Origin of the sequence: Nonomuraea sp. B1E8, assembly GCF_039871515.1 — a bacterium.
In the GTDB taxonomy this organism is placed as follows: domain Bacteria; phylum Actinomycetota; class Actinomycetes; order Streptosporangiales; family Streptosporangiaceae; genus Nonomuraea.
In genome coordinates this window covers 1-55,803 of record NZ_JBDPLS010000011.1, presented here as the reverse complement: position 1 = coordinate 55,803, position 55,803 = coordinate 1, and the positions used below count along the sequence as shown (strand labels likewise).

The 55,803-nt window shown below is 73.3% G+C and carries 51 protein-coding genes and 2 pseudogenes (1 of these 53 only partly in view); 25 read left to right on the top strand and 28 right to left on the bottom strand.

The window, feature by feature from the left end:
* Positions 1-2,190, bottom strand: the 5' portion of a protein-coding gene (locus tag ABGA98_RS31510) for a glycoside hydrolase family 3 N-terminal domain-containing protein (RefSeq protein ID WP_347622040.1). It extends 120 nt beyond the left edge of the window; the window shows 2,190 of its 2,310 coding nt (coding positions 1-2,190); it begins with the start codon at positions 2,188-2,190; its stop codon lies beyond the left edge, outside the window.
* A 314-nt stretch (positions 2,191-2,504) separates the two neighbouring features.
* Here ABGA98_RS31510 and ABGA98_RS31505 point away from each other — a divergent pair, with 314 nt between their 5' ends.
* Positions 2,505-3,533, top strand: coding sequence for a substrate-binding domain-containing protein (locus ABGA98_RS31505; protein WP_347622039.1), 1,029 nt, complete (start codon positions 2,505-2,507; stop codon positions 3,531-3,533).
* Entirely contained in the window at positions 3,533-4,294 is a 762-nt protein-coding gene (locus ABGA98_RS31500; protein ID WP_347622038.1) for a cupin domain-containing protein, read from the top strand. The genes ABGA98_RS31505 and ABGA98_RS31500 overlap by 1 nt, the downstream gene beginning before the upstream one ends.
* Here ABGA98_RS31500 and ABGA98_RS31495 read toward each other — a convergent pair.
* The 3 genes from ABGA98_RS31495 to ABGA98_RS31485 form a co-directional block, all read right to left on the bottom strand.
* The gene (locus ABGA98_RS31495; RefSeq protein ID WP_347622037.1) at positions 4,288-5,037 is read right to left on the bottom strand and encodes a GntR family transcriptional regulator; all 750 of its coding nucleotides are present in this window, start codon (positions 5,035-5,037) and stop codon (positions 4,288-4,290) included. The two genes, ABGA98_RS31500 and ABGA98_RS31495, sit on opposite strands and share 7 nt — an antisense overlap.
* A gap of 372 nt (positions 5,038-5,409) precedes the next feature.
* Complete coding sequence (locus ABGA98_RS31490; RefSeq protein ID WP_347622036.1) at positions 5,410-6,942, bottom strand: sulfatase-like hydrolase/transferase; 1,533 nt, start codon at positions 6,940-6,942, stop codon at positions 5,410-5,412.
* Positions 6,939-8,276, bottom strand: coding sequence for an MFS transporter (locus tag ABGA98_RS31485; protein WP_347622035.1), 1,338 nt, complete (start codon positions 8,274-8,276; stop codon positions 6,939-6,941). The genes ABGA98_RS31490 and ABGA98_RS31485 overlap by 4 nt, the downstream gene beginning before the upstream one ends.
* A gap of 104 nt (positions 8,277-8,380) precedes the next feature.
* Between ABGA98_RS31485 and ABGA98_RS31480 the strand changes: the two genes are divergently transcribed.
* Positions 8,381-9,346 carry a nucleoside hydrolase gene (locus ABGA98_RS31480; protein WP_347622034.1) on the top strand — a complete coding sequence of 322 codons (966 nt, stop codon included), beginning with the start codon at positions 8,381-8,383 and terminating at the stop codon, positions 9,344-9,346.
* A gap of 10 nt (positions 9,347-9,356) precedes the next feature.
* On the opposite strand, the gene ABGA98_RS31475 is transcribed toward ABGA98_RS31480, so the two are convergent.
* Genes ABGA98_RS31475 through ABGA98_RS31465 form a run of 3 tightly spaced genes read right to left on the bottom strand, consistent with a single transcriptional unit; the run spans position 9,357 to position 12,105 of the window.
* A complete protein-coding gene (locus ABGA98_RS31475; protein ID WP_347622033.1) occupies positions 9,357-10,256 on the bottom strand; it encodes a phosphotransferase in 900 nt (299 codons plus the stop codon).
* Positions 10,257-10,910: a response regulator transcription factor gene (locus tag ABGA98_RS31470; RefSeq protein ID WP_347622032.1), complete on the bottom strand. Its 654-nt coding sequence runs from the start codon at positions 10,908-10,910 to the stop codon at positions 10,257-10,259. It lies immediately after the preceding gene.
* Positions 10,911-10,914: 4 nt separating this feature from the next.
* Complete coding sequence (locus ABGA98_RS31465) at positions 10,915-12,105, bottom strand: histidine kinase (protein ID WP_347622031.1); 1,191 nt, start codon at positions 12,103-12,105, stop codon at positions 10,915-10,917.
* Positions 12,106-12,266: 161 nt separating this feature from the next.
* Here ABGA98_RS31465 and ABGA98_RS31460 point away from each other — a divergent pair, with 161 nt between their 5' ends.
* The 3 genes from ABGA98_RS31460 (at position 12,267) to ABGA98_RS31450 (ending at position 14,519) form a co-directional block, all read left to right on the top strand.
* Positions 12,267-12,980, top strand: coding sequence for an ATP-binding cassette domain-containing protein (locus ABGA98_RS31460; protein WP_347622030.1), 714 nt, complete (start codon positions 12,267-12,269; stop codon positions 12,978-12,980).
* Complete coding sequence (locus ABGA98_RS31455) at positions 12,977-13,714, top strand: hypothetical protein (protein WP_347622029.1); 738 nt, start codon at positions 12,977-12,979, stop codon at positions 13,712-13,714. The genes ABGA98_RS31460 and ABGA98_RS31455 overlap by 4 nt, the downstream gene beginning before the upstream one ends.
* A gap of 241 nt (positions 13,715-13,955) precedes the next feature.
* Positions 13,956-14,519 carry a hypothetical protein gene (locus ABGA98_RS31450; RefSeq protein WP_347622028.1) on the top strand — a complete coding sequence of 188 codons (564 nt, stop codon included), beginning with the start codon at positions 13,956-13,958 and terminating at the stop codon, positions 14,517-14,519.
* 238 nt (positions 14,520-14,757) lie between these two features.
* On the opposite strand, the gene ABGA98_RS31445 is transcribed toward ABGA98_RS31450, so the two are convergent.
* A complete protein-coding gene (locus ABGA98_RS31445) occupies positions 14,758-15,315 on the bottom strand; it encodes a GntR family transcriptional regulator (protein WP_347622312.1) in 558 nt (185 codons plus the stop codon).
* A 176-nt stretch (positions 15,316-15,491) separates the two neighbouring features.
* Here ABGA98_RS31445 and ABGA98_RS31440 point away from each other — a divergent pair, with 176 nt between their 5' ends.
* Both ABGA98_RS31440 and ABGA98_RS31435 read left to right on the top strand, forming a co-directional pair.
* On the top strand, positions 15,492-16,817 hold the full coding sequence (locus ABGA98_RS31440; protein ID WP_347622027.1) for an SLC13 family permease: 1,326 nt from the start codon (positions 15,492-15,494) through the stop codon (positions 16,815-16,817).
* Complete coding sequence (locus ABGA98_RS31435; RefSeq protein ID WP_347622026.1) at positions 16,814-16,936, top strand: hypothetical protein; 123 nt, start codon at positions 16,814-16,816, stop codon at positions 16,934-16,936. Before ABGA98_RS31440 ends, ABGA98_RS31435 begins: the two co-directional genes overlap by 4 nt.
* Positions 16,937-16,955: 19 nt before the next feature.
* Here ABGA98_RS31435 and ABGA98_RS31430 read toward each other — a convergent pair whose 3' ends face one another.
* Complete coding sequence (locus tag ABGA98_RS31430; protein ID WP_347622025.1) at positions 16,956-17,732, bottom strand: DeoR/GlpR family DNA-binding transcription regulator; 777 nt, start codon at positions 17,730-17,732, stop codon at positions 16,956-16,958.
* Positions 17,733-17,793: 61 nt separating this feature from the next.
* Here ABGA98_RS31430 and ABGA98_RS31425 point away from each other — a divergent pair, with 61 nt between their 5' ends.
* The 3 genes from ABGA98_RS31425 to ABGA98_RS31415 are packed head-to-tail and all read left to right on the top strand — an operon-like array spanning position 17,794 to position 20,875.
* Positions 17,794-19,284 (top strand): FGGY family carbohydrate kinase, encoded by a 1,491-nt coding sequence (locus tag ABGA98_RS31425; RefSeq protein ID WP_347622024.1) that lies wholly within the window; start codon positions 17,794-17,796, stop codon positions 19,282-19,284.
* Positions 19,281-20,213 carry a hypothetical protein gene (locus tag ABGA98_RS31420; RefSeq protein ID WP_347622023.1) on the top strand — a complete coding sequence of 311 codons (933 nt, stop codon included), beginning with the start codon at positions 19,281-19,283 and terminating at the stop codon, positions 20,211-20,213. The genes ABGA98_RS31425 and ABGA98_RS31420 overlap by 4 nt, the downstream gene beginning before the upstream one ends.
* On the top strand, positions 20,210-20,875 hold the full coding sequence (locus ABGA98_RS31415; protein WP_347622022.1) for an aspartate/glutamate racemase family protein: 666 nt from the start codon (positions 20,210-20,212) through the stop codon (positions 20,873-20,875). The genes ABGA98_RS31420 and ABGA98_RS31415 overlap by 4 nt, the downstream gene beginning before the upstream one ends.
* Before the next feature lie 48 nt (positions 20,876-20,923).
* Here ABGA98_RS31415 and ABGA98_RS31410 read toward each other — a convergent pair whose 3' ends face one another.
* Genes ABGA98_RS31410 through ABGA98_RS31390 form a run of 5 tightly spaced genes read right to left on the bottom strand, consistent with a single transcriptional unit; the run spans position 20,924 to position 25,081 of the window.
* Positions 20,924-21,877 (bottom strand): zinc-binding dehydrogenase, encoded by a 954-nt coding sequence (locus ABGA98_RS31410; protein WP_347622021.1) that lies wholly within the window; start codon positions 21,875-21,877, stop codon positions 20,924-20,926.
* Positions 21,878-21,899: 22 nt separating this feature from the next.
* Positions 21,900-22,259 (bottom strand): hypothetical protein, encoded by a 360-nt coding sequence (locus ABGA98_RS31405; protein ID WP_132331584.1) that lies wholly within the window; start codon positions 22,257-22,259, stop codon positions 21,900-21,902.
* Positions 22,256-23,122, bottom strand: a complete 867-nt coding sequence (locus ABGA98_RS31400; RefSeq protein WP_347622020.1) for an extradiol ring-cleavage dioxygenase — start codon at positions 23,120-23,122, stop codon at positions 22,256-22,258. The genes ABGA98_RS31405 and ABGA98_RS31400 overlap by 4 nt, the downstream gene beginning before the upstream one ends.
* Entirely contained in the window at positions 23,115-23,945 is an 831-nt protein-coding gene (locus tag ABGA98_RS31395) for a citryl-CoA lyase (protein ID WP_347622019.1), read from the bottom strand. Before ABGA98_RS31395 ends, ABGA98_RS31400 begins: the two co-directional genes overlap by 8 nt.
* The gene (locus ABGA98_RS31390; RefSeq protein WP_347622018.1) at positions 23,918-25,081 is read right to left on the bottom strand and encodes a CoA transferase; all 1,164 of its coding nucleotides are present in this window, start codon (positions 25,079-25,081) and stop codon (positions 23,918-23,920) included. The genes ABGA98_RS31395 and ABGA98_RS31390 overlap by 28 nt, the downstream gene beginning before the upstream one ends.
* A gap of 158 nt (positions 25,082-25,239) precedes the next feature.
* Here ABGA98_RS31390 and ABGA98_RS31385 point away from each other — a divergent pair, with 158 nt between their 5' ends.
* Positions 25,240-26,673: an amidohydrolase family protein gene (locus ABGA98_RS31385; protein ID WP_347622017.1), complete on the top strand. Its 1,434-nt coding sequence runs from the start codon at positions 25,240-25,242 to the stop codon at positions 26,671-26,673.
* Between the two features lie 75 nt (positions 26,674-26,748).
* A complete protein-coding gene (locus ABGA98_RS31380) occupies positions 26,749-27,549 on the top strand; it encodes an IclR family transcriptional regulator C-terminal domain-containing protein (protein ID WP_347622016.1) in 801 nt (266 codons plus the stop codon).
* 244 nt (positions 27,550-27,793) lie between these two features.
* Here the strand turns inward: ABGA98_RS31380 and fusA are convergent, their stop codons facing one another.
* A complete protein-coding gene (fusA, locus tag ABGA98_RS31375; protein WP_347622015.1) occupies positions 27,794-29,809 on the bottom strand; it encodes an elongation factor G in 2,016 nt (671 codons plus the stop codon).
* 496 nt (positions 29,810-30,305) lie between these two features.
* Positions 30,306-31,400 carry a serine hydrolase domain-containing protein gene (locus tag ABGA98_RS31370; RefSeq protein WP_347622014.1) on the bottom strand — a complete coding sequence of 365 codons (1,095 nt, stop codon included), beginning with the start codon at positions 31,398-31,400 and terminating at the stop codon, positions 30,306-30,308.
* 247 nt (positions 31,401-31,647) lie between these two features.
* Between ABGA98_RS31370 and dacB the strand changes: the two genes are divergently transcribed.
* Both dacB and ABGA98_RS31360 read left to right on the top strand, forming a co-directional pair.
* Entirely contained in the window at positions 31,648-33,306 is a 1,659-nt protein-coding gene (dacB, locus tag ABGA98_RS31365) for a D-alanyl-D-alanine carboxypeptidase/D-alanyl-D-alanine-endopeptidase (RefSeq protein ID WP_347622013.1), read from the top strand.
* Positions 33,307-33,557: 251 nt separating this feature from the next.
* A complete protein-coding gene (locus ABGA98_RS31360; protein WP_132636554.1) occupies positions 33,558-33,818 on the top strand; it encodes a WGxxGxxG family protein in 261 nt (86 codons plus the stop codon).
* A 178-nt stretch (positions 33,819-33,996) separates the two neighbouring features.
* Here the strand turns inward: ABGA98_RS31360 and ABGA98_RS31355 are convergent, their stop codons facing one another.
* Both ABGA98_RS31355 and ABGA98_RS31350 read right to left on the bottom strand, forming a co-directional pair.
* Positions 33,997-35,193 carry a hypothetical protein gene (locus ABGA98_RS31355; RefSeq protein ID WP_347622012.1) on the bottom strand — a complete coding sequence of 399 codons (1,197 nt, stop codon included), beginning with the start codon at positions 35,191-35,193 and terminating at the stop codon, positions 33,997-33,999.
* Between the two features lie 140 nt (positions 35,194-35,333).
* Positions 35,334-36,431 carry a ThiF family adenylyltransferase gene (locus ABGA98_RS31350; protein WP_347622011.1) on the bottom strand — a complete coding sequence of 366 codons (1,098 nt, stop codon included), beginning with the start codon at positions 36,429-36,431 and terminating at the stop codon, positions 35,334-35,336.
* An 87-nt stretch (positions 36,432-36,518) separates the two neighbouring features.
* Here ABGA98_RS31350 and ABGA98_RS31345 point away from each other — a divergent pair, with 87 nt between their 5' ends.
* Positions 36,519-39,812: a tetratricopeptide repeat protein gene (locus ABGA98_RS31345; RefSeq protein ID WP_347622010.1), complete on the top strand. Its 3,294-nt coding sequence runs from the start codon at positions 36,519-36,521 to the stop codon at positions 39,810-39,812.
* A gap of 49 nt (positions 39,813-39,861) precedes the next feature.
* On the opposite strand, the pseudogene ABGA98_RS31340 reads toward ABGA98_RS31345, so the two are convergent.
* Positions 39,862-40,023, bottom strand: a pseudogene (locus tag ABGA98_RS31340) (FAD-binding oxidoreductase); the annotation flags it as partial.
* A gap of 72 nt (positions 40,024-40,095) precedes the next feature.
* On the opposite strand from ABGA98_RS31340, the gene ABGA98_RS31335 reads away from it, so the two are divergent.
* Positions 40,096-41,115 (top strand): ABC transporter substrate-binding protein, encoded by a 1,020-nt coding sequence (locus tag ABGA98_RS31335; protein ID WP_347622009.1) that lies wholly within the window; start codon positions 40,096-40,098, stop codon positions 41,113-41,115.
* On the opposite strand, the gene ABGA98_RS31330 is transcribed toward ABGA98_RS31335, so the two are convergent.
* Genes ABGA98_RS31330 through ABGA98_RS31320 form a run of 3 tightly spaced genes read right to left on the bottom strand, consistent with a single transcriptional unit; the run spans position 41,108 to position 42,930 of the window.
* Positions 41,108-41,590 carry a metallophosphoesterase family protein gene (locus ABGA98_RS31330; RefSeq protein ID WP_347622008.1) on the bottom strand — a complete coding sequence of 161 codons (483 nt, stop codon included), beginning with the start codon at positions 41,588-41,590 and terminating at the stop codon, positions 41,108-41,110. The genes ABGA98_RS31335 and ABGA98_RS31330 overlap by 8 nt on opposite strands.
* A 31-nt stretch (positions 41,591-41,621) precedes the next feature.
* Positions 41,622-42,344, bottom strand: coding sequence for an SRPBCC domain-containing protein (locus ABGA98_RS31325; RefSeq protein ID WP_347622007.1), 723 nt, complete (start codon positions 42,342-42,344; stop codon positions 41,622-41,624).
* Position 42,345: 1 nt separating this feature from the next.
* Positions 42,346-42,930: a helix-turn-helix domain-containing protein gene (locus ABGA98_RS31320; protein WP_347622006.1), complete on the bottom strand. Its 585-nt coding sequence runs from the start codon at positions 42,928-42,930 to the stop codon at positions 42,346-42,348.
* A 66-nt stretch (positions 42,931-42,996) separates the two neighbouring features.
* Between ABGA98_RS31320 and ABGA98_RS31315 the strand changes: the two genes are divergently transcribed.
* Both ABGA98_RS31315 and ABGA98_RS31310 read left to right on the top strand, forming a co-directional pair.
* Positions 42,997-43,818, top strand: a complete 822-nt coding sequence (locus tag ABGA98_RS31315; RefSeq protein ID WP_347622005.1) for a nucleotidyltransferase domain-containing protein — start codon at positions 42,997-42,999, stop codon at positions 43,816-43,818.
* 385 nt (positions 43,819-44,203) lie between these two features.
* Positions 44,204-47,491: a hypothetical protein gene (locus ABGA98_RS31310; protein WP_347622004.1), complete on the top strand. Its 3,288-nt coding sequence runs from the start codon at positions 44,204-44,206 to the stop codon at positions 47,489-47,491.
* 135 nt (positions 47,492-47,626) lie between these two features.
* Here the strand turns inward: ABGA98_RS31310 and ABGA98_RS31305 are convergent, their stop codons facing one another.
* The gene (locus ABGA98_RS31305; protein ID WP_347622003.1) at positions 47,627-47,848 is read right to left on the bottom strand and encodes a hypothetical protein; all 222 of its coding nucleotides are present in this window, start codon (positions 47,846-47,848) and stop codon (positions 47,627-47,629) included.
* Here ABGA98_RS31305 and ABGA98_RS31300 point away from each other — a divergent pair, their 5' ends adjacent.
* Complete coding sequence (locus ABGA98_RS31300) at positions 47,849-48,004, top strand: crosslink repair DNA glycosylase YcaQ family protein (RefSeq protein WP_347622002.1); 156 nt, start codon at positions 47,849-47,851, stop codon at positions 48,002-48,004.
* Positions 48,005-48,198: 194 nt separating this feature from the next.
* Positions 48,199-48,465: a hypothetical protein gene (locus ABGA98_RS31295; RefSeq protein ID WP_347622001.1), complete on the top strand. Its 267-nt coding sequence runs from the start codon at positions 48,199-48,201 to the stop codon at positions 48,463-48,465.
* On the opposite strand, the gene ABGA98_RS31290 is transcribed toward ABGA98_RS31295, so the two are convergent.
* The 3 genes from ABGA98_RS31290 to ABGA98_RS31280 all read right to left on the bottom strand — a co-directional run bounded on the left by ABGA98_RS31290 (position 48,419) and on the right by ABGA98_RS31280 (position 50,561).
* The gene (locus tag ABGA98_RS31290; protein ID WP_347622000.1) at positions 48,419-49,567 is read right to left on the bottom strand and encodes a serine hydrolase domain-containing protein; all 1,149 of its coding nucleotides are present in this window, start codon (positions 49,565-49,567) and stop codon (positions 48,419-48,421) included. The two genes, ABGA98_RS31295 and ABGA98_RS31290, sit on opposite strands and share 47 nt — an antisense overlap.
* 194 nt (positions 49,568-49,761) lie before the next feature.
* Positions 49,762-49,992: a hypothetical protein gene (locus ABGA98_RS31285; RefSeq protein ID WP_347621999.1), complete on the bottom strand. Its 231-nt coding sequence runs from the start codon at positions 49,990-49,992 to the stop codon at positions 49,762-49,764.
* Complete coding sequence (locus tag ABGA98_RS31280; RefSeq protein ID WP_347622311.1) at positions 49,989-50,561, bottom strand: serine/threonine-protein kinase; 573 nt, start codon at positions 50,559-50,561, stop codon at positions 49,989-49,991. The genes ABGA98_RS31285 and ABGA98_RS31280 overlap by 4 nt, the downstream gene beginning before the upstream one ends.
* A 189-nt stretch (positions 50,562-50,750) precedes the next feature.
* Here ABGA98_RS31280 and ABGA98_RS31275 point away from each other — a divergent pair, with 189 nt between their 5' ends.
* On the top strand, positions 50,751-52,319 hold the full coding sequence (locus tag ABGA98_RS31275) for an AMP-binding protein (protein WP_347621998.1): 1,569 nt from the start codon (positions 50,751-50,753) through the stop codon (positions 52,317-52,319).
* Here ABGA98_RS31275 and ABGA98_RS31270 read toward each other — a convergent pair.
* Complete coding sequence (locus ABGA98_RS31270) at positions 52,301-53,608, bottom strand: family 43 glycosylhydrolase (RefSeq protein ID WP_347621997.1); 1,308 nt, start codon at positions 53,606-53,608, stop codon at positions 52,301-52,303. The genes ABGA98_RS31275 and ABGA98_RS31270 overlap by 19 nt on opposite strands.
* A 136-nt stretch (positions 53,609-53,744) precedes the next feature.
* The gene (locus tag ABGA98_RS31265) at positions 53,745-54,641 is read right to left on the bottom strand and encodes a diacylglycerol kinase family protein (RefSeq protein ID WP_347621996.1); all 897 of its coding nucleotides are present in this window, start codon (positions 54,639-54,641) and stop codon (positions 53,745-53,747) included.
* Between the two features lie 121 nt (positions 54,642-54,762).
* Between ABGA98_RS31265 and ABGA98_RS31260 the strand changes: the two genes are divergently transcribed.
* The 3 genes and pseudogenes from ABGA98_RS31260 to ABGA98_RS31250 form a co-directional block, all read left to right on the top strand.
* The gene (locus tag ABGA98_RS31260) at positions 54,763-55,335 is read left to right on the top strand and encodes a TetR/AcrR family transcriptional regulator (protein WP_347621995.1); all 573 of its coding nucleotides are present in this window, start codon (positions 54,763-54,765) and stop codon (positions 55,333-55,335) included.
* Between the two features lie 75 nt (positions 55,336-55,410).
* A pseudogene (locus ABGA98_RS31255) lies at positions 55,411-55,506 on the top strand (IS5/IS1182 family transposase); the annotation flags it as partial.
* A 180-nt stretch (positions 55,507-55,686) separates the two neighbouring features.
* On the top strand, positions 55,687-55,803 hold a 117-nt coding region (locus ABGA98_RS31250), incomplete at its 3' end, for a helix-turn-helix domain-containing protein (protein ID WP_347622310.1).

The following is a 55,803-nucleotide window of genomic DNA, read 5'->3' as shown; positions in this document are numbered from 1 at the left end:
GCGCACCGACACGCCCACCTCGCCGGGCTCGACGACGCGCCGCCCGTCCCTGCCGGTGAACGCCAGCAGCCGGGCGGGCACATCGAAGCTCACCGTCGCGCACTGGCCGGGGTCCAGCTCGACCCTGGCGTAGCCGACGAGCTGGGCGAGCGGCCGGGTGACGGAGGCGATCCGGTCGGAGGCGTACAGCTGGACCACCTCGGCGCCCGCCCGCTCGCCCGCGTTGCGCACGACGACCGAGCACCGGATCGGCTCGCCGGCCCGGATCTGCCCGCCGGCCGTGAGGCCCTCGTAGGTGAAGCGGGTGTAGCTCAGCCCGTGGCCGAAGGCCAGTTCGGGGGCCGGGTCGATGTTGCTGACCGAGCCGGCCGCGCCCAGCTTGGGGTGCAGGTAGCTGTAGGGCTGGCCGGCGGCCGAGCGCGGCATGCTCATCGGCAGCCGGCCCGACGGGTTCACGGCGCCGCTGAGCACCCGGGCGATGGCGCCGGCCCCTTCCTCGCCGGGGAAGTACGCCTGCACGACGGCGGCGGCGTTCCTGAGGATTCCCGGCACCGCGTACGCGCGGCCGGTCATCAGCACCACCACGACCGGCGTTCCCGTGGCGATGACCGCGTCGGCGAGCTCCTGCTGCGCGCCGGGCAGGTCGAGCGTCTCCACGTCGCAGCCCTCGCCGGAGGTGCCCCTGCCGAACAGCCCCGACCGGTCCCCGAGCACGAGGATCGCGACGTCGGACTCGCCGGCCAGGCGGGCGGCGGCGGCGATCCCCGAGCGATCGCCGTCGTCCACCCCCGTGCCCCGCTCGGTCCTGATCACGGCCTCGGGCAGTTCCTCCCGCAGCGCGTCGAGCACCGTGGGCGCCGCGATGCCGGTCTCCACGCCGGGGGAGTGCGGCAGCACGTGGTTGACGAAGGAGTAGCAGCCGAACAGCGCCGCGACACTGCCGGCGTTCGGGCCGACGACCGCGACGCGCCTGCCCGCGGCCCGGCCGAGCGGCAGCACGCCGTCGTTGGCCAGCAGCACGATCGACTCCTCGGCCAGGCGCCGTGCCAGGGCCCGCGACTCGGGGTCGTCGAGGTCGATCGGGCCGGACCCGCGCGGCTCGTACCCGTCGTCGAGCAGGCCGAGCGCGGCCTTCTGCGCCAGCACCCTGCGCAGCGCCCGGTCGACGAGGGACTCCGGGATCCGCCCCGAGGTCACGGCCCGCTTCAGCGGCTCCAGGTAGGCCACCCCGGTGGGCAGCTCGACGTCGATGCCCGCGCTGAGCGCCTGCACGGCCGCGTCCTCGGCGTCGGAGGCCACGGCGTGCAGGGTGTGCAGGAAGGCCACCGCGAAGTAGTCGGCCACCACCGTGCCGTCGAAGCCCCACTCGTCGCGCAGGATCCGGGTGAGGTAGTGGGCGTCGGCGGCGATCGGGATGCCGTCGATCTCGGCGTAGGAGTTCATGACCGAGCCCGCCCGGGCGTCCCGCACGGCGACCTCGAAGGGGAACAGCAGCGTGTCGGCCACCTCGCGGGGGCCCGCGTGCACGGGGGCGAGGTTGCGGCCGGCGCGGGAGTTGGAGTAGCCGACGAAGTGCTTGAGCGTGGCGATCACGCCCGCGCACTGCAGGCCGCGCACGTACGCCGCGCCGACGGTCGCGACCTCGTACGGGTCTTCGGAGATGCACTCCTCGACCCGGCCCCACCGCTGGTCGCGGATCACGTCGAGCACGGGGGCCAGGCCCTGGTGCACGCCGAGCGCCCGCATGGAGGCCCCGATCCTGCGGCCCATCTCCTCCACGAGGGCGGGGTCGAACGTCGCGCCCCACGCGGGCGGCACGGGATAGGTCGTCGCCCGCCAGGCCGCCAGCCCGGTCAGGCACTCCTCGTGCGCGATGGCGGGGATGCCGAGCCGGGTGTGGTCGCGCAGCCAGCGCTGCCGGTCGGCCAGCTCGGCGCTCGCCTGCGCGGGGTCGACGGGCGTGGTGCCGAAATGGCGGGTGACGTGGCCGAGCCCGTGGCGGGCGAACGCCTCGAACTCCTCCTCGTCGCCCTGCATCGCGTCCTGCAGCGGCGCGACGACGCCTTCTTCCCGGTTGACGTTCAGCCACAGGCCGACGAGCTGGGCGAGTTTCTCGTCGAGCGACATCTCCGCGAGCAGGTCGTCGACCCGGAGCGCCGCGGTCTCCGGCTGCTCACCTTGTGCAGGCATACACCCTCGTTCGTGCCATGGAGGTCTCCATCGGTTGATAGCGCTAACAGGCGGCCTGCTCGATCACGTCGCGCTCCGCCGGACACGTCTGGTACGGATCAGAAAGTTTCCGGATGACTTTCCGAAAGATTACGGTGACATTGCCGATCCGTTACGGTAGGCTCCGAGCTGCATCCATGTCAACAACCTCATGAGGCAACCGCAGCTCCCTGATATCACCAGGTCAGCTGGCGGCACGCCGGGTGAGGGCATTTTCCGAAAACAACCTCGCAGGTGCCGGCGGGACGCCGGCGCCCACGGCAACGGGAGGTCCTGTGCCCCAAGCGCCGCGAGCCACGCTGGCCGACGTCGCGGCGGCCGCCGGAGTGTCGGTGCCGACGGTCTCCAAGGTCCTGAGCGGCAAGAAACACGTCTCCGCCGCCACCAGGGACAAGGTCCTCGAAGCGGTCAGGGTCTTCGGCTACGAAACCCCGCGCCCGCCGAGCTCGCCCAGGGTCGGCCTGGTCGACCTGCTCATCGACGGGCTCGGCTCGCCGTGGGCCGAGGTGCTCATCAGGGGCGCGGAGCGGGCGGCGGCGCGCTGGGGATTCTCGCTCGTCGTGACCTCCTCCGCGCGCCACGACTTCGACCTGCGGCGCTGGATCGGCACGGTCCGCAAGCGCGGCACCGACGGCATCGTGCTGGTGCTCACCCGGGCCGACCAGCGGGAGATCGAGGCGATCGAGGAGCTGCTGCACGTGCCTCTGGTGCTGCTCGACCCCGCGGGCCAGCGCGACCCGCGCATCTCCACCGTCGGCGCCACCAACTGGCTGGGCGGCGTCATGGCCACCACCCACCTCCTGGAGCTCGGGCACACCCGGATCGGCTTCATCGGCGGGCCGCTCGACGTGCAGTGCACCCTCGACCGCTACGAGGGCTACCTGGCCGCGCACCGCACGTTCGGCATCGACCCCGACCCCGGGCTCACCCACTACGGCGACTTCATGGTCGCCGGCGGCAAGGACTACGGGGCGCGGCTGCTCGGCCGCGACGACCCGCCCAGCGCCATCTTCGCGGCCAACGACCTGCAGGCCGCGGGCGTCTACCAGGCGGCCACCGAGCGCGGCGTCCGTGTGCCCGACGAGCTGTCCGTCGTCGGGTTCGACGACTCGATAGTGTGCGAGATGCTCTCGCCGCCGCTCACCACCGTCCGCCAGCCGCTCGACGACATGGCCAACGAGGCGGTGCGGCTCGTCTCCGAGGAGCTGACCCACCCCCGCGGCCCCGCCGGCACCCGCATCGAGCTCGCCACCACGCTCATCGTCCGGGGCAGCACCGCGTCGTTCGGCGAGCGGAGCGCATGATGCCCGCGGCGTTCCCCGGCGGCACGTCCGTCACCCGGCTGTCGGTCTACACCGGCGCGTGCGCCGACGGCCTGGAGGGCGGCACCCCGCACCTGCACACCGCCTCCACGGAGGGCTACGTCGTGATCGGCGGGCGCGGAGCGTTGCAGACCCTCGACACGCACGGCTTCAGGGAGACGGAGCTCGCGGCGGGATCGACCGTGTGGTTCACCCCCGGCACCGTCCACCGGGCGGTCAACCGCGGGGGCCTGCAGGTCGTGGTCGTGATGGCGAACGCGGGCCTGCCCGAGGCGGGCGACGCGGTCATGACCTTCCCACCCGAGATCATGGCCGACCCCGAGCGTTACCGCGCCGCGGCCACCCTGCCCGCCGGCGAGCAGGAGGAGACGATGGAGGCGGCCGCGATGCGCCGGCGCGAGCTGGCCGTGCGGGGCTTCCGCGCGCTGGCGCGCAGCGCCGCCGGCGGCGACCCCGGCCCGCTGGAGCGGTTCTACGACCACGCGGTGGCGCTGGTGCGGCCCAAGGTCGCGGCCTGGCGCGAGACCTGGGAGCGCACGGTCGCCGAGGAGACCCGCCACACCGCCGCCGTGCTCGACGCCCTGGCCCGCGGCGACGGCGCGCACCTGCGCGCGTCGGCGCTCCTGGAGTCGCCGCAGAGCCCGGAGACCAGGTGGGGCATGTGCGGCCGGCTGCGCACCCACGACGTGCTCCACCCCGTCGAGCCCCCGGCCGGCACGGGGCAGCAGAGCCAGGGTCAGTAGGGCACCGTGCGGACCAGCAGGATCGAGAAGACCTCCTGCCGGTAGAAGCAGCGGGTCGACAGCACCACCGTGCCGGTGTCGGCGTGGCTGGTCTGCCGCGTGGTGAGGATCGGCGACCCCGCGTCGACGCCGAGCAGCTTCGCCACGCCCTCGTCGGCCAGCGCCGCCTCCAGCCGGGCTTCGTCCCTGACGATGCGGGTGCCGGTGGCGTGCACGAGCGTGGGGAAGTCGCCTCCCATCCCCGTCACCGGCCCCGGGTCGAACGGGACGCCGTTGACCCGGAGCGGGACATGGTCGTAGAGCACGATCGCGGGCGTCCCGTCGATCGCCAGGCAGCGCTCCACCCGCCAGATCGGCTCGCCGGCCTCCAGGCCCAGCGCGGCGGCGGCCTCGGGCGGAGCGGGAACCTGCTCGACCCGGGCGTGCGGAAGCGACGGCGTGCGGCCCGTGGCGGCGATCCGGTGCGGCAGCGAGCCGATGTCGTGCAGGTCGACGAAGACGTTGGTGAACGGCCCCGCGGCCGGCCCAGGACGCTGCCGGACGAACGTGCCCACACCCCAGCGGCGGGAGATGAGACCTTCGAGCCAGAGCTGTCCGAGAGCCTCGCGGACGGTGACCCGGCTCACTGCCAGCCGCCGGGCCAGCTCGGCCTCGGAGGGCAGCTGGTCGCCCAGCTCGAACTCCGCCGCGATGAGCTCACGGATCGCCTGGGCGGCCATGGCGGCTCGCTTGGGCGGTTTCATCACATGCCTCCGAGGAGACCCCCGCCTTCAGGTGGGGGAGGAATCGGACCCCTGCGGAGCAGGATAGGGGTAGCCGGTTCGCCGCCAGGCGAACCGGCGTCAAAACGCCGCATGACACCGCACGGTTCGGTAGTGTGTTCGACGGTGGCGATAACCAAGTCACCGGACGAACGATCAGAAGCACCCTCGCCGCAGGGCTTGCGGAGAGGTGAAACGCCTGTGGAGCTGGTGTAAGACCTCAACGAGAGTTTCCTCTCGGGCGGGCGACCGGCGGTGAAGCAGGAAGGCCAGTCGGCGACGGCTGGAATCCCGGTCCTTCAGGGCCGGGAGGATGTCAACACGGCACTACTGTAGAGCCGCCGGGGAGCCGCGCTACCACGTCCCGATGCCGTAGAGCCCGCGCGGGCTGTTGGGATATCCGTCGAGCACGACGAGCTCCAGCAGCTCGTCGTGGAGCCGCCGGCGGATCGGCTCGGCGGCGGGGTCGGCGGCGAGGTCGTGCTGCTCGTCCGGGTCCGCCTCCAGGTCGAAGAGCTGCTCGCCGCCCCCGCCGAAATACCGGGTGTAGCGGTGGCGGGCGGTGCGGACCGTACGCGACCAGCTCCGGGGCGAGGCCTCCCAGTGGTTGTTGTTGCTCTGCACGTAGACGGCGGTGCGCCAGTCGAGGTCCAGGCCCTGGCACAGGGGCAGCAGCGAGCTGCCCGGCAGGGCGGGCAGCCGCCGGGGGACGTGCGGGTTGCCGAGCTGGGGGCGGGCCAGCGGGTCGGGCTGGAGGCCGGCCAGGTCGAGGATGGTGGGCGCGAGGTCGGTCAGCTCGGCGAGCTCGGGGCGCACGCCGGGGCTCAGGCCGGGTCCCGAGACGATGAGCGGCACGCGGATGCAGGGGTCGTAGTGGCGCTCCCACTTGCCGACCAGCCCGTGGTCGTGCAGCAGCTCGCCGTGGTCCGAGGTGAAGATCACGTAAGTGCCGGCCAGCCGTCCCGTCTCGCGCAGGCAGCCCACCAGCCGCCCGAGCTGCTCGTCCAGGTGCGCCAGGTCGGCGAAGTAGTGCAGCCGGTGGCTCTTCCAGTCGTCGACGTCGTAGGAGGCCTGCCGGTACTGCTCCCGGTCGAAGTAGGCGGGCCCGCCCGAGCGCCACTCCGCGGGCAGCGGGCCGGGGATGCGCCCGGCCCGCACGCGAGGCAGGTACTCGGCGGGCGGAGCGAAGGGGTTGTGCGGCTGCACGTAGCTGACGTGCGCGAACAGCGGCCGCCCGGCCTCGGTGCCGCGGATGAAGTCACACGCGCGCTCGGTGATCCAGTCGGTCTGGGAGATCTCGGCGGGGAACGGCAGCGTGTACGCCTCGCCGGTGGAGGCGGGGAACTCCCGCCGGGCGGCCTCGATCTCGGCCACCAGGTCGCGCTGCTCGGGCCCGTACGCGCGCAGCTCGGGGATCATCGTCATCCAGACGGTGGACAGCGCCGCCCGGTAGTGCTCGGGGTGGTGCTCGCGCACCCAGTCCAGCCACTCGCCCGCGCGGGAGTCCTCCGTGATGTGGGTGACGTCGAACCCGTAGGGGCGGTAGTCGGGGCGCACGCCGCCGATCTGCGTGCGCAGGTGCAGCTTGCCGAACGCGCCCGTACGCCACCCGCCCCGCTGGAGCGTGCGCATGAACGTGGGCAGGTCCGGGTCGAGGTCGTAGCCGCACTCGGTGACGCCGTGCCCCTGGCTGGTCAGCCCGGTGGCGACGGTGGCGCGGGCCGGGGCGCAGACGGGGTTGGGCGTGAACGCGTTGGGGAACCGCACGCCGCCCTCGGCCAGCGCCCGCAGGTTCGGCAGGTCGACCACGCCCTGCCAGGCCTGCTCCAGCCAGCGCGCGGCCAGCTGGTCGACCATGACCAGCACGATGTTCGGCCGGTTCGTCATCCGTTGATGCCTTTCGTCGTCTCCGGGTACGGTCGTACGGCCAGCGTGCAGAGGACCATGACCACGGCGAGGCCCGCGATGTAGGCCGAGATGGCCCAGCTGTGCTCCGCCGCCGCGAACAGCAGCGAGGCGACGGTCGGCGCGAGCGCCCCGCCCAGCACGGTCGCGACCTGGAAGCCGAGCGAGATCCCGCTGTAGCGGAGCCTGGCGGGGAACAGCGCGCAGAACAGCGAGGCCTGCACGCCGTACGGCAGGCCGCTGACCAGGCCAACGAACACGCTGCCCGCGAGGATCAGCGGGATCGACCGGGTGTCGAGCAGCGCGAAGTAGAGGAACGGGGCCGGGATCAGCAGCAGCCCGCACAGCAGGTACGTCCTGCGTTTGCCGATCCGGTCGGACAGCGCCCCCGCCGCCAGGATGCCGATCACGTAGAAGACCCCGTTGACCAGGTTGGCGGTGACCGCCAGCTCCCGCGACAGGCCCAGCTCCTGGACGGTGTACGAGATCACGAACACGCCGATGACGAAGCCGAAGGCGGCGATGGCGACGTACATGCCGATCGCCAGCGCGATCGTGCGCGGGTGCTCCCGCACGGTCTGCCACACCGGCGCCCGTTCGACCCGCTTCCCGGCCTTGACCTCGTGGAATTCGGGCGACTCCTGGATCTGCATGCGCACCACGACGCCCACGCCGACCAGGACCACGCTGACCAGGAACGGGATGCGCCAGCCCCAGGCCAGCAGCTCGCCGGTGCCGAGCGTGGCCAGCAGCGTGGTGAGGGTGAGGCTGGACAGGATGATGCCGAAGCCGCTGCCGGTCTGGACGAGGCTGCCGTACCATCCGCGCCTGGACGGGGGCGCGCTTTCGACCATGAGGCTGACCGCGCCACCCCATTCGCCGCCGATGCCCAGCCCTTGGCAGAATCGCAGGAAGGTGAGCATGATGGGCGCCCAGACGCCGATGTCCGCGTACGTCGGCAACAATCCCATGAGGAACGTGGCCGTGCCCATCACGGCGAGGCTCCACGTGAGGGTCGGTTTGCGGCCCAGCCGGTCGCCGAGGTGCCCGAAGAGCACGCCGCCGAGGGGGCGTGACACGAAGCCGACGGCGAAGGTGCCGAACGCGAGCAGCGTCCCCGCGAGGGGGTCGGACGTGGGGAAGAAGAGCCGGCCGAAGACCAGCGCGGTGAGGGTGCCGTAGATGGTGAAGTCGTAGAACTCGATGGTGTTGCCGACGATCGTGGCCGCGGTGAGCTTCCACGGCACGGCGCGGGCCCCACCGGTTGCGGGGGTGGTGGAGGCGGTTGGCGGGCTGGTGGACGGGACGTCTGTCACGGCGTGCTCCCGTTGGAGGGTAGACGTCTAGACCTCATGGGTCGGATAGGACATGGTGGGATGGTGTGCGCGCGCCTGTCAAGGTGCATCGAGGAAGGAATGGGATGAAGGACCTGATTCTCGACGTCGACACCGGCGTGGACGACGCACTGGCCCTCCTCTTCGCCGTGCGCCATCCAGAGCTGCGGCTGCGCGCGGTGACGTGCGTGGCCGGCAACGCGGGCCTCGGCCAGGTGGTCGCCAACACGCTCAAGGTCCTTGACGCGGCCGGCGCGCCGGACGTGCCGGTGAGCGCGGGCGCGGAACGGCCGCTCATCGGGCCGGCCCGCGACGCCGGCCACATCCACGGCGCCGACGGCCTCGCCGACCTCGGGCTGCCCGCCTCGGCCCGCGAAACGGCGGGAGTGCCCGCCGTCGACCTCCTGCGCGACACGATCCTCGGCGCCCCCGAGCCCGTCGTCGTGGTGGGCCTGGCCCCGCTCACCAACCTGGCGCTGCTGTTGCGGGCCTACCCGGAGGTCGCCGGCAACATCGAGCGGCTGGTCCTCATGGGAGGCAGCGCCTCGACCGGCAACGCCACCCCTGTCGCCGAGTTCAACGTGTGGCACGACCCGGAAGCGGCCGCGATCGTGGTGGACGCCGGGGTGCCGGTGACGATGTACGGGCTGGACGTCTTCTACCACGTCTCCGTGGACGCGCCCACGTGCGCGGAGCTGATCGGGCACGAGGAGCCGGGCAGCCGCCTGGCGGGCCTGCTGCTGCGGCACCAGATCGCCCTGTGCGGGGCCGACCCCCGCGTCAACGGGGACGGGCTGCTCGGCGACGCCGGAGCGGTGTGCGCGGTGGCCGACCCCGAGGGGCTGACCACCGAGCGGCTGCCGGTGAGCGTGGAGCTCGCCCCCGGATACAGCAGGGGCCAGACGCTGGTGGACCGGCGGGCGCTGCCGGGCGAGGACGCCGCCCACGGGCTGGCCGGGACGGCGCACGGCGTCGACGTGGCGCTCGGCGTCGACGCCCTCCGCTACCGCAAGCTCTTCCTCGACACGCTGCTGAGCGGCCCTCCGTCGTAGGGCCGGCGCGTCAGCGGCCGCGCATGCCGGCGTACGCCTCCTCGAGCCCCTCCTCGTTGCCCGCCGCGCTGGTGACGCCCCGGAGCAGGCCGCGCTCGATGCGGTCGGAGAAGTAGATCGCGTGGGCCATCCAGCGCAGCCGCACGAACGTGCCCAGATGAGGCAGCTCGTCGTCGATGGCCGGGTCGACGGCCCGGTAGCCGGCCACGATGTGCCGGATCGCGTGGGGCGTGTCGCGGGTCAGCACGGCGGCGGACGCGAGGTCGTACAGGATGGGGGCCTGCAGGACCGCGCCCCAGTCGACCAGGCCGTCCTCCTCGGGCGAGCGCGCGCTGAGGCGGAAGCCGTCGAGGCCGGGATCGCCGTTGACCACGCCGGCGCGCAGGTGCGGGGCGGCCTCGCGCGCCTCTTCCAGCACGCGCGCCGCCGCCGTGCGGACGTGCGGCGCCATCGGCAGCTCCCGCAGGCAGTCGCTCGCCCACGGCCACGGCCACCGGTGTTGCCTGCCGACGTCGGCGATGTCGTTGCCGAGCGCGTGGTGCGCGCGGGCCAGTACGGCCCCCATCCGGTGCAGGTCGTCCGCCGAGGAGGAGTCCGGCGGGCGGCCGGGGACGTAGCGCAGCAGGGCCAGCAGCCCCTCGTCCAGGTCCGCGGCCAGGCGGCCGCCGGGCAGGGGGACGGGGGCGCCGCTGGCCAGTCCGCCCCGCTCCGCGCGGGCCGCCACCCGCAGACCGCCGAGGAAGGCGGTGGCGGACCCCACGTCGGACAGTTTGGCGACGTAGCGCGTGCCGGGTGCGGTGCGGACCAGCCAGGTGACGGAGTTCCAGCCGCCGGGCAGCGGCTCGGCGGAGGCCACCGGCAGGTTCCACGCGGTCAGCGCGGCGAGCAGCCGGTCGGTGTCCAGCGGCATTCAGATCAGTCCCGCGTCGCGCACCTTCATGGCCACGTGAACCCGGTTGTCGGTGCCGAGCTTGGCGAAGATGCGGGTGATGTTGGCCTTGACCGTGGCGACGCTCACGCAGAGGCCGGCCGCGATCTCGGTGTTGGAGCCGCCCTTGGCGATCTCGACGGCGACCTCCCGCTCGCGTTCGGTCAGCCGGGACAGCTCCTCCAGCGCCTGCGGCCGCCGCGGGTCGTGCCTGCCGGTGGCGGCCGCGATGACCTGCTGGGCGACGCTCGGGGACAGCACCGGCTCGCCCCGCGCGCACGCGCGCACGGCCTCGATCATCTTGGGCGGCGGCGTGTCCTTCAGCAGGAAGCCGTGCGCCCCGAGCTGCAGGGCGCGCAGCACCATGTCGTCGGCGTCGAACGTGGTCAGCACCAGGATCCTGGGCGGGGAAGGGCTCTTGAGCAGCAGCTCGGTGGTGGTGAGGCCGTCCTGGTGCGGCATGCGGATGTCCATCAGCACGACGTCGGGGCGCAGGTCGCGGATCACGGCCATGGCCTGCCTGCCGTCGGCCGCCTCCCCGGCCAGCTCGAGGTCGGGCTCGCCGCCCAGGATCAGGCGCAGCCCCGTGCGCACCATCGGGTCGTCGTCCACGATCACTATGCGAAGGCGGGTCACGGGCTCAAGCCTCCCACGGCAGCCGGGCGTCGAGGATGAACCGTCCGTGGCGGACGGTGTGGCTGATGGTGCCGCCGGCCATCCGGGTGCGCTCGGCCAGGCCGACCAGGCCCAGCCGGCTGCCGGGCCCGGCCGACGGGCCGGGCGGCGCCGGGTTGCTCACCCTGATGCGCAGCCCCTCGCCCGGCCGGCCGCCCAGCTCGGCCGTCACCCGGCTGCCCGGAGCGTGCTTGCGCGCGTTGGTGAGCGCCTCCTGCACGATCCGGTACGCGTGCCGCCCCGTCTGCGTGGGCAACCGCTCGCGGCAGTCGATGGTGTCGTCCACCTCGACCCGCTGCCCGGCCGCCCGCACCTCCTCGAACAGGGTGTCCAGATGGTCGAGCGTCGGCTGCGGGCCCTCGGGACCGCCATGCGTGCCGCCGGCCCTGCCGCCGGTGGGGCCGCCGTCGCGCCTGAGCGTGCCGAGCACGGCACGCAGCTCGTTGAGCGACTGGTGGGCGTTCTCCTGGATGGCCAGCGCCGCCTCCCTGGTCTGCTCGGGCGTGAGGTCCTTCCGGTACGCCAGCCCGCCGGCCAGCATCGCCAGCAGCGAGATCCGGTGGGCCAGCACGTCGTGCATCTCCTGGGCGATCTGCAGCCGCTCCGCGAGCTGGGCCTGCTCGACCCGCTGCCGCTGGGCCGCCGCCTCCGCCGCCCGCTCGGAGGCCGCCAGGTCACGGCGGCCGCGCACGTACAGGCCGACGACGGTGGCGACGGCGATGACGACGACGCCCGTCGCCGCCGCGCCGATGGCGGACGTGGCGAACGAGGTGCCCACCAGCAGGCTCGACACGACCATGCTCAAGCAGGTCACCACGGCCACGGGCACGATCTGGCGCCAGCGCCGGTGCGTGACCAGCGAGATGTAGGTGACGCACCCGGGCCCGCCCGCCGTGGTGGAGACGGCGGTCATCAGGGCCAGGGCCAGGGCGATCTGCCACGGCCACCTGCGCCGCCAGCGCATGAGGACCAGTCCCGCCGCGCCCAGCCCCATGTCGGCCAGCACCCAGCCGAGCGAGCCGTACGGCATCGGCACGCGGTCCGACAGGAGCACCACCATGACGACGTAGAGCAGCAGGGGCAGCGCCGCGAACAGGTAGCGCAGCGTGGTGCCCAGCCGGTCGATGGGCGGCTGATGCTCGTCGGCGTCGTGCACGCCCACCAGCCTAGGGACCCGCCGCCGCGCCTGTTAGCGACCAGGGTCCATCGTGTCGCAGACCCTGGTCTACACCGAGGGCGACGGGTGGTGGCCGGGCCGCCACCCGTCGTGGACCCAGGTCCGATGCACGACGGGCGCGCCTTCGATGGACTGCGGGGGTGATCGAATTTCAACGCCTCAGCAAGAGGTACAGCGACGTGAAGGCGCTGGACGACGTGTCCTTCTCCGTGCCGGCCGGCTCCGTGACCGGGTTCCTCGGGCCCAACGGGGCGGGGAAGTCGACGGCCATGCGCATCCTGGCGGGGCTGTCCCGCCCCACCTCCGGCTCCGCCACCGTGCTCGGGCGGCCGTACGCCGAGCTGGAGCGCCCCGGCTACGAGGTGGGCACGCTGCTCGACGCCTCCGCCCAGCACCCCGGCCGCAGCGGCCGGGAGGTCCTGACGCTCGGCGCGATGATGCTGGGCCTGCCGCGTTCGCGCGTGGACGAGGTCCTGGAGCTGGTCGGCCTGACCGGCAAGGAGGGGCGGCGGGCCGTCGGCGGCTACTCGCTGGGCATGCGGCAGCGGCTCGGCATCGGGCACGCCCTGCTCGGCCGGCCCCGGGCGCTCATCCTGGACGAGCCCGCCAACGGCCTCGACCCCCAGGGCATCCACTGGATGCGCGGGCTGCTGCGCGACCTGGCCGACTCGGGATGCGCGGTGCTGCTCAGCTCGCACCTGCTGCACGAGGTGGAGCAGGTCGCCGATCGCATCGTGATGATCGGGCGCGGCCGCCTGCTCGCCCAGGGCACCCCGGCCGAGCTCGGCCAGGGCCGCGGCCTGGAGCAGACATTCCTCGAACTGACCGCCGCCGCCGACAGGAGCCTGGCATGAACACCCGACGCATCCCGTTCCCGACGTTGCTGCGCGTGGAGACGCGCAAGCTCGTCGACACCCGCGGCAGCAGGATCATCGCCGGGGTGCTGGTCGTCCTGGCGGTCGGCGCCGTCGCCGGCCGCGGCGTCGTCTCGGGGCCCGAGTTCCACACCGTCGCGGGGACGGCCGGCATCGTGTTCGGCATCCTGCTGCCCGTGCTCGCCATCCTCACCGTCACCGGCGAGTGGCGTCACCGCACCGCGCTGACCACGTTCACGCTCGAACCCCGCAGAGGGCGGGTGATGGCGGCCAAGTGCCTGCCGCCCCTGGTCGCCAGCGTGGCGGCCTGCGCGTTCGCGGTGCTCGTCGCGGTGCCGGTGACGGCGGCCGTCGCGGCGGCGCAGGGCGTGCCGGCCGACTGGCGGGTCGCGCCGCTGTCCCTGGCGGGATGGACGGCGACGACGGTCCTGCTCACGGCCCAGGGGCTGGCCCTGGGGACGGTGCTGATGAACGCGCCCGCGGCGATCGTGATCTGCCTGTCCAGCACGGTCATATGGAGTGTCGTGGGCCGGCTCGGCTCCGCGGGGGAGGCCGCGATGGAGTGGCTCGACCTCAACACCGCCACCGTCCCGCTGGTGAACGGCGACATGACCGGCGGCGACGCCGCCCGGCTGGCCGTGTCGGCGCTGGCGTGGATCGTGCTGCCGATGGCCGCGGGCATGGTGCGGACGATACGCAAAGAGATCGGTTGAGGTAGATCTATATCCGTTTCATGGTGATATGTTTGCTGTTGTCCGGTTTAGGGGCTAAATTGGTGTCCGTCCGGCGATGACCCGTGCCCGCGCAGTCGCGGCGAGGGGCGCCGGAACCCCGGATTCCTCCGCTGGATTCCCCCGTGCTCCGCGTAGCGTCCCGTATGGCGTGCCGCCCGGCTACGTCCGTCCAAGCGAGCGCGAACTGCCACCGTCCCCTGACAAAGGACCTGACACCATCATGACAGCTCGCCTGCGTACCTTTGCCCTGCTGGCCACGACCGCCGCGACCGCCCTGGCCATGGGCGCCGCTCCGGCGCACGCCGACAACGGCACCGTGCAGCAGGTCATGCTCAAGGGCTCGACGACCGCGTCCTACTTCTGGGACGACTCCTCCGGCCGGGCCGGCGACACCGGCCTGCCCGCCTCGGGCAAGCCCATGCAGAAGGGCATGGCCGCCAGTCCCAGCTGGCCCCTCATGACCGAGGGGTACGCCATCTACCAGGGCAAGAAGGTGCCGTTCTTCGTCGGTGACCGCGGCCCCGGCGACCCCTCCAGCCGCGGGGTCATGCTCGACCTGGACGCCAAGACCTTCGCCGAGCTGACCGGCGGCACCTTCAACTCCGAGACGCTCGGCGTCGAGGACAACGGGGGCAAGGGCCACATCAAGATCGACTACGTCGTGACCAAGTGGGGCGACGGGGTCGGCAGGAAGAACCACCCGGTCGCCTTCTCGACCGGCGCGTGGGCCGAGAAGGACACCCGGCCCGCGACCACGCCGGTTCTGGTGAAGCTTCCCGGCTGACCCGGCACGTACGCCGAGGGCGCTCCCGCTCCAGGGGCGCCCTCGGCGCGTCCTCTGCCGGACGGCGGCCACCGGCTCTCGTTCGGGCACGGTGACGCGCGACCAGTCGATGTCGGAGCCGAAGGAGAAGCCCGGGTACGCACAGGTAGATCCGCGCCGCCTCGCTGTCCGCCGTACGGTTCTTGGCCGGCGTTCGCTTCGGCCGGCCCCTACTCCGGCGCTCGTCCCGTCCGGGGCGTCAGATGTGGAACAAACCGGCGCAGGCGGAGGCGGCGGCCCGTTCGTCGCCTGCCACGACGGCCCGGGCCAGAGCCACCAGGCGGTCGGCCGCGACCTGGGACTCGTCCACCGGGGCCACCTCCGCGAGCAGGTCGTCGAGCTCGGCCAGCAGGCTCGGCCCCGCCAGCCGGCGTACGCAGGGCCAGGTGTCGCAGAAGCGGACCGGAGAGCCGTCCGCGTCGAGCAGGGCGAGCCGGAGGCTCCTGTCGGGGTGTGCCGCCGCGCCGCGCGCCAGGCCCGACATGACGGCCTCCCGCGCCCGGGCGAGGTCGGCGGGATCGCGCTCGGCCCACAGCGACGACAGGGCCGGCTGATCGTCCTGGAGAGTCGGCGCGAGCACCACGGCTCCGTTGCCGTGCTGCACCTCGACCTTGCCCTGGACCTCCAGCGCCACCAGGGCGCGGCTGAGCGACGCGCGGCTGACCCCCAGCTCCGCGGCCAGGAGCCGCTCGGGCGGCAGGCGGTCGCCGGGGGAGAGCCCCTGGGCCTCGATGAAGCGCGCGATGTGATCGGCCAGCTGCACATACAGGCGCGGCCGTTCCAGGCGTCCTGGAACGGCGGAGGTCTGCGGGCGCTTCTTGGTCACGGGGGACAGTCTATTGACAGCCGGCCACAGTGGAGCAGAGGCTAGGCCAATCCGGAAATGGCGCACGTAACCGGGTCAGGCGCCCGACCCCCCTTGAGGAGCTGCCGATGTCAGCGGAGATCATCGCGCTGGTCGTGCTCGTACTGGTGTTCTTGGTGGCCACCGTCCGATCCATCAACATGGGCGCGCTCGCACTCGTGGCCGCCTTCGTCGTGGGGACCTCCGTGTTCGGCGTGGAGGTGGACGACGTGCTCGGCGGCTTCCCGGCGAACCTGTTCGTCATCCTGGTGGGCGTCACGTACCTGTTCGCGCTGGCCAAGACGAACGGCACCGTGGACTGGATCGTGCACCGGGCGGTGGTCGCGGTGCGCGGCCGCGTCGCCCTGATGCCGTGGGTGATGTTCGCGGTCTGCGCCGCGATCACCGCGATCGGCGCCGCCAGCCCGGCCGCGGTGGCCATCGTGGCGCCGGTGGCGATGGGCTTCGCGGCCCGCTACCGGATCCACCCCGTGATGATGGGCCTGATGGTGGTGCAGGGCTCGACCGGTGGGAGCTTCTCGCCGATCGGCATCTTCGGGGCGATCACCAACGGCGTCGTCGACCAGAGCGGACTGCCGGGCAACGCGGCCGTCCTGTTCGGTGGCGCGCTGGGCGCGTGCGCTCTCATCAGCCTCGTCGGCTTCCTCACCTTTGGAGGCACCAAGCTGCTGCACCGCGACCGGCAGTCGTCCAGGACGGCGGTCATGAGCCGTGCCGGCGGCGGCACGGCCTCCGGTGACGGCCCCGGCAGCGCTGGTGACGGCGGCGACGGCCTCGTGGACGACGCCCTGCCCCGCCTCGACGCGCAGCGGTCGCTCACGTTGATCGGCCTGCTCGTGCTGGCGGTGGGCGCGCTCGTCTTCGACCTTGACATCGGCTTCCTCGCGCTCGCGGTGGCGGTCGTGCTGACCCTGATCTTCCCCTCCGCCGCCCGGGGAGCCGTCGACAAGATCAGCTGGGGTACGGTGCTCCTGGTCGGCGGCATCGTCACGTACGTCGCCCTCCTGCAGGACCAGGGCACCGTGAAGTGGCTCGGCGACGGAGTGGCCGAGGTCGGCGCTCCACTCCTGGCGGCCCTGCTGATCTGCCTGATCGGCGCCGTGGTGTCCGCCTTCGCCTCCACGACCGGCATCCTGGGCGCGCTGATCCCGCTCGCTGTACCCTTCCTGCAGACCGGGCAGGTCGGCGCCGTCGGCATGGTCACGGCGCTGGCGATCTCCTCCTCGGTGGTGGACTGCAGCCCCTTCTCCACCAACGGCGCGCTGATCGTCGCGAACGCCGACGTGGCGGTCCGGGACGACGTGTTCAAGCGCCTGATGACGTGGGGCATGACCATCGTGGTCGCCGCGCCGCTTCTGTGCTGGCTTGTCCTGATCGTGCCGGGACTGTCATGACCCGCTCCGCCGACCTGCTCGCAGAACGGCTCCGCCGGTCCCGGATCCTCGGCAGCGACACCGGCACGGGCCACTCCGCCACCGCACCCGGAACCGCCGTCGGCGACGCGGTCGCGTGACGCCGGTCAAGAGTGGCCCTCAGGCGGGGGCCTGTGACGCGAACTCGACGCCGACATCCTCGAACCAGGGCGGCACGCCGTCGGTCACCAGCAGTTCGGCCGCGTCCCAGCCGCACACCCGGATCGGGGCGCTCAGCGCGAACTTGCGCGCGTCGCCCACCACGATCGTCCTGCGTGCGATGGCGATGAGCCGGCGCTTGGTCTCGGCCTCGTACGGTGTGGCCCCGTAGACGCCGTTCCCGTCGAGGGCGGTGGCGGCCAGGAACAGGGTGCGCACGCTCATGTGCTCCAGCCACGCCAGGGTCTCCGGCCCGCCGAACGAGCGCGTGTCCCTGCCGTACTGGCCGCCGACCCCGATGAGCGTGATGTCGGGTCGCGGCGCGAGCACGGCGATGGCGGGCAGCGAGTGGGTGATCACGGTGAGGTTCGCCCCGGAAGGGAGCAGTTTGGCGATCTCCAGCGTGGTGGTGCCCGAGTCGAGGGCGATGGCCGTGCCCGGCTCCACGTGGCGTACGGCGGTGGCGGCGATCGCCCGCTTGGCGGCGGACGCCTGAACGGAGCGGTCGGTGAACGGCGTGGCACCCATGTCGGCCGCCGCGGCGCCTCCGCGTACCGCCCTGACCAGGCCGTCACCGGCCAGCCTGCGCAGGTCGCGCCTGACGGTGTTGGGGGAGACGCCCAGCTCGGTGACCAGGTCGGCGGCGGCGACGTACCCGTCGAGCTCGATCCTGCGGAGGATCGCCTCGCGCCGGTGCGGGGCCGACGAGTAGCGCAGGCTCGCCTCCATGTCGCTCATATGACCATGATGCACCATAAGTTGGCGTTTTTCGGCCAACTTATGGACCTATAGTGACAACATGGCGTTGTTGTGCGGGATCGACGTGGGAACCACCCACGTCAAGGCAGGCTTCTTCGACGACGGGGGTGGCTGCGTCACTTCCGTACGCCGCCCGACCCCGCACGACCTGCCCGCCCTCGTGGCAGCCGTCGTGGAGGCCCTGGCGGAGTGCGCCGCCCGCGCGGGGCGCGGCCCCGACGCGATCGGGATCGCGGGCATGGCCGAGACCGGCGTGCCCCTCGACGCCTCGGGACGCCCGCTCACGCCGCTGCTGTGGTGGAACGACCCCCGCGGCCACGAGGAAGCCGCCGCCCTGCGCGGCCCCGTCCCACCCATCGCGGGCGGGGACGCGGTGGCGGTCTACGCGCGGACCGGGCGGTGGGTGGACGGGAAGGCGCCGCTGGCGAAGTGGCTCTGGTTGCGGGCGCACGAGCCGGGCGTGCCGGCGGCGATGCGGTGGTGGGCGAGCGTGCCCGACGCGGTGGCGTACGCGCTCACCGGCGTGCTGCGCACCCATGAGACGCTGGCCGCGCGCACCCTCGCCTACGACGTCGTCCGCGGCCACTACGACGAGGACCTGCTCGCCCTGGCCGGCCTGAGTCCCGAGCAGCTGGCGCCCACGGCCGGGGCGGTGGAGCCCGTCGGCGGGCTGACGGTGAGGGTGAGCGGGGTGGCGGCCGGGACCCCCGTGGTGATCGCCGGTCACGACCACGCGGTGGGCGCGTGGGCGTCGGGCGTACGCCGTCCCGGGCACGTGGCCGACTCCATGGGCACGGCGGAGGCGGTCCTGGCGCCGGCGGCGCACCGGCCCGACCCGCGCACCGGCCTGGCCCTGGGAGTCACGGCCGACCCCTCGCTCGACGGCACCGGCACCGTCCTGGTCGGAGGACTGCCGACGAGCGGCGGCATGCTCGACTGGCTCCTCGGCCTGGTGCCTCCCCCTGACGGCCCCCAGGCACGGGCCACGGCGGACCACGCGGTTGAGCGGGGAGCGGGCCGGGACAGGTACGCCGCCCTCCCCGGACTGCTGGACGGGGTGCGGTTGCCGACGGGGATCATCGCCGAGCCGTACCTGCGCGGCAGGGTGGCGCCCGCGCCCGACCGCGAACGCCGGGTGACGATGTCCGGGATCGGGCCCGAGCACACGTTCGGCGACCTGCTGGCCGCCGCCATGGAGGGCACGTGCCTGCACACCCGCTGGACCGTGGCCGAGCTCGCCGCCGTGACCGGCGCCGCTCCCGAGCGGCTCGTGGTCTTCGGTGGGCAGGTGCGGATCCCGCTCTGGATGCGCGTGAAGGCGGCGGTCTCGCCCGTGCCGGTGGAGGTCGTACGGGCCGACGACGCGGTCTGCGCGGGCGCCGCTCTCATCGCCGGCCAGGCGGGAGGCTCGCTCGGTGACGTCCCCGTGCTGCCCCGCGAGCCGCAACCGTACGACCCCGGCCTCGCCACCGCCTACCACCCCCTGTACGAACGCTTCCTGACCTCCGCCCGCCGGCGGGAGCACGGATGACCAGGCAGAACCATCAGATCGGAGCACCTGTGACCAGCCAGGAGACCACCACGCCCGCCCTCACGCTCGACCGGCTGGCCCGCCCGTCCGGCGGGTTCGCCATGGTCGCGATGGACCAGCGGGAGAGCCTCAGGCAGATGTTCGCCGCCGCCACCGGGGAGCGGGTGGACGATGACACGCTGGCCGGGTTCAAGCTGGCGGTGGCGCGGGAGGTGGGGCCGCACGCATCCGGGTTCCTCATCGACCGGGACTACGGCTTCGACCGGGTGGCCGCCGAGGGCATGGTCCCCGGCGGGCTGATCATCGCCGTGGACAGCCTCCGGCAGGCGCCCGACGGCCCCGTCGAGGACACCTCGATCGACGAGACGATCGACCTGGCCGCCGCGCGGCGGGCCGGCGCGGTCGCGGCCAAGCTGCTGCTCATCTGGCGCGACGACGAGCACCGGCAGCGCCGCCTGGAGACCGCCGCCGCGTTCGTCCGTGTATGCGCCGAGGCGGGCCTGCTCTCCGTGCTCGAAGGGGTGGCCAAACCCGTCCAGGGCCAGGAGGCGGGCTTCGACGGGCCCGCCGCGATCCGGGAGGCCGCCAGGGAGCTGGCCGGGCTGCGGCCCAGCCTGTACAAGGCCCAGGTGCCGCTCGGCGGCGCCGCGCCCGAGGAACGGCTGGCCGAGGAGTGCGCCCGGCTCGACGAGGTGATCCCGGTCCCGTGGGTCGTGCTCTCCCAGGGCGTCGAACGGGACGACTTCCCCGCCGCCGTCCGGGCCGCCTGCCGGGCGGGCGCGTCCGGGATGCTGGCCGGCCGCGCCATCTGGAGCGACGTGGTGGGCTCCGCCGACCTGGCCGCGGAGCTGCGTACGCGCTCGGTGCCCCGGCTCGGGCGGCTGGCGTCCATCGTCGACTCCTTCGCCCGCCCGTGGAACGCCCGATGACGGCCCCGCAGACCGGGCCGCGGACCGGGCCGGCGATCGCGATGTTGCACACCGTGCCCGCGCTCGCCGCGCCGCTGGCCGAACTGGCCGCCGAGGTGCGGCCCGGCGCGCGGATCCTGCACTTCGCCGACGAGAGCCTGCTCCAGGACACCATCGCCGGCGACGGCCCGCCCCCGCACGTCCGGCGCAGGCTGGTCTCGTACGCGATGTACGCCAAGGAGTCGGGAGCCGGGACGCTGCTCGTCACCTGCTCCTCCATCGGTGAGGCCGCCGAGCAGGCGCGCCCGTTCGCCGAGCTGCCGATCCTGCGCATCGACGAGCCGATGGCCGAGGAGGCGGTGCGGGCCGGGCACCGGATCGGGGTGCTGGCGACGCTCGCCACCACGCTCGGCCCGACCACGCGGCTGGTCCGGCGGGCGGCGTCCCGTCAGGGGGTGGCGCGGGAGGTCGTCCCGCACCTGTGCGACGGCGCCTTCGACGCGCTGCGCGGCGGCGATCCGGCCCGCCACGACGCCCTGGTCCTGGACGGGTTCGGCCGGCTCGCGGGACAGGTGGACGTCGTGGTGCTCGCCCAGGCGTCGATGGCGAGGATCGTCACGGAAGCGGACGGGGGAGTGCCGGTGCTCTCCTCCCCGCGCTCCGGCGTCGCCCAGCTGGCCTGAGCCACCCCGGGCCGGGTCGGGACCCGAACCGGTCAGGGCACCGCGCGGTCAGGTGGTGCTCAGGACGATGCGGCCCGCGGCCTTGCCCGCCGCCTGGCGTTGCCAGGCTTCGGCGGCCCGCTCCAGCGGTACGACCTCGTGCGCCACCGACAGCCGCCCTTCGGTCACCCGCTCGGCGATCAGGGTGACGGCCGCGGCGCGCTGCTCCCTGGTCAGCTCGTTGTTGGTGTAGCCGAGAACCCGCAACGACCGGCTGCGCAGCGTGGCGGAGTCGAGCGGGGACGTCTCCGACGCCGAGCCGCCGAGGTTGACGAGCCGGCCCCCGGGACGCAGGGCGCGGGCCGCCGCGGCGGCCGGGACGCCGAAGAGCGGGTCGAGCACCAGGTCCAGCGGCCCCTCGCAGGCGGCGGTGAAGCGGGCGGCCAGCGCGGCCACGTCATCGGTGTCCAGGGTGACGACGGCGTCAGCGCCCGCCTGCCGGGCCCGTTCGCGGGCCTGCGGTGAGCGGGCCGCGGCGACGACCCGGCGGGCGCCCGCGAGACGGGCGAGCTGGACGGCCGCCTGCCCCACCACGCCGCCGCCGCCGAGCACCAGCACCTGCTCGCCGGCTGCCAGCTCGCCCCGCCAGGTCAGCGCCATGTGCGCGGCGACGGCCGACAATCCGAGCGCGGCCACGGCGAACGGGTCGGCGCCGCGGGGCAACTCGACGAGGTCCCCGGCGGGCACCGCCACCAGCTCCGCCATGCTGCCGTCGCCCGGCGCCATCCCCGCCGGGGTGGGGAACCACACGAGCCGCCCGCCGACGGCCCCGACCCCCTGCACGCCGGGCACGTAGGGGACGGCCGGCGTCCCGAAGTAGGAGGCGCCGCCCGCGCACAACAGGTCGAGCGGGGTGATCGGGGCGGCGATGACCCCGACCGTCTCCGCTCCGGACGCCACGGGCGCGGGCCGCTCGGTCACGACGGGCGGCAGGCCGCACGTCTCGATGGTGACGGCCCGCATCACGCGTTCACGTCCAGTTCGGTCATGTGGCGATGTCCGGGTACGGCAGGCTCATGTGGGACAGCCGCCGCGCGTACTCCTTCTGGAAGCCCAGCGGCGGATGGTCGCGCTCGAACATCGCGATGAACAACGTCAGCGTGAGGAACGGGTGCGCCCCCAGCTCGAACAACTTCGGGTAGTCGTGGGCGGCCAGGGCCTCGCGTTCGACGTCGTCGAAGCGCAGCCACGTCGACGACTCGCCGGTGTGGCAGCCGAGGATGCGGTTGGCGTACTCGGCCTCCCACATCTCGACCGTGGCCCGCGGCTCCTCGCGGTAGCGCTCGACCAGCTCGGGGTCGCGGTCGACGGTGAAGAGGAACTTGTTCAGCAGGTATTTGCTCATGACCCGTCACCTCCGTTCGGGTACCACGTGAAGTACGCCTCCATGGTGTGGAACAGGTCGTAGGTGTCGACATAGTCGGCTTTCTTCCCCTCGCCGGCGACTCCCATCATGAGCATGAAGTCCATGAAGCCGTGGGTGGCGTTGCCGGGCTCCCACAGGCTGTCCAGGGTGACCTCCGACAGGCAGCCCTCGAGGTCGCCGGTGGAGATCCACTCGACGGCCCTGCGGTCGAACTCCGGGTCGGGGCCGTGCGGCCCGAACTGGCGCGGACCGCCGAGCTCGAGCGACAGGTGCCCGGTGCCGATGACCGCGACCCGCTGGTCGGAGGGCCACGACTCGACGAGGTCCCTGATGGTCTGCCCGAGCTGCACGAACCGTTTCGGCCGCGGCAGGGGAGGGGCGAAGATGTTGGTGTAGACGGGCACGATCGGCAGGTCGTTCTGCGGGCGCAGGGTGACGATCGGGCACGTGATCGAGTGGTCGATCCGCAACTCGTTGGAGAAGGCCAGGTCGAAGCCCGCGTCCAGGCCCTCGCGCAGGATGTACGCCGACAGGTCCTCCTGCCCGGTGAACACCATCCTGGGCAGCCCGAACTCGCGTTCCTCGTTGTAGAAGTTCGCGTCGTAGAAGGGCGCCTTGCCGACGAGGAACTGCGGCATGTTGTCCAGCCACAGCTGGTGGAAGTGGTCGGAGCCGACCATGACCAGCACGTCGGGCGTGGCCCTGGTCAGGGTCTGCCGGAACGCCTCCACCTTGCGCACCCACTCGTCGGCGAACGGCGGGCGGTCCTCGCCCGTGGAGGTGCTGGCGCGGTAGTAGAAGGGGTGGTGGGTGGATGCGATGACCGCGACGAGTTCAGCCATGCGTCTCTCCGTAGGGGTCGGGGGGCACGGACCGGTTGTTCAGGTCCACGGACAGGAAGATCTCGTTGGCCACGGGGTGGCGCAGTTCTTCGGCGAGCTGGCCGATCAGCCCGGCGGTCCTGGCGAGGAGCGCGAACCCGCGCAGCAGCTCCAGCGGCAGCCCCAGGTCGGCCAGCGCCGCGCCGCACACGCCCGCGCCGTTGAGCGGCAGCGTCCTGCCGAGCACGCGGGGGTGCACCCGGCCGACCGCGGCGAACAGCGACAGGTGCGGCCCGGACAGCCCCTCCTCGGCCGCGATCTCGAACAGCCGCGGCGTGCGCGGGTCGCCGTCCTTGTGCACGTGGTGGCCGAGTCCGGGCACGCGCCGCCCGGACTCGCGCCACGCCGTCACGGTGTCCAGCGCGAGCGCGTCCCAGCCGGCGTCGTCGGAGGGGAGGGGGTCGTGCTCCTTCAGCACGCCGGAGAGGAAACGCCCGCAGTCCTCGGTGACGCCGAGGAACCGGGAGCCGCCGCCGAGCAGCCCGGCGGCCAGCGCGCCCTGCACGGAGTCGGGCGCCGACAGGTACGTCAGCCGCGTCACGATCGCCGTCGGCGTGAACCCGTGGTCGGCCAGTGCGGCCAGCACCGCCTCGAACACGCGTACCTCGCCCCGCGACGGGCGGCGCTGCGCGGCCAGCCAGAAGGCCAGCTCGCCGAAGCCCACCTCGCCCATCACGTCGGCGGCCAGGTCGTGGCCGAGCAGGGTGATCGACGTCGGCGACGACGCCCCGAGCGCGGTGGGGTAGTCCCTGGGCGTCACGACGGCCGCCCCTCGGACAGCCACGCGCGCAGCTCGGCGCCGTGCTCGTTCAGCTCGGGCGGCGGCAGCGCGTAGCCGGCGGGTGTCTCCGAGAACCGGATCGGATGCCGCGTCGTCGGCACCGCCCGCTCGCCCTCGCCCACCACCACGACCGGGTCGAGCCCGAACCGCTCCGCCGCGGCGAACCCGCCGTCGATCGTGTTGATGGGCCCGCTCGGCACCCCGGCCTCCACGAGCAGGTCGAACCACTCGCCGGCGGGGCGCAGGGCGAGCCGCTCGACCAGGATCGGCCGCAGCTCCTCGCGGTTGGCGGTACGGCTCGCGTTGCGGGCGAAGCGCGGGTCGCCGGCCACCTCGGGGATGCCGAGCACCTCGCACAGCTTGCGGAACTGGCCGTCGTTGGCGGCCGCGACGATGAGGTCCTGGTCGGCCGTGGGCAGCGGTTCGTACGGGAACACGCTCGGATGCGCGTTGCCCATCCGGTAGGGGACCACGCCCCCGGCGACGTACGCCGAGCTCTGGTTGACCAGCCCGGTCAGCGCCGACGACATCAGGTTGACCTCGACGTGCTGGCCCCGCCCCGTGGCCTCGCGGTGGCGCAGCGCGGCCAGGACGCCGATGACGGCGTGGTTGCCGGCCATCACGTCGAACACGCTGATCCCGGCCCGGTAGGGCGGCCCGCCGGGGTCGCCGGTGAGGCTCATCAGCCCCGACATGGCCTGCACCATCAGGTCGTAGCCGGGCACCCGCGCCCCGGCCCCCGAGCCGAAGCCGCTGATGGACGCGTACACGATGCCGGGGTTGGCGGCCAGCACGGCGTCGTAGCCGAGGCCGTACTTGTCCAGCCCGCCCGGCCGGAAGTTCTCCACCAGCACGTCGGCGCGCCGGGCCAGCTCCCTGGCCGCCTCGGCGTCGGCTTCGTCGCGCAGGTCGAGGGCGATCGAGCGTTTGCCGCGGTTGACCCCGAGATAGTAGGTGGACGCCTCGCCCCTGGCGGGCGGCGTCCAGGTCCGGGTGTCGTCGCCGCCCGGCCCTTCGACCTTGACGACGTCGGCTCCCATGTCCGCCAGCAACATCGTGGCGTAGGGCCCGGCCAGGACCCTGGAGAAGTCGGCGACCAGCACGCCGGACAGCGGCCCCCGCGGCTCGGTGTCAGTCATCGAGTTCCATCCTCGCGTCCGTTGGCCGGACATATGTCCGGCCAGTCGATCCCAGCATCTGCAGGCCAGTACGTCAAGCACCTTGACAGCCGGGCGAACGCTCATCACAGTGGCGGTGACCGTATAGCGGACAACTGTTCGCCAACGAGGAGCGTGCCATGAACGACTTCGACTCCGGGCGCCCCGTGGTGCTGCGCGGCGGCACGGTGCTGCCCATGGACGGGCGCCGGGTGCTGCCCCGCACGGACGTCCTCGTCACCGGGGACAGGATCGCCGCCGTCGGCCACGACCTGCGGGCCCCGCGGGACGCCATCGAGATCGACGCCTCCGGCGGCATCGTCATGCCCGGCATGATCGACACCCACCGCCACATGTGGCAGACCGCGATGCGCGGCTACGGCGCCGACTGGACGCTCACCCAGTACTTCGTCTGGTTCTACCTGGACCACGGCAGGCTCTTCAGGCCCGAGGACGTGCACGCGGGCAACACGCTGGCCGCGATCGAGGCCCTGGACGCCGGCGTCACCACCGTCGTCGACTGGTCGCACGGCCTGCAGACCGTCGACCACGCCGACGCCGCCGCCGACGCGCTGCAGTCCGTGCCGGGCCGGTACGTGCTCGCGTACGGCAACATCCAGGCGCCGCCCGCCGAATGGACGGCCACGCCCGAGTTCCGCGACTTCGTCGCCCGGCGCGTCACCGGCGACGACCTGCTCGGCTTCCAGCTCGCCTTCGACGTGCTCGGCGACCCGTCGTTCCCGGAGAGGCCCGCCTTCGAGGTCGCCCGCGAGCTCGGCGTGCCCGTCACCACGCACGCCGGCGTGTGGGGCGCCACCGGCGACGACGGCATCAAGCTCATGTACGAGCACGGCTTCATGACCCCCGAGACCGTGTACGTGCACGCCGCCTCGCTGTCGGCCGACTCCTACCACCGCATCGCGGCCACCGGCGGCTCCATCTCGGTCTCCACCGAGAGCGAGCAGAGCGCCGGGCAGGGCTACCCGCCCACGTGGGCCGTCCGCGCCCACGGCATCCCGGTGTCGCTGTCCATGGACACGAGCGTCTGGTGGAGCGGCGACCTGTTCTCCGCCATGCGCACCACCCTCGGCGCCGACCGTTCCCGCGAGCACCTGGAGGCCCACGCCAGGGGCGAGACCGTCACGCACTGCGGCCTGCGCGCCGACGAGGTCGTCACCTGGGCCACCCGGGGCGGCGCCCGCGCGCTCGGCCGCGACGACCTCGGCGCCGTCGAGCCCGGCAAGAAGGCCGACCTGGTGCTGATCAAGAACGACGCGTCGCCCGTGTCGTTCCCGCTGCTCAACCCGTTCGGCCACGTGGCGTTCCAGGCGCAGCGCGGCGACGTGCACACCGTCCTGGTCGACGGCCGCGTGGTCAAGCACGAGCACCGCCTCGTCGGTGTCGACCTGGCCGCGGCCCGCCGCCAGATCGAGCGGACGGTCGAGCACCTGCGCTCCGAGATGGGCGACGAGGCGTGGGAGAAGGGCATGAACCCGGACATCCCCGCGACAAAGATCCTCGACAACCCGTACACGTACACCGACTACCGCAGCGACTCCACGCACCGCCTGTGACCGGCCGCTGTGCGGACGGGCGACCGTGCCGACCGTCTAAAGTCGGAGCAGGCGGATCCGAACGAGAGGGCGTCGATGGCACGCGGTGACACAGGACCTGACTTCATCGAGGCGCTGGCCCGCGGCCTCGATGTCATCAGGGCCTTCCAGCCCGGCCGCCCTGTCATGTCCCTGACAGAGGTGGCGACCGCCGCCGGCCTGGCCAGGCCGACGGCCCGCCGCATCCTGCTCACCCTCCAGGAGCTCGGCTACGCCCGGCAGGAGGCGGGCGGATTCGCCCTCACGCCGCGCGTGCTGGAGCTGGGCGTCACCTACATCCGCTCCACGGGGCTCTGGGAGGTGGCCAGGCCCCATCTGGAGCGGCTGGTCAGGCAGACGCACGAGTCCTCCTCGATCGCCCAGCTCGACGGCTCCGACATCGTCTACGTCGCCAGGGTCGCCGTGCCGAAGATCGTCGCCCTGTCGGTGCAGATCGGCACGCGCTTCCCGGCGCTGCAGACGTCCCTGGGCAAGGTGCTGCTGGCCGCGCTCCCCCTCGCCGAGGTGGAGCGGGTCCTCGCCGAGCCCAGCCGCTCCGGCATCGAGCCGCGCTGGCGGCCGGACGCCCAGGAGCGCGACGCGGTGCTGCGCGAGGTGCGGGCCAAGGGCTGGGCGATGACGGACGAGCAGCTCGCCTTGGGCATCCGGTCGGTCGCCGCGCCGCTCAGAGACGGGCTCGGCAACGTCATCGCGGCCGTCAACGTCAACGCCCACGCCGCCGAGACCTCCATCGACCAGCTGACCGAGGAGCACCTGCCGCTGCTGCTGAAGACGGCCGGCGCGATCAGCGCCGACTGGGCCCTCTACCAGGAGGTGCCGCACGTCACGGCCTCCTGAGCCCCGGCCGGCCCCCCGGGTCCGCCACCGGGAATCGCGTACGGCCCCGCCCCCGCGACGGGGCCGTACGCGCGCCGGGATCCCCTCGCGCGCCTGAAGGCGAGGAGGCTCCACCGCGCAGGGGTGCGATCGGCGCCGGCCACTGCGGCGCCGGTTCGCCGTGTCGGTTCGCACGATGGAACCGGCACGGCGCCGACTTCTCCAGCGCCGACTTCTCCAGCGCCGGCATCTCCAGCGCCGGTCGCTACGGTGCCGGGGCGTAGCCGGCCGGGCGGGTGGTGAAGGTGCCGCGGCCCTGGGTACGGCTGCGCAGCCGGGTCGCGTAGCCGAACACCTCGGCCAGCGGCACGATCGCGGTGATCACGACCGTGCCCGACCGGGTCGCGGAGCCGGAGATGCGGCCGCGCCGGGCGGCGAGGTCGCCCAGCACCCCGCCCGCCGCGTCGTCCGGCACCGTGACCGTCACCTCGGCCACCGGCTCCAGCAGCGCCATCGTGCCCGCCCGCAACGCCTCGCGCAGCGCCAGCCGGCCGGCCGTGCGGAAGGCGAGCTCCGAGGAGTCCTTCGCGTGGGTGGCGCCGTCGGTCAGCGTCACCCGCACGCCCGTCACCGGGTGCCCGCCCAGCGGCCCGTCGGCCAGGGCGTCGCGGCAGCCGGCCTCGACCGCGCGCACGTACTCGCGCGGCACCCGCCCGCCGGTGACGGCCGAGGAGAAGGCAAAGTCGCCCTCTCCCAGCGGCTCCACGTCGATCACGACGTGGGCGTACTGGCCGGCGCCGCCGTCCTGCTTGACGTGCCGGTACAGCAGGCCCGACACGCCGCGGACGAGGGTCTCCCTGAACGCCACCTGAGGCCGGCCGACGCCGACGGCCAGCCCGTGGTCGCGGCGGACCTTCTCCACCGCCACCTCCAGGTGCAGCTCGCCCATCCCCGACAGCAGCGTCTGCCCGGTCTCGGCGTCGGTGCGGACCGTCAGCGACGGGTCCTCCTCGGCCAGCCGCGCCAGCGCCGAGGCCAGCCGGTCGGCGTCGGTGCTCCTTCGCGCCTCGACCGCCACCGACACCACGGGGTCGGCCGCCCCCGGAGGCTCCAGCACGAGGGGCGAGCCCGGCACGCACAGGGTCGTCCCGGGCCGGGCCGCCTTCGGCCCGACGACGGCGACGATGTCCCCGGCCACCGCCCGGTCCACCTCGGTGTGGCGGTCGGCCTGCACGCGCAGGATGCGGCTGATCCGCTCGGTACGGCCCGCGCCGGCGTCCAGCACCGTGTCCCCCTTCCGCATCGTGCCCGAGTACACCCGTACGTAGGTCAGCCGCCCGGTGGCGGTCGAGTTCACCTTGAAGGCCAGCGCGGCCAGCGGCGCGGCCGGGTCCGCCGGGCGTTCCGCGCCGTCCTCGCCGCGCACCGCCGGCACGTCCAGCGGCGAGGGCAGGTACGCCACCACCGCGTCGAGCAGCGGCTCGACCCCGCGGTCCCGGTACGCCGAACCGCACAGCACCACCACGCCCGCACCGGTGCGGGTCAGGTCGCGCAGCGCCGCGGCCAGCGTGCCCGCGGAGACCGACGGGCCGGCGCAGAACTCCTCCAGCGCCTCCGCGTGCAGCTCGGCCACCGCCTCCTCCAGCACGCGGCGCCGCCGCAGCGCCTCCTCGCGCAGTTCCTCCGGCACCTCGCCCTCCTCGTACGCGCCGCCGGTCCACACCAGGGACCGCATCCGCACCAGGTCGACCACGCCGGCGAAGCCGTCCTCGCGCCCGATCGGCAGCTGCGCGACCAGCGGCGCGGGATGCAGCCGGCGGCGGATCGACTCGACCGCGGCGTCCAGGTCGGCGCCGGCCCGGTCGAGCTTGTTGACGAACGCGATCCGCGGCACGCCGTACCGGTCGGCCAGCCGCCACACGGACTCGCTCTGCGGTTCGACGCCCGCGACGCCGTCGAACACCGCGATCGCGCCGTCGAGCACCCGCAGCGAGCGCTCGACCTCGTCGGAGAAGTCGACGTGGCCGGGGGTGTCGATGAGGTTGATCCGGTGCCCGTCCCAGTCGCAGCTCACCGCGGCGGCGAAGATCGTGATGCCGCGGTCGCGCTCCTGGGAGTCGAAGTCGGTGACGGTCGTGCCGTCGTGCACCTCACCACGCTTGTACGTCGCGCCGGCGAGGTAGAGCATCCGCTCGGTGACGGTGGTCTTGCCGGCGTCGACGTGGGCGAGGATGCCCAGGTTGCGGACGGTCGTCAGAGTGTTGGAGAGATGAGCGCGCACAGCCCATGACCCTTTCGGGATGTTACGAACAGGACAGCGCGATTCCCCGGACGAAGAGCGGCCGAACTCAGGCCGCAAGAGGACCCCAGCGCGGGGTCAGGGCCGCGGGATCAGGCCCGCGGGGTCAGGTCTTCGTCAGGGTGTCCGATGGCAGCCGCGCAGCCGGCACCGGAGCGACGAAGACACCAGGATCACCTCGTGCCGCGACGGAGGGACGACCGCAGCGGTTCTGTGTCGCACGGCCGGCTCCTCTCCCTCATCAATGCGGTGCGGTGTCCGGTGGCGAGTGTAGTGAAACAGGAGTGACGGGCGGAAGCGGTTTTCCGGAGCGCCTGCCAGTGAGCGTCACATGACCTGGACCGCTGCGGGGGTGAGCAGCGCGGCCGACCGGTCCCTGCTCGTCACATGCCTGGGGAGAAGTGCGCACCCCGTTCGCTGGATCTCCGGATCGCATCCCGCGCGGTCCATTTCACAGACTGCGGCCTGCCCTGGCAGATCAGCGGTCGGGGCACAGCACGGCCTCGGCGGTCTGGAAGAGGGCCGGGCGTAGCGTGGGCTGGTCGCGGGCGCTGGTCGTGGCGCCCACGGCGAACTGCAGGCGGCCGTCGGCGGAGGTGAAGGTCACCGTGTTCCCTCCTGGCCCGGAGCCTGTGAACAGTCCAACCGTGCCGCCGCACACCGATTGCTTCTTGTCCGGGTACTCGATCAGGTCGCGCAGGTTCGCGGGCAGCAGCTTGCCCTGGGCGAGGGCGCGGTAGAACGTGGTCAGGTCCCGTGCCGTGGAGATCACGCCGCCGGCTGCCCAGAGGCTGGTGGGGTTCATCCTGTCGGCGTCGCGCAGGGTGCCGTCGGGCTGGGGGTGGTAGCCGTGACCGTGCGGCCCCTTGATCCCTTGGTCTGGCCTGACCGGCAGGTAGGTGCGGCTCATCTTGAGCGGCTTGAACAGTCGCCACTCGAACTCCTGGGCAAGGGTGTTGCCGGTCAGCTTCTCGATGATCGCGCCGAGCAAGATGTAGTTGACGTTGGAGTAGGCGTACTTCTCGCCCGGCTCGGCCGTGCGTGCCCGGCTGCGGGAGATCTTCGCCAGTTCGTCCCAGGTGTGAACGGTGGTGAGGTCGTCGAACGGGCGCAGGTCCGTCGCGCCCGGCCCGGTGTAGTCGGGGATGCCGGAGGTGTGGTGGAGCATTTGCCGGACGGTAATCTCGTTGGCCCGCTCGACCAGGTCCTGCTCGACCGTGACGGGTAGCACGTCGCCGAGCTTGTCATCCACGCCGAGCTTGCCCTCCTTGACCAGTTGCAGGAGCACGGTGGCGGCCATCCGCTTGGTCTGCGACCAGATGCGGTAGCGGGCATCCGAGGGGATCTTGCCGCCCTCGCCGTCGATCAGGCGGGAGCCGGCCGATCCGCGCCCGACGCGCTTGCCGTCGTAGTACGCCTCGCCGATGACACCCACCACACCGGCGACCCTGGCTACCTGGTCCAGCGCCTGCTGTACGTCACCGATGTGAGGCCGGGTGGCGGCGGACGCGAGGCCCTGCGTCAACATCGCGCAGGCCAGGCTGGCCGCGACGGTCGCTGCGGCACGATCCATGACATCTGCCTTTCTTATGAGAGGAATGCGCACCAGGGTGGTCGGACGGAGCCGAGCCCGTACGGCGCGTCTGTTTCGACGTCCCTTTCTGCCGCGGCGGATGTTTCCTCGCCGTTTCCGCCCGTGCGCCACACACGACTGCCTCGCAGGTCAGAAGCGACGAAACATTGAGGAAACACGGCACCTCCTTGGATCGCCTCTACCGAAGCGGCCGTGCAGAAGGCCGGTCATATGATGAGGAGGCACTTTGTCGTATAGGACTTCCGGAGGCGTGCCCGACGACCCGTACTTCCCGCGGCTGTCGCGCCGATCCGTGCTCGGTCTGCTGGGCGCGGTCCCGCTCGCGACCGCAACGGTCTCGGCCGTCTCAGCGGTCACCCGCCCCGCTCACGCGACCGTGCGTTCAGCCGCGGGGTCGGCCCCCGACACGACGCTGAAGGCCAAGATCGAGCAGATCATGGCTCGGCCCGAGTTCCAGGGAGCCCAGTGGGGAGCGGAGTTCTTCGCCCTGGACAGTGGAGAGTCGATCTACGAGCTCAACGCGGGCGAGCTGTTCGTCGCCGGGTCGTCGTCCAAGGTCTTCGTGGGCGGGACGGCGATGCTGGCGTTCGGCGCCGACCGGCGCTTCGCCACCCGGGTGTACCGGACCGGGCCGGTGCGGGGCGGCGTGCTCAAGGGCGACCTGGTGCTGGTGGCCGGCGGCGACCTGCTGCTGTCAGGACGCCTGCGCCGCAGCGGGAGCATGCTGCTGCCCGATCCCGACCACACCTACAGCGCCACGCCGGGCGCCGGCCCCATCGGAGGCGACCCGCTGCAGGAGCTTCGCCGGCTCGCCGCCCAAATCGCGGGGGCCGGCGTCAAGCGCGTCGAGGGCCGCGTCCTGGTCGACACCTCGCTATTCCGCGAGGGTAGCGAGAAACTGGCCAACAACGTGACCGCCACCATCTCGCCCATCATGGTCAACGACAACGTGGTCGACGTCACGGTCAAACCGGGACCCCGCTCCGGCCGGCCCGCCGTCCTGCGCATCTCTCCGCGCACCGACTACGTTCGCATCGTCAACAAGGTCCAGACGATCGCCGCCGCCGACGCCGCCTCCGCCCGCCCGCTCACCTTCACCGGCGACGAGCGCCACTCCGACGGCTCCCGCACCGCCACCCTGACCGGTGATATCCCGGCCGACAGTGAGGGGCTGTTCCGGGCGTATTTCGTGCCCGAACCGGCCGTCTTCGCCGAATTCCTGTTCACCAAGGTGCTCGGCCAGGCCGGAGTGCGGGTCCAGTCGGAGAAGGCGGGCACGGACGGGCGCAAACTGATTGCGGAGTATGTGGGGCCGGCCCTGCCGCAGCAGCTCAAGCCCATGCTGAAGGTGAGCTCCAACCTGCACACCGAAACGTTCCCCTACCTGGTGGGGGCCGTCGCCGGAGGCGACGCCGACAACGCGAAGGCGGCGGGCCAGCGGATCCGGCGCGAGATCTTCACCAAGGCCGGCCTGGACCCTGCGCCGGCCGGCGCTGCCGACAACAACTACACTCCGCGCTACTTCACCCGGTTCCTGGCCTACATGGCACGCCAGCCGCACTTCCACGACTACCGCGACGCGCTGCCGATCATGGGCAAGGACGGCTCCCTGGCCGACGTGCAGCCTGACTCACCGGCGGCCGGGCACGTCTACGCCAAGACCGGCACCAGCATGGGCGGCCCCAGCGGCGCCGGGATGGTGCGCAAGGCCCTGGCCGGGTACGTCGAACTGCCGGGCGCCCGTCTGGTGGCCTTCGCAGGCTTTGTCGGCATGTCGGCCAACGGAGAGCAGGCGCAGCGGGAGATCTCCGCCCTCACCGGGCAGGCCCTCGGCGAGATGGCCGCCACCGCCTACACCACCCTGGGCGGCTCAGGAGCCCAGTAGCCCTTCGTCAGTTCGAGCCCACGCGGCGGCCGGAGGTCCGCGCGGCGCCGGCCGGGATCGCCGAATCACGCGTACGAGCGGGCGTGCCGGGGACCGTACCTGACAGGAGAAGGCGTTTGAGGCGGGCGTGACGATGGTAGAGGCCACCTAGCAGGGGAAATGGAGATCGCCCCGCTATCGGAAGCCTTCCGGGGGAAGGCGTGATAGGCGGTCTCCGCGGTTGTGAGACCGCCGGATCGGGGGAAAACCCAATGCGTAAGACGCTCACCGGGCTGGGCCTGGCGTTCTTCTTGACGCTAGTCCCGGCCGCCGCAGCGACGGCCGACACACCGGTCGAGCCCGTCGCGCAGAGCCAGGTCACACCCGCACCACAGCAACAGACGGACGGAGGCGGTAACGCCGGCCTGTGGGGCCTGCTCGGCCTGCTGGGCCTGCTGGGCCTGGCCGGCATGCGTAAGCAGCGCCACGTCGGCACCTCGGAACACGTCTCCGACCGCGGGATGCGCCCGTAGGCCGTCCCCGCCCGGCGACGCAGCCGGGATGAGATCGCAGCGGCACGGCCGCCGCACCGCGGCCGTGCCGACGCGGCACCTGAAAGCTCCGCACGGCACGGCACGAGAAAGCTCCGTGCCACCCGGCACGTAGAGCGTGCGACACGGCAGTTCAGAACTTCGTACCGGCGCGGCACGTTCAGAGCAGGGCGCCCGCACGGCGCAGGCGCCGCTCACGGAGGGCGAGCAGCGGCGGCAGGCCGAGCTGCGCGGCGATGTAGACGGCCACGGCCAGCGCCTCCCAGAAGCCCGCCGAGCCGATCGCGCCGCCGGCGAACTGGGCCACGCCCCAGCGGCCCAGCGAGATCATGAGCGGTAGCACCACCGTGACGAGCATCCAGGCCATGACGGCGATCCCGGCGACGTACGGCACCACGAACCAGCGGGCGATCTGCCGGTCCCGCTCCCCGGCCTCGGCCAGTTCCGCGCTCTCGGCCTCGGTGAGCCGGAACAGCCGGCTCTTCGCGGTGAGCCACGTCGTCCGGTAGAGGTTGTGGCAGCGCAACGCGTTCGCGAGCAGCGCGTACGAGTCGCTGCGCAGCGGCAGGGCGGCCCACTGCCAGACGATGCCGAAGATCAGGAAGAGCGCCACGGCGGCGAGGAAGCCGTCCACGCCGGCCGGCGGGCCGAGGAGCCGCAGCGCGAGCGTCACGGCCAGGACCACGGTGTCGACGGCCATCCCGGCCAGATAGACGCCGTAGCGGCGGTTGCGCGGCACCGTGACGATCTGGGTGAGGTCGGTCTCGAAGACGACGTACACGCCGCGGTAGCTGACGCGGAAGATCGCCGGCACGCCGACCGCGCGCCCCGCGAGCCAGTGCCAGGCCTCGTGCACGGCGCCGAACACCACGCCCAGCAGCAGCCACGTGAACGCCGACAGCCCCGGGCTGGGCAGGAACACGGCGTCCTCCCACGAGGGCCGAAGAGCGGGCTGGAACACCAGCACGCCGGCCGCGAACAGCGCCGCCGCCGCGTAGAACGACCAGGCGGCGCGGCCGAACAGCCGGGCCGCGGCCTGCGGGCTGACCCCCTCGATCCACCTGATGTGCCCGCGGACCGGCGCCGTCTCCGCGGGCGGGTCGAGCAGCCCGGCGTCGGTGAGCCCTTCGACGAAGTCCGCGCCGTCCACCGGCTCGCCCGCGACCTCGCCGGCCCGCGCGGTGGCCTCGGCCAGCGAGCCCGTCTCCTGCAGCGTGGTCACGAACACGGCGCCAGGCTCGGGCACCGCGACGAAGACGCCCAGCTCGGGGCGCCCGAGAATCCAGGCCTCTCCGTCGAAGGAGACCGTCAGCCGCGCGGCTCGCTCGCGCAGCCCCGCATCCACGGACGTGGTCATTCTCTCTCTCCTACGGCATGGGCAGGGCCGCACCCCGGTGTGGCCGGGATGCGGCCCTGCGCCCCGGTATCAGGAGTCCGGGTGGATGAGCTGCGTCAGACGGGTGTTCTCGACGCGCTTGATCTCGATCTTCACAAGGATCACCTCCCTCCGCATGCCTGGCAGGCTGGGTTGCGAGGCCACTCGTCCTGACTCGTCGCACACCCGTGCGCGAAGTCGATGCTGAGCGGCCGGCCGGCGTACGCCGGTGGCTCGAAACCGGTCAGGTACCGCAGCACCTCGAAGGCGCCGAACGCCCCCAGCAGGCCGGCGACCGGGCCGATCCCGCGGTTGGGCTGGGGTTTGCTGACGAAGAGGCGGGTGGCGGCGATGGCGCCCGCGATCGCCGGGTCCTCGGGGTCGTCGAAGTCGGCCGGGTTCGACGGGTCCGCGGGCACGCACGCCCGGCACGCGCTCACGCCGGGCTGGACCGACCAGACGGTCCCCGTGGTGACCGAGATGCCGCCGCGGACGAACGGCACGCCGTTGCGCACGCACGCCTCGTTCACCCAGAGGTCGATCCGGTTCGGCCGGTCGATGCCCGAGGCCACCACGTCGGGCCTGGTACGGGCGACGAGCTCGTGAAGCTGCTCGGGACCCTCGACATCGGCGTCGATCGCCTCGACCTCGACGCCCGGGTCGAAGGCCCTGACCCACTCCGCGGCCCGCTCCACCTTGCGGGCGCCGATGTCGTCCCATCGGTAGAGGTACTGGCGGGCGAAGTTGCGCGGATCCACCGTGTCACGGTCGAGCAGCGTCAGCCTGCCCACGCCGAGCCCGGCCAGGTGCGGGATCGTGTTGGAGTTGAGCCCGCCGGTGCCGAGCACCAGGACGTGCGACTCGCGCAGGCGCCGCTGCAGGTCCTCGCGGCTGCGGCCGAGCGTGCTGAACGACTCGAAGAAGGCCAGGTTGCTGAAATAGCGCTCCGCGGCCGCGGGTTCCAGGCGGCCGAGCCGGTCGCCGTCCTCCAGCAGGCTCACGTCGTCGAATGCCGCGACGGCCCCCTCCACGTCCGCCACGTCGAGGGACAGCTCGTCCGCGAGCTCGGCGACGGTCCTGCCGCCCTCGCCGAGCAGCCCGAGAAGCTTCTCCACCGTGCCGTCGGGATCGGACAGGACCAGCTGGTCGCGGGGGTCGTACACCAGCCGCAGCTCATCCCCGACCCGCTCCCACGCGATGTCCTTGAGTTGTGGCCTCATCGGTGCATCAGCCAATCTCTGAGATGATGTGGAAGGACTGTGGCATCCGGCCGCATGGATCCCGCATGGATCGTGCCTGGAGGGAAATTGATCTTCGGGAGAGCCACGGCCGGCGACCGCCGTGTGCCGGAGGTCCGCTTCCTCCTCCTTGGCCCGCTGGAGGCCGCCGTCGGCGGCCGGGCCGTCCATCTGACCGGCAGGCAGCGTGCGCTGCTCGCGGCGCTGCTGCTCGACGCGGGTCATGTGGTGTCCGTCGAACGGCTGGCCGACCGCCTCTGGGGCGAGGAGATCCCGCCCTCCGCCCCGGCCAGGGTGCGCGCCCTCATCGCCGAGCTGCGCAGGGCGCTCGGCGACCACGGCCAGGACGTGATCGTCACCAGAAGCCCCGGATACCTGGTCCGAGCCGCCGCGACGGACACCGCCGAGCTGGCCTCCCTGGTGGCGCTGGGGCAGCGGGCGGCAGAGGACGGCCGGCACCCGGAGGCGGCCGCCCGGCACGACGAGGCGCTGGCACTGTGGCGCGGCGACCCGTACCAAGATCTGGCCGGCCCTGTCGCCCACGCCGAGCGGCACCGGCTCGAGGAGCTCAAACACGAGGCGGCCGAGGGCCGCGCCGCCGCCCTCATGGAGATGGGCAGAGGACAGGCGGCCATCGCCGGCCTGACGCGGCTGCTGGCCGAGGTGCCGCTGCGGGAGCGGCCGCACGGCCTGCTGATGCGGGCGCTCGCCGGCGGCGGGCGCTTACCCGACGCGCTGGAGGTCTACCGCGACTTCCGCGCCCGGCTCGTCCGCGAGCTCGGCGTGGAGCCCAGCGGCGAGTTGCAGCGCCTCCACCAGCGCCTGCTGGCGGGCGAGCCCGCCACAGAGCCGCCCGCCGGACCACCTGTGGGGCCGCCCGTGGGGCCGCCGGGAAAGCCGCCGGTAAAGCCGCCCGTGGTGCCGGTGCCGCGCCAGCTGCCGCCCCTGCTCGGAGGTTTCGTCGGCCGCGCGGAGGAACTGCGGCGCATGGACGCCGGCCCGGTGACGCTGGTCGTGGGACCGGCCGGCGTCGGGAAGACCGCGCTCGCCGTCCACTGGGGGCACCGGGCGGCCGCCGCGTTTCCCGACGGGCAGCTGTTCGTCGACATGCGCGGCTTCGACCAGCGCGAGCCGATGACGCTCCCGGAGGCGCTGCGCCTGCTGCTGCAGGGGCTCGGCCAGGACGCCAAGGACATCCCCGTCGAGCTCGACGCCCAGATCGCCCTGTACCGCTCGCTGCTGGCGGGCCGGCGCGTCCTGGTGGTCCTGGACGACGTCGCCGCACCCGAGCACGTCCGTGCGCTGCTGCCCGGTGACCCCGGCTGCCGTGCCGTCATCACCAGCAGGAACCGCCTCGGCGGCCTCGTCGCGCTGGACGGGGTCGAGCGCCTCACACTCGACGTGCTGGACCAGCGGGAGGCCCTGCGACTGATCGCGCACGGCATCGGCGCGCACCGCCTGCGCCGCGAGCAGGAGGCCGCGGCCGAGCTCGTGGCGCTCTGCGGCCGGCTGCCGCTCGCGCTCTCCATCGCCATGTCCTGGATCGGCGACCAGGAGCACCGGATGATCGGCCACTACGTGCGCGAGCTGGCGGACCGGGGACGGCTGGTGCGCCTGCGCGTGGACGGCGACGAGAGCGTCGCCGTGCAGGCGGCCCTCGACCTGTCGCACCAGGCGCTGCCGGCTCCCGCGCGGCGGATGTTCCGCCTCCTCGGCGTGGCGCGGGGCGCCGCCATCTCCGCCGACGCGGCCGCCGCCCTGGCCGGCACGGGCCGGGAGCACGCCGAGGACCTCCTGGGCGCGGCCGTGCGCATCCACCTGCTCAAGGAGACAGGCCCGCGCCGCTTCGCCGCCCACGACCTGGTGGTCGAGTACGCGGTGCGGCTCAGCCTCGCGGAAGATCCGCCGCAGGAGCGGCACGCCGCGGCCCACCGGCTCCTCGACTACTACCTGCGCACCGTCGTTCGCGCCACCGCGGCGGCGGGTTTCGAGGCCCCCCGGCTGCCCGGCGCCCCGGCCGGGGCCGGTGTCACGCCGACCGGGTTCGCCGGCGCGGCGGAGGCCGTCGGCTGGTTCGACGCCGAATGGGACAACCTCGCCGCCGCCGTGTCGCACGCGGCCGAGCACGGTCCGCGCCCCTACGCCTGGTTCCTGGTCGAGGCCATGGCGGGCCTGCTGCAACACCGGCGCACGCACGCGGAGTGGCTGCGCCTGGCGGGCATCGCGCTGGACGCCGCCGAGCGGGAGGAGGACCTCGTCGGGCAGGCCGCGATGCGCAACTCCCTCGGGCTCGTCCGGTGGCTCATGGCCGACCTCGAAGGCGCGATGCGGGAGTACGAGCGCGCGCTGGCGCTGGCACGCAGGGCCGGCTGGGCGCACGGCGAGGCCACGGCGCTGCAGGGCGGCGGCGTGGCGAGCAAACAGCTGGGAAAGCCGCGGCGAGCCCTTCCGCGCTACCGGCGGGCCATGGCCATCCACCGTGCGGCCGGCAACGAACGCGGCGAACTACGCGCGCAGAACAACCTCGCCTCCGCCTACCTGATGCTCGCCCGGCTCGACCGCGCCGAGGAATGCCTGGTGGCCAACCTTCCCCTGGCCGAGGCGACGGGCGACCGGCTGCTCCAGGCGCTCACCCTCGTCAACCTCGCCCTCGTCCGCCAGAAGCAGGCCCGGTTCGGCGAGGCGCTCGCATGTCTGGACGAGGCCCTGTCCGTGGCCCGCTCCGCGGGACTGCGGTACGCCGTGGCGGTCACGTACGAGACGTACGGCTGGGTGCACCGCGACGCCGGCCGGCACGAGGAGGCCGTGGACGCGTTCGCTCAGGGCCTGGCCGTCGCCAGGGAGGTCGAGAACAGGCGCTGCCAGATCGCCTCGCTGAGCGGCATCGCCGAGGCCGAGCTGGAGCTCGGCAGGATGGACTCCGCGCTCGCCCGCCTCGAGGCCGCGCTGCGGCTGGCCGAGCGGACGGGCACGGACCTGGACCAGGTGCTGCTGGGCCTGGCGGAGGCCCACCACCGCGGCGGCCGGCACGCCGACGCGCGCGACGAGGCCGAACGCGCGCTGAAGCTGGCGCAGGACGCCAACCCGCTGAACCTGCCCCGGCTGTACGGGCTGCTCGCCGCCGTGCACCTGGCGGACGGCGACCCGGCACAGTCGGTACGCGCGTGCGAGCAGGCATTGAGGCTCGCCCACCGGTCGGGGCAGCGGCTGGAGCACGCCCGCGCCCTGCTCACGCTCGGCCACGCCCGGGAACCGGACGCCCCCGACCAGGCCCGCCGCCACTGGCGCCGTGCTCACGAGCTGTTCACGGCCATCGGAGCACCCGAGCGCATGAAGACCGCGGCGCTGCTCGACCGCCGGTGAACGTCCTGCCGTACGTGCCGACGTGGCGGGTCCAGGCCGCGGCTCACCCGGCCGCGAACCCGTGCCTGCGCGCCGGCCGGCCGAGCGTGCAGCCGGTGACGCCGACGGAGGGCGACGACCCGGACAGCGGCGCGAGCCCGAACGGCGCGGCGGCGGCGACCGCCTCGCCCCAGCGGGCGCCGGGACCGACCCGCGCGATCCGGCGGCCCGGGGTTTCCGGTTAGGTAAGGCTAATCTAATATGGCGTCCACCAGGGCGTAGATTGCCGCGAAGAGGAGCATCCATGGCCGCTGTCCCGCGACGCATCCTGGCCGTCATCGGCGCCGCCGCACTGCTCGGCGTCAGCGCCTGCGGCGGCACGGCCCCGCCGTCCGCCGCCGCGCCGCCGGCGTCCGGTCAGGGGGCATGGACCTGGACCGACGACCGCGGCGAGCGGGTCTCCCTCCCGGAGCGCCCCCGGCGCGTCGTCGCCCAGTCGGGCGCGGCGGCGGCGTTGTGGGACTTCGGCGTGCGGCCCGTCGCGGTGTTCGGCCCGCACCGGCTGAAGGACGGCGGCCGCGACCCCGAGGTGGGCGAGGTCGACATCTCCAAGGTCGAGTCGATCGGGAACGTGTGGGGCGAGTTCAACGTCGAGAAGTACGCCTCGCTCCAGCCCGACCTGCTGGTGGCCGGCATGTACCAGAAGAACACCCTCTGGTACGTCCCCGAGGAGTCGGTCAAGGTGGTCGACCAGATCGCCCCCACGGTCGGCGTGCAGCTCAGCGGCAAGCCCCTGGTGGAGATCATCGAGACGTACGGCCGGCTGGCCGCCGCGCTCGGCGCGGACCTCGACGCCGCGCCCGTGGCCGACGCCAAGAGACGTTTCGACGCGGCCGGTGACGCCCTCAGGACGCTCGCCGCCGCCAGGCCGGACCTGAAGGTGATGATCGTCACGGGCACCCCGGACAACCTGTACGTCGCCTACCTGCCGGACCACCCCGACATCACGTACTGGGGCGAGCTGGGCCTGAACATCGTCTCACCGGACCGGCCCACGGAGAGCGAGGGCGGCTTCTGGGAGGTGCTGAGCTGGGAGAACGCCGACAAGTACGACGCCGACGTGATCCTGGTGGACGCCCGTGCCCAGTCGATGAAGATCGAGGAGATGGCCGGAAAGCCCACCTGGGCCACGCTGCCCGCAGTCAGGGCCGGCCAGCTCTATCCGTGGCACGCGGCCGAACGTTACAGCTACCTCGGCTACGCCAAGGTCATGGAGGAGCTCAAGGCCGACCTCGACACGTCGCGCGACGACGTCGTCAGGTGACGGGCACGATCTCGGCCCGGGTGAGCGCCCCGCGCTCGATGGTGAGCAGGCCGAGCGTGCCGTGCGGCTGGCGGCGGCGGTCGGTGGGGGAGCCGGGGTTGAAGATCCGCAGGCCGCCGTCCGACTCGTCGAGCGGGATGTGCGAGTGGCCGAACACGACCAGGTCCGCCCGCGGGAAGCGGCGCCGCATGCGGGCCAGGCGGCCCTTGGCCGGGCCGCTGTCGTGGATCATGCCGATCCGCAGCCCGTCCAGGGTCAGCTCCAGCGTCTCCGGCGCGTCGAGGTCGGGGCCGTCGTTGTTGCCCTTGACCACGTGCACGGGGGCGTAGGCGACCAGTTCCTCGATCACCGAGGGGACGCAGACGTCGCCCGCGTGCAGGATCAGGTCCGCGCCGCGCACGTGCTCGGCGACGCGGGGCGGGCAGGAGCGCCAGCGCCTGGGGGCGTGCGTGTCGGACAGCGCGACGACTCTCATGCCCGCCTTCCTGCCCCGGTCGCGGTGGCCGTCACGTCCCGTTCGCGTACAGCTCGTCCAGCCACGCCCGCCAGCGCTCGCCCTCGCGCCCATCCTCGAAGAGCAGGTGTGCGGCGATCATGGGGCCGTGGAAGCCCTGGAGGAAGCGGTAGATCGCGTGATCGGCGCGGATGCCGAGGGTCTGGGAGTTGCGGAAGTACACCACTCCTTCGACCGGCCCGGGGCCGAACCGCACGCGGTCGCCAGGGGACGGAGGGCCGCCGAGCGCGGCGTACAGGAGCTCCCAGGCGCGCGGCCAGTCGCCGACGGGCGGCCCGAACTCCGTGACCGGCGTCGCCACCCGTCCCGCGAAGTGGCCGAGATATTCGACCAGCGTCGCGAAGTACATCTCCATGCCCCTGGACATGGCCTCGAACTCGTCCTCCCAGTCGTCGCCGGGCAGGAACCCGCTGGTCACCAGGCGGACGAGCGCGCTACCCCGGTCGCGCCCCTCGATGAGGAACTCGTAGGCGACGAAGCGCCCGTCCTCGCCCGTGGCGCTGCTGTGGGCGAAGCGCTTGCCGGGCTCGGCGGCCGTCACCGTGGACTCCGGCATCGCGAAGCCGCCGAAGACCGTGCGGACCACCCCGCCCGCGACCTCGTTGCGGCCCATGAACCACGAATCGATGCCCGGCCCCGTCGAGATGGCCTCCCAGACCTCCTCCGGGGCCGCCTCGACCAGGGCCTCCTGGGGGAGCTCGAACGCGTGCCCCACGTCACTGTTCCTTCACGGAAGGGTGCACCGCCACGATCAGCCGGTGATCACGCCCGCCTTCAGCAGACTCGTCATGATATTTGCTGACCAGCGAGGTCACGCACTGCGTCAACTCCTCCGCGAACGCCGCCCGGTCGGCCGCCGACGCGAAACGCACCTGGCCGTCGATGGCGAACGTCGCCACCCGCTTCCGCGCCCTGGCCGCCCCGTTGACCAGAGCGCCCACATCGCGTACGAGCCGCGCCGCCAGCGCCAGCAGCCACCGCGCCGAGAGCCGGTCCGGCGAGCGGCCGGGGTCGGGCTGCACGGAGGCCAGCGCGGTCGGCGAGATGACGAACGACGCGGCGGTGGCGCGCATCACGCGCTCGGTGACGTTGCCCTTCCTCCGCTCCTCGACGAGCTCCACCAGGCCGTGCTTCTCCAGCGTCCGCAGATGGTAGTTGACCTTCTGCCTGGCCAGGCCCACCCTGGCGGCCAGCGACGTGGCAGAGCCGGGCTCGACCAGCTCGGCCAGCAGTTTCGAGCGCATGGGGTCGAGGGACGCCTCGGCCGCCGCGGGGTCTTCGATCACCGCCACTTCGTCCATGCGTGAACGATGTCACCGACAAAAATATCTGTCAAACGGGCCGGGGCGGCCCGCTAGGATCGGCCCGTGCAACAACCGGATCTCCACCCGATCGCCGCCCGGCTGGCCGGGGTGCCCGGGGTCGTGGCCGTGGTCCTGGGCGGCAGCCGCGCACGCGGCACCCACCGTCCCGATTCCGACATCGACCTCGGCCTCTACTACCGCGGCCCGCTCGCCCTGGACGACCTGCGGGCGCTCGCCACGGAGCTGACGGGCGCGCCCGCCGAGATGACCGAGCCGGGCGGCTGGGGCCCGTGGGTGGACGGCGGCGGCTGGCTCACCATGGACGGGTGGCGGGTCGACTGGATCTACCGTGACCTTGACCGCGTGCACCGCGTCTGGCGAGACTGCCGCGCGGGCCGCTACGAGATCGGCTTCCAGGTCGGCCACCCCCTGGGCTTCTACTCCCACGCGTACGCGGGCGAGGTCGCCCTGTGCCGGGTCCTCGCCGACGTGGGCGGCGAGCTCACCGCGCTGCGCGAGGAGGTCGCCGCCGCCTACCCGCCGGCGCTGCGCGATGCCCTGGTCGGAGGGCTGTGGGAGTGCGACTTCGCCCTGGCGGCCGCCCGGTACGGCGCGGCGGGCCGCGACCCGGCGTACACCGCGGCGGCCCTGTTCCGCGCGCTCGGCGTCGCCTGCCACGCGCTGCACGCCCACGACGGCGCGTGGCTCGTCAACGAGAAGGCCATGATCGCCTCGGCCGACCGGCTGCCGTCCGCGCCCGGCGGCTTCGGGGAGCGGGCCCAGGCGTTGCTCGCGTCGGTGGGGCACACGCCGGAGGAGATCGAGAGCACCATCGACGCGGCGGCGCGGCTGGTCGCGGACGTACGGGCCGCCTGCGGCGCGTGACCCACGCGATGGCCCTCCGCCGATCGAGCCAGGTAACGTCACTGGCTCACGATCAAGGGAGAACACACGTGGTCCGCAAAGCTGTGATTCCGGTAGCCGGTCTGGGCAGCCGCCTGCTGCCGCATCGACGAGCTGGAAGCCCGGACGCGCGCGTGGCACCAGCACCCCGAGGGCGAGATCTACCTCACCGGCGCCCTGCACGATCACGCGCTGACGCACCCGGTGTACGGGCAGGTCATCGACGGCACCTGGTGGGACACGGGATCGCCGCTCAACTACCTCAGGGCGCAGTTCGCCGCGGCCCTCGCGCATCCGGTCCACGGTCCCGAACTCCGGAAGCTCGCGCAGGACGGCGGGCGCGCCGGAGCACCATAATGAGGCGGTCATGCGATCTCACGCCCTCACACCCAACGCCCTGATCGCCGAGGTGGAACCGCTGTCGCACGGGCAGCGGTGCCGCCGCCTGGCCGCGCACGCCCGGGACGGACGGCCCGAGCTGCGGGTCGTGCTGGACGAGCTGCGGGCCCGGCGCGACCCGTACGAACGGCTCGTCGGGGTGCGGCTGGCCGTGATGGCGCGCGAGGTCGCGGACGTCACGCGCGCGATGACCGACCCCGATCACGACATCAGCCGGTACGCGATCGGCGAGGCGGTCCGGCTCGGCGCTCCCGGCGACACGATCCTGGAGATCGTCCGCACCGCTCCCGCGGCCCATCGGGCGGCCGCCTACCGGGCCGTCAAGCGCCACCACCGGGGTGACCTGGCCGCGCGGCTGATCGGTGAGGTCCAGGAGCGGTGGGGCGACCGCGAGGCCGCGAGCCTGCTCGTGGCGTGCCCTCCGGAGGTGGTCGCCGCCCGGCTGCCCGGCCTCGCGCACGCGGTGCCGAACTGGTCCGCCCTGGCCAGGCGGCACCCGCTCACCGTGCTCGAACACGCCGAGTCGGCCCTGGCCGGGCTGCCGCGCCACCTGCGCGACGAGTGGTGGCTGATGACCGGGCCCGGCGTCGAGGTCGCCGCCCGGTACGCACCCGAGCGGGTGCTCGGGCTGCTGGAGCGCTACTGGACGGATCGGCACTGGCAGTGCGCGGGGCGGCTCCTGGACGCCGACCCCGGCCGTACGCTGGCCCTCTACCTGGTCCCGGGACGGCAGCGGCTGCTGGCCGCGCAGCTGCGGCGACGGTCCGTGCGGGAGCGGCTGGCCGCGCTCGGTGACGACCGGCTGGGCGAGATGGGCAGGGCCGTACGCGACGACGAACCCTCGTTGATCAACCTCCTGCGGTCGGTGGCCCCCAGCCGCAGGGAGGCGGTGTTCACCGCGGCGATGGAGGGCGTCGACCTCTCCCAGACGATCCACTCCGAATATCTGCTGAACGTCCTGCCCCTGGGCAGCCGGGTCGCGGAGGCCCGCCGCATGCTCGGCCTGCGGGCCGTCGCCGAGGCCCCCTACCGCACCCTGGAGCTCACGGCCTTCCTGCCGTACGACGAGGCCGAGCCGACGCTGCGGGCCGCCACCCGCCGGACCGACGGCATCGACCGCGCCAACGGCTACCTCCAGCTGATCACCTGCGCGGGGCGCAGCCGCGACCCCGAGGTCGTCACCCGGATGACGGACGCGCTGGGGCGGTTGCGCAACGAGCAGGACCCGGTGCGCCTGGTCGCCGTCGGAGCGCTGGCCGAGATCCCTGACCGGCTCTTCCGAGCCGCCCACGTGCCCGCCCTCGACCGGCTCGTCGCGGACGCGCTCGCCGCCCGCGACTGCTCCTACTCCACGCGGCTCGCCCTGGCTCGCCTGGCCACCCGGGTCTTCGCACAGGGGGCCACCCGGGACGACGTGGCGCTGCTGGAGTGCGGCCTGCGGGCTTTCGAGCGGCTGACCGGCCACGTGGGCACGCCCTCGCTGGGCGGACTGTCGCGCGTGCTCCGGCGCGGCCAGGAGACGGTGCTGGTGCGCCTGCTGGCTCCCTACCTGGAGGCGGAGGCCCGCCACGACCGGCACGACCTGGCGTTCCTGCTCGCCTCGGCCCTCGGCCGGCGCGGCCACGACGTGCCCGAGCTCCAGCGGGCGCTGGAACGCGCGATCACCGCCACCGACGATCGGGAGGCGATCCGGGCGATCGAGTACTGGCTGGAGCCGCCGCGCACCAGAGGCGAGCGGGTGGAGGCGCTGCTGGAGAGGGATCCGTCCACGGTGGTGCTGGCCTGCGTGTTCCACGTCCTGGCGTGGCGGCGTACGGACCTGCTCGAGGCCGCGCTGCGCAGTCGGGATCCCAGGGGCCGCTTCGCCGCGAGTGGCGTGCGGCAGGTGCGGTACGCCCCCCGCGCGGCCGTGCTGCGGTGGACGGCCCAGCAGCGTACGGCGTACCTGCGGCTGCTCGACCAGGTCGCGTGGAACACCGCGCTGCCCACGCAGGAGCGCGCGCACGCCGTACGGCAGATGGGCGCAGTCCCCGGAGCCGAGGCCGCGCAGTTGGACCGCTACCTGAATCCGCGGGAGCCGCTGCTGCGGAGGGCGGCGCTGACCGCTCTGCCGTGGACGGCGCGCCCGCAGGAGGCGTTGTCCGAGCTCCTCGCGCACGCGGGCGGGGATGACGCGCACGTGGCCGTGTACGCGGCGGCCCGGGCGGCGCGGTTCGTGCCGCCCGGGGAGCTGGCGGCGTGCCTGGAGCCCGTCCTGGCCGGCGGCAAGGTCACCGCGCGCAAGGAGGCGGTCAGGCTGTTCGCCCGGCACCGCGCGCCCGGCGCGATGCGGGTGCTGCGGAGCCTGTGGGACGCCGAGGGCCAGCACAAGGACGTGCGCGCGGCCATCGTGTCGGCGGCCGGCGACCTGCTCGCCGAGCCCGGCGCGTGGGGGCTGCTCGAGGAGGCGGTGGCACTGGCCGGGGACGTGGCTGCCCCCGTGCTCGGGGTACGCCCGCTGGCCGTGCCGGAGCGCCGGCGGGCCGCGTACGCGGAGCTGGTCGCCGCCGCCACCCGCGCGGACGACCGGCAGACCCGGCTGACCGCCGTCCAGACGCTGCCCCGCTGGGCCGCCTACACGCCAGGAGCCGTGGAACGGCTGGCCGAGATCGCCTGCGACCTCGGCGAGACCGCGGACTGGCGGGTCGCCGCCCGCGGGCTGGTGGGCTCGGCGTGCTCCGGGTCCGGGATGGCGGACCTGCGGCGGGCGGTGCGCACCCTCGCTTCCGCGCCCGGCGAACCCGACGCGGGGGCGGACCGTGACCGCCCGGCCGAGCAGCGCCTCGTGGCCGTCGCGGCGGACCTGCGCCAATGGCACCGTACGACCCGCGACCCGGTGGTCCTGGAGGTGACCGCCGACCTTCCCGCGAACCTCGCGGCCGAACTGCTGGCCGCCACGGTCGACTGGGACGACCCGCACGACGTCCTGGCACGCCTGGCGGGGACGCCCGCCGGGGGTGTGCTGGCCGTGGTCGATACGGGCGAGGCGCTCGCCGCTTCCGCCGAACACGTTTCCGCAGAACGGGTGCTGCCGCACGCGCGACGGCTGGCGAGGGAGGGCGAGACCGGCGCGTTGCTGGCGACGGCGCTGACCGCGTCCTGCGGTCCCCGGTCGGGATGGTCGGCGCCGTGGCGGGAACTGCTGCGTGAGCTACGCGCGAGCGGCTTTCCCGAGGTCGCTCACCAGGCGCTGCGCATCAGAACGGCCCCCGAGTGATCAGCGCCGAGTGATCAGCGCCGAGTGATCAGCGCCGAGTGATCAGCGCCGAGTGATCAGCGCTGAGTTTCGGCGCTGTTCTGTGGCACGCGGCCATCGCGGACGATCGCGGAAGAGTTCTTTCCGCTAGTGCCTCTAGGGTCGGCGCGTCGACCAGGAGGACATGATGATCGAACTGACGTGGCCGCAGGTGAGCGCCAGGAGGCTGGAACGCTCGGGGCTCGGCGCGCCCGTGGAGGCGGTGACGGGGGCCACACCGGCGGAGATCGTGGGGGCCATGTGCGGGGCGCACGCCCAGATCATGTCGGCCGCCGAGGCGTCCATCGGGCTCAGCTGGATGGTGTCACCCGCGCCCACGTGCGCGAGGCCCTGTGGAGCGAGCGCACCCTGGTCAAGACGTACGGCCCGCGCGGGACCGTCCATCTGCTGCCCGCCCGCGACCTGCCGAGGTGGGTGAGCGCGATGTCGTCGATGCCGCCCGCGCACGACGCCACGCCGGCGAGCGCCGGGTGATCCTGCTGCCCGAGGCCCGGCGGCGTGGCTGAGCAGCGTCCGGTCAGGCCGGTGGCAAACACGCGCCGACGTCCGGCCCAGAATCACCCTGGTCAATGCCAAATCCGGATCGATGGGCGGTATGACGGTTTCCGATCGGGCAGGCGTGGGCTTCCCGAAGCGCTTTCAGCCGTTCGACGGGAGGCGGATCTGGGATGGCTCCAACCGCGACAGGCATCGCCGATCAGAACCGGGCGGGCGCCGCCCCGCCCGCGCCGGGGCGCAGACGGGTCGCGGCGGCGGCCGCACTCTGGGGAGCCGTGCTGGCGCCGTTCGCGGCGCTGGCGGCCGCCGTGCCGATGGCCTGGGGGAGAGGGCTGTGCTGGGTGGACGTGGTGATCGCGGCCGGCGCCTACGCGATCGCCGGGCTCGGCGTCACTTCGTCGGCGGCTTGTACGGCTCGCCGCAGAAGTAACGGTTGAGCGCGTCGACGCCCGCCAGCAACATCGGCGCGACCTCCGGATCGCTGCGGTGCACGTTGACCGAGAGCGTCATCCGGCGCTTGCCCGTCGCGTCGGCGAAGGCGAACGTCTGGTAGCCCGGGATGGCCCCGGTCGCGCCCCACAGCTCGCCGCAGGTGAGCCCCGCCGACTCGAGCCCGAGCCCGTACCGCGGGAACACCGGCGCCTGCGGTGTGCCGACCCCGGTACGCATCTGGGAGAGAAGGTCGCGCGTGACCAGCCGGCCACCGAACAGTGCCTGGTAGAAGCGGTTCACATCGCGGGCGTCCGACACCACCCCGTACGCCGCCCACGCGAACGACGGGTTCAGCCGGGTGATGGGCTTGAGCGAGCCCGGCACGTCGGGGTCGGCACCCTTGGGCAGGTAGTAGCCGGTGGCGTGCGGGCCGCCGATGCCCGGCCGGGTCAGCGGCAGGTACGTGCGCGTCATCCTCGCGGGGCGGAAGATCCGCCGCTTCAGCTCGGAGCCCAGGTCGTGGCCCGTGACCTTCTCCACCAGCAGCCCGAGCAGGATGTAGCCGGTGTTGGAGTAGGAGAAGCGGCCCCGCTCCGGTCGCGGCAGCCGCTCGGCCTCGGCGACGAGCTGCCGCGGGGTGTAGGTCCTGGTCAGGCGGGCGGGGTCGGCGAACTCGGGCGCTTGCGCGTAGTCGGCCAGGCCGCCCGTGTGGTTGAGCAGTTGCCGTACGGTGATCCGGTCGCCGCCCTCGACCAGGCCGGGCAGCCGGGTGGCGATCCTCTCCTCCAGGCTCACCCTGCCCTCCCGCACCAGCTGCAGGACCACCGCGGCCACCATGCTCTTGGTCAGGCTGGCGATCCGGAACCGCGCCTCGCGCGGCACCTGCGCGCGGGTCTCCAGGTCGGCGACCCCGCTGGTGGCGATCCAGGTGCCGCGATCGTCGTCGATCCTGGCCAGGACGCCGGGAGCGCCGGCGGCCACCATCGCGTCGAGGGCCTGGCGCACGCCGGCATGCTCCTTCGCCTGCGCGTTCGCCGGCAGAGGGGACAGCAGTCCCGCGGCGATGAGGACGGTGGCCGCCACGCGGCGGCCGGTCAGGAGGGACATGGAAGGGTTCCTTCGATGGACGGCGGTGAACGATCTCCATCCTCGAAGGGCCCGCGGCCGTCCTCGTCCTCATTTCTGACGAACCTCGCCTGCCACGGTGGTCGCACCCGGGCTGCGACCACAGGCTGACGCGCGTGACCCCGCATCGCGGCGGCGTCGCGCGGGACCGCCCGCGGCGGCGGGCCGTGGCGTCGTCAGGGCAGGTTGGCCAGCGCCTGGCGGGCGGCCCTGATGGCGCCGTCGCGGACCTCGCCGGTCACCTTCGACTGCTCACGCATGGTGTGGGTGACCGTGAGGAGGGTGGTCCCGGCTCTCAGCCACACGGTGGTCTCGGCGGCGTCCCCGAACTCGGACACGGTCCCCGCGTCCCGCGCGAACGCCTCGTCGCCCAGGTCTGACACGTTCCGCACGGCGGAGGTGTTCACGGTGGTGAGCTGACCCTTGCCGGTGCCGGCCTCCGCGTCCGCGCCGGCGCGGTGCAGCGCGAGGGTCTCCTTCGCGGTCGTCTCCCGCGGATAGGTGTTGATCTTGATTTCGAGTGTCGTACGTCCCTGCCGGACGCACGTGGTGCTGCCCTCGGGGGAGGGGGTGCCGCCGGACAGCACGACCCCGACCGCCGCGGCGGCAGCGCCTCCTCGGTGAGGACCGCCGCCAGCACCGCCATCGCGTCGCCGCCCGGGAGGGCGGGCTCGCCCTCGGCCGCCTCGTACAGCGTCGCGGCCAGCGACCACAGGTCCGACTGCGGGCCGGGGCGTTCCCCGCGCAGCCGTTCGGGGGCGATGTAGCCGGGGGAGCCGACCAGCATCCCCGACTCGATGATCGTCGCCTGGCCCTCCACCGTCGCGATGCCGAAGTCGGTCAGGACCGGCGCGCCATCCTCCCCGACGAAGATGTTGCCCGGCTTGATGTCACGGTGCAGCACGCCGGCGGCGTGGGCGGTGGCGAGCGCGTCCAGCACGCCGAGGCCGAGCCGTGCCACCTGGCGCACGGGCAGCGCCCCCCGAGTCGCGGATCACCCGGTCGAGCGGCCGGCCGCGCAGCAGCCGCATGACGATCCACGGGCGGTCGTCCCTGGCGAGCACGTCCGCTTCAGATGCCATGCGTGCGGTCTCCCGCGGCGCGGCCTCGCCGTGCGACGATCGATCAAGCACGCCTTTCGCACAGCCGAGGCAGGGGGGGACGGATGTCCGGTCTGTCGTTCGAGCCGCTGACCCCGACGAGCTTCCTCGAACGGTCGGCGACCGTGTTCGCGCGGCGCCCGGCGGTGCTCGACGGCGCGCTGACCCTCACCTACGCCCAGCTGTGGCAGCGGGTACGCCAGGTCGCCGGCGGCCTGGCCGGGGCCGGGGTGCGCCCCGGCGACCGGGTGGCCGTGCTCGCCGCCAACGGACACATGCTCCTGGAGGCGACCTTCGCGGTGCCGGCGGCCGGCGCCGTCCTGGTGCCGATGAACATCCGCCTGTCGCCCGGCGAGCTGGCGTACATCCTCGACCACGCCGAGGTGTCCGTGCTCCTGCACGACGACGGCCTCGCCTCGGCGGCGCGGGCGGCGGCCGGAGCCAGCGCGGCACGCCCGCTGCTCGTGCCGCCCGCCGCGTACGAGGCGCTGCTGGCCGGAGCCGAGCCGCTCCTGATCCCGGTGGAGGACGAGCTGGCGCCGCTGTCGATCAACTACACGAGCGGGACGACGGGCCGGCCGAAAGGGGTCGTCTACCACCACAGGGGCGCCTACCTGCAGGCGATGGCGATGGCGCTGCACGCCAGGCTCGACGCGGCCAGCGGCTACCTGTGGACGCTGCCCATGTTCCACTGCCACGGGTGGTGCTTCCCCTGGGCGGTCACCCTGGCCGGCGGCCGGCACGTCTGCCTGCCCAAGGTGGAGCCGGGGCAGGCCTGGCGGCTGATCCGCGAGCACCGCGTCACCCACCTGTGCGGCGCCCCCACCGTGCTCACGTCGCTGCTGGCCCACCGGGACGCGCCCACCGGCCCCCTCGACCCGCGCCTGCTCGCCTGCGTGGGTGGCGCGCCCCCGAGCCCCGCGCTGCTCGGGCGCGCCCTGCAGGCGGGCATCGACGTCATCCACCTGTACGGGCTCACCGAGACGTACGGGCCCGCGGCCATCTGCCAGCCGCAGCCGGAATGGGCGGGCCTGGACGCCGCCGAACGGGCGGCGCTGACCGCGCGGCAGGGCGTGGGCAACGTGATCGCCCAGCGCGTCCGGGTCGTCGACGCGCACGGCGAGGACGTGCCGGCCGACGCCGCCACCGTCGGCGAGATCGCGATGCGCGGCAACGACGTCATGGTGGGCTACCACCGCGACCCCGCCGCCACCGGTAAGGCCGCGCCCGACGGCTGGTTCCGTACGGGCGACCTGGCGGTGAGCCACCCCGACGGCTACGTGCAGGTCGTCGACCGCGCCAAGGACGTGATCATCTCAGGCGGCGAGAACATCGCCTCCGTCGAGGTGGAGAACGCCCTGGTGGACCATCCGGCCGTGCAGGAGGCCGCGGTCGTCGCGCGGCCCGACCCGCACTGGGGCGAGGTGCCGGTCGCGTACGTCAGCCTGGCCGCCGGCGCGAGCGTCACCGAGAACGAGCTCGCCGAGCACGTCAAGGGGCGCCTCGCCCACTTCAAGGCGCCCCGGGAGGTGGTCTTCTGCGACCTGCCCAAGACCTCGACCGGCAAGATCCAGAAGACCGTGCTCAGGGAACGCGCGGCCGGCGGCGGCTCCGGTCAGGCGAGCTCGACGTAATCGAGCTCGGCCCACCGCGTCAGATGGTGCAGGCGCAGCGTGTTCCATCCCGCGACCAGGGTGACCGCCGCCTTGACCTGGGTCCAGTTGTCCCAGCCGCGGTCGGGATAGTCCACAATGGCCGGCGCCGACCCGTTCACCGTCAGGGTGTGCTGGGCGTCGCCGTATCCGGCGGCGTACGCCACGTTCGCGGTGTAGTCGCCGCCCACCGGCGCGAACACCCTGATGTCGACCCAGCTGTCGGCGTGGTCCAGCTTCGCGACCACGGCGCCCTGCGACGCGCCGGCCGCGCCGGTGCGGACCTCCGCGTGGTTGACCGTGCCGCGCTCGGCCTCGTAGCGGACCCGGCTGCCGCGCACGACGGGAAGGTCGCCGGCCCAGCCCAGGTCCGCGGTGTACATCCAGCGCGCGTTTCCGACCCAGCCGTGGAAGAAGACACGATCGCCCAGCACGTCGGTGCCGCCCGGGCCCTGCACCGCGCCGTCGAAGGTGCCGGTCGTCATGAGCGGCCGGTACGCCTTGGTGTAGGGGCCGGTGAGCGAGGGGGCCGTGGCGTAGCTCGTGAAGTAGGAGTTGCCCGTGTAGGAGCCGCCCGAGTAGAACAGCACGTACTGGGACGGGCGTTTGACCAGCACCGGCGCCTCGATCACGCCGGCCTCCTCCGGGCGGTCGTTGCGGATGAGCTCCCTCCTCGGCCCGATGAAGGTGACGCCGTCGGCCGCCACCTGCTGCAGCCAGATGATGGCGGGTTCGCCCACGGCGTTGCCGTCGTTCTTGTACAGCAGGTAGCGCGTGCCGTCGGTGTCGACGAAGCTCGACGGGTCGATGTCGCCGCCCTCGGCGGGGTCGCAGACGAGCGGGCCGTCGCCGAGGGGCCGGAACGGGCCGAGCGGGGTGGGCGACAGCGCGGCGCCGATGCACATGCGCTTGGCCGCGGTGCTCGGTCCGGTGAAGTACATGAGGTACTGCCCGTCCGCGCGCCGGGTCACGTCGGGAGCCCAGAAACCGCCGTCGCCCGCCCAGGTCGGCTTGTCGGGCAGGGCGTCACCGCGCACGGTCCACGGCCCGGTGGGCGACGGCGCGGCGGCCACCTGGATGCGGCCGGCCCGGCTGCTGGTGGAGTAGGCGTCGAAGGTGGATCCGGCCTGGATGACGTCGGGGTCGGGGAAGTCGGCCTCGATGATCGCCGACGGCGGGACGGCGGCGGACGCCGCGCCGGCCTCACCCCCGTCTGCCGCGAACGTCGCCACCAGGGGTAACACCAGCAGGAGCCGGCCGGGCAAGGACATGGGAGCCTCCCATCCACCGCGCGCCGGCGGGCGTCCGCGTCGAGACGGCCGGCGAGCGATCATCACGCGTTCCTGACCGATGCTCTCACAGGGGTCAAGGGTCACGGTCCGGGGTGATGGCCGGCCACACCTCAGGTCAAGCGGCACGGTCGGGCGCGATGAGCCGCCACGCTCCGGGGCGTACCGTCCAGGACCGGACGGGCGCGGCCGGCAGCAGCTCCCCGTCGGCGTTGGCCGGCACGGGTTCGCCCTCGATGACGACCGTGCCCGCTTTGACGGTGACGACGTCGCCGCGCCCGGGGTGCTCGCCGCGCCGCATCCGCAGCCCGTACGCGAGCCGTGCCCAGGGGGAGACGGCGAAGGAGACGACGACGTCGGCCAGCCCGTCGTCCGGGCACGCGTCCGGCGCCAGCGGGGTGCCGCCGCCGATCGTGGCGCCGTTGCCGACGCCCACCATGAGCACGCGCCGGCGGCCGGACGCGACGACGACGCCGTCGGCGCGCACCCGCAGCCGCCAGCCGCGGGTGCGGATTCCCGCGAGCAGCGCGCCCGCGGCGTACGCGGCCCGGCGCAGCACCGGCTTGAGCGGGGCCGCCTGCTGCGAGGCCAGCGCGCCCGCGCCGACGTGCACGGCGTTCATCACGATCCCGCCCTCGTCGTCGACCAGCAGGTCGAGCGGCCGCTCGGTGCCGCGCAGCACCAGCAGCGCGGCCTTCTCCGGGTCCAGCGGGACGCCCAGGGAACGCGCCAGGTCGTTGCCGGTGCCCATCGGGACCAGCCCCACCGGCCGGTCGGCGAGCTCGCCGCGGGCGAATAGGGCGGCCAGCACCGCGTGCAGGGTGCCGTCGCCGCCCAGCACCACGGGGTCGCGGTCGTGGTGCCGGGCCAGGACGCGCTCGGCGTCCCCCGGCGCCGCCACGACGGGGGCCACGACGTCGGCCTCGCTCTCCAACGTGCGCAGCACCGCCTGCCGCGTCTCGTCGTCGCCGCCGCCCGCCGCCGGATTGCCGATCGCCACCAGCCTGCGCGCCATCTCGCCCGCCTCTCCATCGTCCTGGTCCGCCCCGGTTCCCCCGGCAGGCCTGGCGAAACCCGGCCCTGGACTTCGTGGCCATCGGGTGGACAGAATATGTAGATCGGTCTACTCTCCTCGCATGGCTGTCAAAGGGGAGCAGACGAGGGCGCGGCTGATCGACGCCGCGCGCACGCTGGTCGAGGAGCGGGGCTACTACGGCACGGGCCTCAACGAGGTGATCGACGCCGGGCGGGCGCCCAGGGGTTCGCTCTACCACCACTTCCCCGGCGGCAAGGAGCAGCTGGCGGCCGAGGCCGTCGCCGCGTCCGGCCGGGAGGTCGACGCCCTCATCAGGAGCCTGGCGGACGAGGCCGCCGGGGCCGGTGCGCTCATCGACGCCGTGCTGGACGCGCTGGCCGGCCGGATGGAGGCGGCCGGCTATGCGAAGGGATGCCCGATCGCCACCGTCGCCCTGGAGGTGGCGGCCACCCACGACGCGCTCCAGCAGGTCTGCGCCGACGCCTACGACGGCTGGGAGCGGGCGCTGGCCGACCGCCTGGTCGCCGACGGACGCCCCCCCGCGGAGGCCGAGGACCTGGCCTGCTCCCTGCTCGCCCTGATCGAGGGGGCCCTCGTCCTGGCCCGCGCCCGGCGCAGCCTGGTGCCCGTCGAGCGGGCGCGACGGTCGGTGGCGGTCCTGCTCGGCGCCTGAGCGCGGCGCTCACCGCCTCAGTCACCGCCTCAATCACCGCCTTGGACCGTGACTCATTGGGTGATTGATGGTTAGTTCGTTCGCGGCTGCCGCCGTTTGCACCGGCGCTACGAGCGCCGGGCTGATCACTGCGCGTCCTTCGTGGCGATCGCTGCAACCCTCATGTGTTAACGCCGACTGGCCGGATGAGTCGCGGTCTCATCGGATACCTCCGAGGAGACCCCCGCCTTCAGGCGGGGGAGGAATCGGTCTCCTGCGGAGCAGGGCAGGGTGAGGCGATTCGCCACCAGGCGGACCGCCGTATAGAACACACACACGATTGTTAGCTGATCGTGCGGTAAGATGTGAGGCATGGCGCGGATCGTGAAGCGGGCCTACAAGTACCGCTTCTACCCGACCCCCGAGCAAGCCTCCGAGCTTGCCCGGACATTCGGCTGCGTCCGCCTCGTCTACAACAAAGCCCTGGAA

Bases quoted from the DNA above. Each gene is read 5' to 3' on its own strand.
- ABGA98_RS31500 (WP_347622038.1), top strand. From the start codon at position 3,533: ATGCCCGCGGCGTTCCCCGGCGGCACGTCCGTCACCCGGCTGTCGGTC.
- ABGA98_RS31495 (WP_347622037.1), bottom strand. From the start codon at position 5,037: ATGAAACCGCCCAAGCGAGCCGCCATGGCCGCCCAGGCGATCCGTGAG.
- ABGA98_RS31490 (WP_347622036.1), bottom strand. From the start codon at position 6,942: ATGACGAACCGGCCGAACATCGTGCTGGTCATGGTCGACCAGCTGGCC.
- ABGA98_RS31480 (WP_347622034.1), top strand. From the start codon at position 8,381: ATGAAGGACCTGATTCTCGACGTCGACACCGGCGTGGACGACGCACTG.
- ABGA98_RS31475 (WP_347622033.1), bottom strand. From the start codon at position 10,256: ATGCCGCTGGACACCGACCGGCTGCTCGCCGCGCTGACCGCGTGGAAC.
- ABGA98_RS31455 (WP_347622029.1), top strand. From the start codon at position 12,977: ATGAACACCCGACGCATCCCGTTCCCGACGTTGCTGCGCGTGGAGACG.
- ABGA98_RS31450 (WP_347622028.1), top strand. From the start codon at position 13,956: ATGACAGCTCGCCTGCGTACCTTTGCCCTGCTGGCCACGACCGCCGCG.
- ABGA98_RS31440 (WP_347622027.1), top strand. From the start codon at position 15,492: ATGTCAGCGGAGATCATCGCGCTGGTCGTGCTCGTACTGGTGTTCTTG.
- ABGA98_RS31435 (WP_347622026.1), top strand. From the start codon at position 16,814: ATGACCCGCTCCGCCGACCTGCTCGCAGAACGGCTCCGCCGGTCCCGG.
- ABGA98_RS31430 (WP_347622025.1), bottom strand. From the start codon at position 17,732: ATGAGCGACATGGAGGCGAGCCTGCGCTACTCGTCGGCCCCGCACCGG.
- ABGA98_RS31425 (WP_347622024.1), top strand. From the start codon at position 17,794: ATGGCGTTGTTGTGCGGGATCGACGTGGGAACCACCCACGTCAAGGCA.
- ABGA98_RS31420 (WP_347622023.1), top strand. From the start codon at position 19,281: ATGACCAGGCAGAACCATCAGATCGGAGCACCTGTGACCAGCCAGGAG.
- ABGA98_RS31415 (WP_347622022.1), top strand. From the start codon at position 20,210: ATGACGGCCCCGCAGACCGGGCCGCGGACCGGGCCGGCGATCGCGATG.
- ABGA98_RS31410 (WP_347622021.1), bottom strand. From the start codon at position 21,877: ATGCGGGCCGTCACCATCGAGACGTGCGGCCTGCCGCCCGTCGTGACC.
- ABGA98_RS31405 (WP_132331584.1), bottom strand. From the start codon at position 22,259: ATGAGCAAATACCTGCTGAACAAGTTCCTCTTCACCGTCGACCGCGAC.
- ABGA98_RS31400 (WP_347622020.1), bottom strand. From the start codon at position 23,122: ATGGCTGAACTCGTCGCGGTCATCGCATCCACCCACCACCCCTTCTAC.
- ABGA98_RS31390 (WP_347622018.1), bottom strand. From the start codon at position 25,081: ATGACTGACACCGAGCCGCGGGGGCCGCTGTCCGGCGTGCTGGTCGCC.
- ABGA98_RS31385 (WP_347622017.1), top strand. From the start codon at position 25,240: ATGAACGACTTCGACTCCGGGCGCCCCGTGGTGCTGCGCGGCGGCACG.
- ABGA98_RS31380 (WP_347622016.1), top strand. From the start codon at position 26,749: ATGGCACGCGGTGACACAGGACCTGACTTCATCGAGGCGCTGGCCCGC.
- ABGA98_RS31370 (WP_347622014.1), bottom strand. From the start codon at position 31,400: ATGGATCGTGCCGCAGCGACCGTCGCGGCCAGCCTGGCCTGCGCGATG.
- ABGA98_RS31360 (WP_132636554.1), top strand. From the start codon at position 33,558: ATGCGTAAGACGCTCACCGGGCTGGGCCTGGCGTTCTTCTTGACGCTA.
- ABGA98_RS31355 (WP_347622012.1), bottom strand. From the start codon at position 35,193: ATGACCACGTCCGTGGATGCGGGGCTGCGCGAGCGAGCCGCGCGGCTG.
- ABGA98_RS31350 (WP_347622011.1), bottom strand. From the start codon at position 36,431: ATGAGGCCACAACTCAAGGACATCGCGTGGGAGCGGGTCGGGGATGAG.
- ABGA98_RS31335 (WP_347622009.1), top strand. From the start codon at position 40,096: ATGGCCGCTGTCCCGCGACGCATCCTGGCCGTCATCGGCGCCGCCGCA.
- ABGA98_RS31330 (WP_347622008.1), bottom strand. From the start codon at position 41,590: ATGAGAGTCGTCGCGCTGTCCGACACGCACGCCCCCAGGCGCTGGCGC.
- ABGA98_RS31320 (WP_347622006.1), bottom strand. From the start codon at position 42,930: ATGGACGAAGTGGCGGTGATCGAAGACCCCGCGGCGGCCGAGGCGTCC.
- ABGA98_RS31310 (WP_347622004.1), top strand. From the start codon at position 44,204: ATGCGATCTCACGCCCTCACACCCAACGCCCTGATCGCCGAGGTGGAA.
- ABGA98_RS31295 (WP_347622001.1), top strand. From the start codon at position 48,199: ATGGCTCCAACCGCGACAGGCATCGCCGATCAGAACCGGGCGGGCGCC.
- ABGA98_RS31290 (WP_347622000.1), bottom strand. From the start codon at position 49,567: ATGTCCCTCCTGACCGGCCGCCGCGTGGCGGCCACCGTCCTCATCGCC.
- ABGA98_RS31275 (WP_347621998.1), top strand. From the start codon at position 50,751: ATGTCCGGTCTGTCGTTCGAGCCGCTGACCCCGACGAGCTTCCTCGAA.
- ABGA98_RS31270 (WP_347621997.1), bottom strand. From the start codon at position 53,608: ATGTCCTTGCCCGGCCGGCTCCTGCTGGTGTTACCCCTGGTGGCGACG.
- ABGA98_RS31265 (WP_347621996.1), bottom strand. From the start codon at position 54,641: ATGGCGCGCAGGCTGGTGGCGATCGGCAATCCGGCGGCGGGCGGCGGC.
- ABGA98_RS31260 (WP_347621995.1), top strand. From the start codon at position 54,763: ATGGCTGTCAAAGGGGAGCAGACGAGGGCGCGGCTGATCGACGCCGCG.